The organism is Microbacterium oxydans (assembly GCF_900095745.1).
Taxonomy (GTDB): Bacteria; Actinomycetota; Actinomycetes; order Actinomycetales; family Microbacteriaceae; genus Microbacterium; species Microbacterium oxydans_B.
The window spans coordinates 167,164-224,503 of the sequence record NZ_FMIR01000019.1 but is presented as its reverse complement, the minus strand read 5'-3'; the positions used below and the strand labels follow the sequence as shown (position 1 = coordinate 224,503).

Genomic DNA, 57,340 nt, shown 5'->3' with positions numbered 1-57,340 from the left:
CGTGCCGCCGGGGTGCTCGGCGGCGGCGGCGGAGGACGCGACGATGTCGCACAGGGCGGCGGCGCGGATGCCGAGGCACTTCCCGCGGCCCTCGAGGCCATCTCGCAGGAGCTGCACGGCGCGTGAGCGGCTTCCGCCGCGGTGTGCGGCTCGGCATCGACGTGGGTCGGGCGAGAGTCGGTGTCGCCCGTTGCGACCCCGACGGCATGCTCGCCGTGCCGGTCGAGACGGTCCCTCGGGATGAGTCATCGATCGATCGCTTGATACAGCTCGCGGGGGAGTACGAGCCCCTGGAGTTCGTCGTCGGACTCCCGGTGAACATGCAGGGTGTCGACACGCCGTCGACCACCGATGCGCGGGAGTTCGCGGCCGCTCTCCAGCAGCGCAGCGGCATCGTCGTGCGACTGGTGGACGAGCGGCTGAGCACCGTGACCGCGCACGCCGCCCTGCGCAGTTCCGGGAGATCTCAGAAGAAGTCTCGTAGCATTGTGGATCAGGTCGCCGCCGTGGTGCTTCTGCAGCAGGCGATCGATATGGAGAAGAGCACCGGAAACCCGGCCGGTGCGGCCATCTCGCCTGACGAGGAGCACGCCTGACGATGTCCGAACGCGACAACGAAACGCCGCGGCATGACGCAGACTCCCGCCTGGGGGAGCTGTTCGAGAACCTTCCGGAGCCGACCACGCAGATTCCGACGGTCGACAACAGTGCGCCCGCTCCGGGGTCGCGTCGTGCGGCTCGTGAAGCCGCCTCGGGCGATGCCGCCGCCCCTTCGAACGGCGCATCGGGTGATCCCCTGCAGCCATCACCTGTCCCGGTCCGTGCTTCCGCCGACGAGGCGGTCGCCGCCAACGGCGAGTCGCCGTCGCCGATCCCGGTGCGCGACTCCGCCGATGCCGCCGACACGCCGACGCGAGCCGTTCCCGTGGTCGCATCGCCGGCGGCAGCCGCAGCGCCGGAGTCCGTGATCGGCGGGGGGCTCGACGATCTCTTCGCCCCGCATGACGATCACGTCGACGCCAAGCCGAAGAAGAAGCGTCGCAAGGGATGTCTGATCGCGCTGATCATCGTCCTCGCGATCGTCGGTGGACTCGCGGGAGCCGGTGTCTGGGTGGCGAACACCTACGGCGACCGCATCAGCGAGGCCATGGGCTGGGGCGCGCCGAAGGACTGGGAAGCGGGGCAGGCGACCGGCGAAGCCCTGGTCACGATCAAGGAAGGCGACACCGGCGGGCCGGTCTCGATCGCTCTCCACGAAGCGGGTGTCACGAAGACCGAGGATGTGTTCTACGACTATCTCGTCGACGAGGGCATCAACCCGACGTTCTACCCGGGTGTCTACCGCCTGCAGCAGAAGATGACGGCCGAGGCCGCTCTCGCCGCTCTCGAGGACGAGTCCAACAAGCTCGAGAACACGGTGTCGGTCGGGGAGGGCGCGACGATCGTCTCGTCGCTGCCGGCGATGGCCGAGACGCTCGGGCTTCCGCTCGCCGACTTCGAGGCCGCGGTAAAGGACCCGTCGCAGTACGGCGTCGACGCGCGGAGCCTTGAAGGCTGGCTGTTCCCGGCCGTGTACACCTTCGATCCTGCGGTCACCCCGACGCAGGTCATCCAGCGGATGGTCGACCGCACCCGCCAGGCGCTCGATGAGGCAGGAGTGCCGCCCGAAGACGCGCAGCGCGTGCTGACGATCGCCTCGATCATCCAGCGTGAAGGCCGACTGGACGACTTCGCTAAGGTGTCGCGAGTCATCCAGAACCGCCTGGACATCGACATGCTGCTGCAGATGGACTCGACCGCCCAGTACGGCTACGGATCGCTGCACGAGGGCGTCGTCTCGAGCTCCAAGGAAGCGCTCGAGAGCGACAACGAGTGGAACACCTATAAGCGCCAGGGGCTCCCCGCGACCCCGATCTCGAGCGCGAGCGACGCTGCCATCGATGCCGCCATGCATCCGGTGGACGGTCCCTGGCTGTACTTCGTCACGATCAATCTGGACACCGGAGAGACACAGTTCTCCGAGACCATGTCCGAGCACGAACAGGGGATCGAGAAGTGGCGCGCGTGGTGCCGGGACAACCCCGACGCGGGCTGCTGAGACGGTGACAGGTACCCGTCTGGCGGTCTGGGGCGACCCGATCGCGCACTCCAAGTCGCCGGACCTGCATGCCGCGGCGTACCGGGTGCTGGGCGTGGACTGGCAGTACGGACGCCGTCAGGTCACGGCACCCGCGTTCGCGGACGCCCTCGCGGAACTCGACGACTCCTGGCGTGGTCTCTCGCTGACCATGCCCTTGAAGGAGGAGGCGTTCCGCGCCGCGGCGACGAAGGATGCCCACGCTGAACTCACCGGTGCTGTCAACACCCTGCTGCTCGGGGACGCGCCCGCGGGGTTCAACACCGATGTCGGCGGGATCGTCGACGCGCTGGCCGAGGCCGGCGTGACTGAGGCGGGAACGGTCCGCATCCTCGGGGCCGGTGCCACGGCCGCCTCTGCCCTCGTAGCTGCGATGGAGCTGGGTGCGACCCGCGTGTTCGTGCACGCCCGACGACCCGAGCGGGCGGCCGGACTGGTGGCGCTCGGAGCGCACATCGGTGTCCTGGTGGAGACGCAGCCGCTCGATGCGAAGCCCTCGCGCGCCGATCTCACCATCGCGACTCTGCCCAGTGGGACCGCGCTTCCTGCCGACACCTCGACGGCATTGGCCGAGAGCGGGGGAGCGCTGTTCGATGCCGCCTACGCGCCGTGGCCTTCGGCTCTCGCGGCGGGTTGGGGCGACGGCGCCGTGATCTCCGGACTCGGCATGCTGCTGCACCAGGCCGTTCGTCAGATCCGCGTCTTCCATCACGGGGATCCCCGCACAGAGCTGCCGGATGAGGACTCGGTCGTCGCCGCGATGCGCGCCGCGCTCTGACCCGACGCGCAGGACGAAACGCGGCGCAGCGGGGGTCCGAACCCGTGGGAGACTGGAGCAATGCTCCGCGTGCTCACGGCCGGCGAATCCCACGGCCCAGAACTCATCGCCGTCATGGAGGGTCTGCCCTCCGGCGTCCCTGTCTCCTCCGAAGCCATCCAGGCCGATCTCGCCCGCCGCAAGCTGGGCTACGGCCGTGGCTCGCGAATGAAGTTCGAGCAGGACGAGCTGACCCTCTCGGGCGGCGTCCGTCACGGCAAGAGCCTGGGTAGCCCGATCGCCCTGCGCATCGGCAACACCGAGTGGCCGAAGTGGATCGAGGTCATGAACCCCGAGCCCGTCGAGCTCACCGACAAGTCCCGTGGGCGCAGCGCTCCGCTGACGCGCCCGCGCCCGGGGCATGCTGACCTCGTGGGCATGCAGAAGTACGACTTCGACGAGGCGCGTCCGATCCTCGAGCGTGCGAGTGCTCGAGAGACGGCCGCACGCGTCGCGCTCGGTGCCATCGCCCGTTCGTTCCTCGGCGAGCTCGGCATCCGTCTGGTCAGCCACACGCTCTCGATCGGTCCGGTGCAGGTTCCTCCGGGATCTGCTCTTCCGACTCCGGACGACGTGGATGCCCTGGACGCCGATCCGCTGCGTTGCTTCGACCCCGCGACCTCGGCGCTGATGGTCGCCGAGGTCGACGATGCGAAGAAGGACGGCGACACGCTCGGCGGCATCGTGGAGGTGCTGGCGTACGGCCTCCCGCCCGGGCTCGGCTCGCACGTGCACTGGGACCGGCGCCTGGACGCCCGTCTCGCCCAGGCACTGATGAGCATCCAGGCGATCAAGGGCGTCGAGGTGGGCGATGGATTCGAGACCACGCGCCGTCGTGGCTCGGCGGCGCACGACGAGCTGTTCGCGACCGCTGACGGCATCACGCGCGGCTCTGACCGCGCCGGCGGCACCGAGGGCGGTATGTCCACGGGAACCGTCCTGCGCGTGCGTGCCGGCATGAAGCCGATCGCCACGGTGCCGCACGCGCTGCGCACCATCGACATCGCGACCGGCGACGACGCGACCGCCCACCACCAGCGCTCCGACGTGTGCGCGGTTCCCGCTGCGGGTGTGGTCGCCGAGGCCATGGTCGCGGTCGAGTTGGCGAACGCCGTACTCGAGAAGTTCGGCGGCGACAGCATCCGTGAGACGCGGCGCAACCTCGACGGGTACCTCGACGGCATCCCCGCGGAGCTGCGCACGACACCCGCGTCCGAGGCGGCGCTCATCGCGCATGACGAGCGAGGCTGACCCGCTGACGCTGGTGCTGGTCGGCCCGATGGCCGCCGGCAAGACCAGCGTCGGTCGACGCGTCGCGCGTCGTCTGGGAGTCGCCTTCGTCGACACCGACAAGCGCATCGTCGCGACGCACGGCCCGATCCCTGCCATCTTCGCCGAGCACGGAGAGGCGCACTTCCGCGACCTCGAGCGGGCAGCGGTGGCGGAGGCGCTCTCCGAGGGCGGCGTGATCTCCCTCGGAGGCGGCGCGGTGACGCAGGCCGACACGCGCGATCTGCTCAAGGATCAACCGGTCGTCTTCCTGACGGTGAGCGTCGATGCGGTGGCCGATCGGCTGCGCGGCAGCAATCGCCCCCTGCTGGCGGGCGAGGAGGATCCGGTCGAGCGCTGGAAGAAGATCTTCGAGGAACGCCGGAGGTGGTACGCCGAGGTCGCCTCGACGACCTTCGACACCTCACGTCGTCCGATGCAGAGGATCGCGGACGACATCGTGACATGGAGGAGAGAGCAGCGATGAGCACGACGACCATCAGTGTCACCGGGAACGATGCCTACGACATCACGATCGGGCGGGGGATCCTCGAGCAGGTCTCCGCTGCCCTCGCGCCGGGTGTGCGCAAGGTCCTGGTCGTGCACCCGCCGACGCTCGCGGCGCGCGCGGCCGAGCTGCGGGACCGTCTGCTCGCCGACACGGCCGAAGGGCCGCGCGAAGTTCTGCTCGCCGAGATCCCGGACGCGGAGCAGGGCAAGCGCATCGAGGTCGCCGCATTCTGCTGGCAGGTCATGGGGCAGGCCGACTTCACCCGCAGCGACGCCGTCGTCGGCTACGGCGGCGGTGCAGTGACCGATCTCGCAGGTTTCGTCGCGGCGACCTGGCTGCGCGGTGTGCAGCTGGTCCAGGTGCCCACCACCGTTCTCGGGCTGGTCGACGCCGCGGTCGGCGGAAAGACCGGCGTGAACACCGCCGAGGGCAAGAACCTCGTCGGCGCCTTCTGGGCCCCCAGCGCCGTGATCGGTGACCTCGACGAGCTCGCCAGCCTGAGCCCGAACGAGGCGACCGCAGGGTTCGCCGAGGTGGTCAAGGCCGGGTTCATCTGGGCACCGGAGATCCTCGACATCATCGAGTCCGATCCCGTTCGCGCGGTGGACACGACGACGGACGAGTTCCGTCGTGCGATCGAACTGGCGATCGCCATGAAGGCCGAGGTGGTCTCCGACGACTTCCGCGAAGCGGGGCTCCGCGAGATCCTCAACTACGGACACACCCTCGGGCACGCGATCGAGCACGCCGAGCGGTATCGCTGGCGGCATGGCGCGGCGGTCTCGGTGGGGATGCTGTACGCCGCGGAACTCTCACGCCTTGCCGGCCGGCTCTCGGATACCGCGGCTGAGCGCCACCGCACCATCCTGGAGTCCCTGGGTCTTCCCACCTCTTACCGGGCGGGCGCGTGGCCGCAACTGCTCGCCACGATGCAGCGCGACAAGAAGAGTCGCGGCGGGATGCTGCGGTTCATCCTGCTCGACGACATCGCCAAGCCCACCGTGCTGCAGGCCCCAGACGAGTCGCTGATGTTCGCCGCCTACCAGGAGGTGGGTGCGTGACCCGCCGCATCCTCCTGGTCAACGGCCCGAACCTGAACCTGCTGGGCACGCGCGAACCCGATGTCTACGGCACCGCCACGCTCGCCGACGTGGAGCGGATCACCGCTGCTGCCGCCGCCGAGTTCGACTTCGAGGTGCGCGCGGTGCAGAGCAACCACGAGGGCGTCCTGATCGACGCCATCCACGCCGCGGGCGAGGACTGCGCGGCCATCGTGATCAACCCCGGGGGGCTCACGCACACGTCCGTAGTGCTGCGGGACGCGCTGACCGGTGTCGCGCTGCCGTTCGCCGAGGTGCACATCTCCGATGTGTACGCCCGCGAAGAGTTCCGCCACCACTCTTACCTGCATGACGTCGCAGTGGTGCGCGTCATCGGCCGCGGCGTCGACGGCTACGCTGACGCCGTGCGCGAACTGGTCACGCACCTCTGATCGAAGCGAGTCCTCAGCGCGTCAGCGGGATCCACACGATCATCACGCAGATCACCATGCCGATGAGGGCGATCAGCGCCATGCCGAGGAAGCAGCCTGCCAACGCGTGCAGCCGGGGTGGCCCTTCGCGTATCGTCCAACGGATCACCAGCATCGCGAGCAGAAGACCGACCACGAGCGTCGCGGTCACGATTGCCACGGATTCCGCGGGGCCGCCGTCCACCGCAATGGCCACCAGGGGCACGAGACTCATGACGGCGAACAGCGCGGCGACGACGAGCCAGATGGCTCCGGAGGACGACCGCAGCGCGGGCTGACTGGTCACCAGGGTCGGATCGAGTCCTCCATCAGGACGTCCGCTCCGCCTGCGCGCTGCTCTTCCGGACATGAGCGTCCCTCTCTTCCGCCTCCAGGTTGAGCGCCGAAAACCCCCGACGTCAACGGGGTGTGCCAGGCGGTGCTGCGGGCCTATGTTCTCGTGTGACGGGTCTCTTCGCGGCATGAGCCGTGCGGGGGTCCGGGCGCGCATCCCTTAGACTCGACTGTCGGCCTCGTCCGAACCCGCAGACACACGAACGGAACTCGCAGCGCATGGCATCTACCGCAGACATCAAGAACGGCGTCGTCCTCAGCATCGACGGGCAGCTCTGGAGCGTCATCGAGTTCCAGCACGTCAAGCCCGGCAAGGGTGGTGCGTTCGTGCGCACCAAGCTGAAGAACGTCGTGTCCGGCAAGGTCGTCGACCGCACGTACAACGCGGGCGCGAAGATCGAGATCGAGAACGTCGACCGCCGCGATTACACGTACCTGTACACCGATGGTGACGGCTACGTGTTCATGGACCAGACCGACTTCGACCAGATCACGGTCGGTGCGGCCACGGTGGGCGACGCGAAGAACTTCCTGCTCGAGAACCAGGCCGTGACCATTGCGCTGAACCACGGCAACCCGCTCTACATCGACCTTCCGGCATCCGTGATCCTCGAGATCACCTACACCGAGCCGGGTCTGCAGGGCGACCGCTCGTCGGCCGGCACCAAGCCCGCGACCCTCGAGACCGGCTACGAGATCCAGGTGCCGCTGTTCGTCGAGGCCGGCACCAAGGTCAAGGTCGACACCCGCACGGGTGACTACCTCGGCCGCGAGAAGTAAGGCGTGAGCGCCCGGACGAAGGCGCGCAAGCGCGCTCTCGACATCCTGTTCTCCGCCGATGTGCGCGGGGATGACATCGCCGTGACACTGGCAGCCGAGGCGAAGCGTGCGGCCAGCGAGCCTGCACGTGAAGCCTCCTGGCTCTATGCCCGTGAGGTCGTCGACGGCATCATCGACCAGCGCGACGAGATCGACGAGCAGATCACGACGCACAGTCGTGACTGGAAGCTCGAGCGGATGCCCGCGGTCGACCGCGCGCTGCTCCGCATCGCCGTGTGGGAGATCCTCTACAACGACGAGGTGCCGACGGCTGTCGCGATCGACGAGGCCGTGGAGCTCGCGAAGGAATTCTCGACCGACGACTCCGGCGCGTTCGTGCACGGCGTGCTCGCGCGGGTGGCCCGCTCCGCCTGACCGTCCGGCACGAGACACTGTCGGTGGTGTCGGAGAGGATGGGGGCATGTCCCTCGCGTCCGACCCGTCCCGCTCGGAGGGCTCGGCATCCGCGGACTGGCGGTCGATTCTCGGCGCTCCACGCGACGACGCCGAAACTCCACTCGCACTCGGTGTGGAACTGCGACTGCGCGACGGCCGAGGCGCGAACCCGTGGGCGTCCCGTCCCCAGCGCACGGCGACCGCACGCGATGTGGCGAAGCGCACCGGCGAGATCCTGCTCGGAATCCGACCGCTCGAGAAGAGTGCGTCCACCGGCGCCTGGGTACAGGGGACCGCATCGTGGGACGCGGTTCGCCGCTCGCCCACGCAGTACGGGCGCGACCGGTCGCGGTGGTTCGCCGATCTGCTCAGCATCGCGCGCGACACGCTCCTCTCCGGCACTGCGGGCGACTGGCTGGTGGCCGACCTGATCGAGTCCGGTCTGCTCTGGGGGCATCTGCGTGCGGGGGCTGACGTCGGCATCCCGCTGGTCGCCACCCAGAAGAGCACGACTGTCGTGCTCGCGGAGCGCGCATCGATCGGTGCGACCGTCGCACGCGAGGGCGGTGGCCTCGTCGTGCGCCCGGACATCACCATCGACGGCCGCGAGGTCGAACCGCTCGCCGTGCATCCGATCGGGCACAGTGGTCTGTACGAGGTCGCGCAGCGCGGCACGAAGCTCCGCGTGACGCTGGCTGAGGTGGCGATCAGCCGACCCGTCCACGCGCTGTTGGGTGCCGGCGAAGGCCTCGAGGTGCCGGCCCGCGACGAGGCGGCGTTCTTCCGCGATGCCTATCCGCTGCTGGCTCGCCGTATCGACGTGCGGCCGGTCGGTCGGGTCGAGCTGCCTCCTCTTCCCGCGCCCCGTGCCGTGCTGGAACTGTCCTTCCAGCGGGGCGACACCGTCAAGTATTCGTTCGAGTGGGACTACCGCGGGTTCGGACTCGTGCCTTTCACGCCGAGTTCCGATGCGGTGCGAGACGCCGTCGCCGAGAATGCCCTGAGGGATGCGCTGCAGGCCGTGTGGACGGAACGACTGGGGGAGGAGCTCGCGCCCACCGGGACTTTCCACGACATCGCGGCCGCCGAGTTCGTCACCCGAGTGGTGCCGGCGCTCGAGGCCGAGGGCGTCACCGTCACCGTCACCGGCCGCAGCAAGAGCTATCACGAGCTCACGGGCGAGCCCGAGATCACGGTGACCACGGTCGAGAGCACTGATCCCGACTGGTTCGATCTCGGTGTCCTGGTGAAGATCGACGGCCGGACCATCCCGTTCGGACCGCTCTTCACCGCACTCAGCAAGGGGAAGAAGAAGCTCCTCCTCTCCGACGGCGGCTATTTCTCTCTGAATCACCGGGCGCTGGACCGCCTCCGCGAGCTGATCGACGAGGCCGGCGACCTCGAGGAGTGGGAAGCCGGTCCGCGGATCAGCCGACACCAGACTGACCTGTGGGAGGAGTTCGAGGATCTCGCCGACGAGGCTCTTCCCGCCGTGACATGGCGGGCGACGGCCGACGGGCTGCGTCGGGCGAGCTCCGTACCGGCGGTCGCGGTGCCGCAAGGAATCACGGCCGAACTCCGCCCCTATCAGAAGGAGGGTCTGGACTGGCTCGCCTTCCTCTGGGCGCACCGCCTCGGCGGCATCCTCGCCGACGACATGGGCCTCGGCAAGACGCTGCAGCTGCTGGCGCTCATCATGCACGCGCGCGAAGCGGGGGAGCGGCGACCGTTCCTCGTCGTCGTGCCCACGTCTGTCCTCGCGACCTGGCGCGGCGAGGCCGCACGATTCGCGCCGGCGCTGCGCGTGCTGGTCCGGGCGAGCACACAGGGGCCACCGCTGGCATCCTCGCTGGCTGACATCGACCTCGTGATCACGACCTATGCCGTCGCACGGCTCGACGAAGACTCGTACGCCGGTGTCGAGTGGGCCGGACTCATCCTCGACGAAGCCCAGTTCGTGAAGAACCCCGAGACCAAGCTGCACCGCGCGGTCGCGACTTTCCCCGCCGACGTCACCTTCGCGGTCACCGGAACGCCGATGGAGAACAGCCTCAGCGAGCTGTGGGCACTGCTCAAGCTGACGGCTCCGGGCCTCTTCGCCTCTGCCCGGAAGTTCCGCGAGGACTACATCCAGCCGATCGAGCAGGGCAAGGTCCCCGAGAACGAGGAGGGCGGGGCCTATCGGCAGCGCCGGCTCGAACGGCTGCGCCGCCGCATCCGCCCACTCCTGCTGCGCCGCACGAAGGAGCTGGTAGCACCGGAGCTGCCGGCGAAACAGGAGCAGATCCTCGAGGTCGAGCTGAGTTCCTCCCACCGGGCGCTCTACGAGGTCGTTCTGCAGCGCGAGCGGCAGAAGGTGCTGGGACTGCTGGAAGACCTCGACCGCAACCGCTTCATCGTGTTCCGGTCTCTGACACTGATGCGCATACTCAGCCTGGCTCCCGGACTGATCGATCCCGAAGACGCGAAGATCGGATCCCGCAAGCTCGATGTTCTGCTCGAGCGCGTGATCGAGCTGCAGGCGGAGGGGCATCGGGCTCTGGTGTTCAGCCAGTTCACGTCGTTCCTCGACATGGCCGCGGCGCGCCTCGAAGCCGCAGGCATCCCGTATGCGCATCTCGACGGTTCGACGCGGCACCGCCAGAAGGTGGTCGAAGGCTTCACGTCGGGGGAGCAGCCGGTGTTCCTCATCAGCCTGAAGGCCGGCGGATTCGGACTCACCCTCACCGAGGCCGACTACGTGTTCCTGCTCGACCCATGGTGGAACCCGGCCGCCGAGGCGCAGGCCGTGGACCGCACGCACCGCATCGGTCAGGACAACCAGGTGTTCGTCTACCGCATGATCGCCACGGGCACGATCGAGGAGAAGGTGCTCGAACTCCAGCGTCGGAAGGCGCGTCTGTTCACGGCGGTGCTGGACGACGAGGCACTGTTCGCGCAGTCCCTCTCCGCCGAAGACATCCGCGGGCTGTTCGACGCCTGACCTGTCTCTCGCCGCGAGGTTCGAAGGAGGACGAGCGCGGGCACGTCGTTTGGACAGCTCAAGCCGGACGGGGTGGGTGGGGCGCATCTACGGGAAGTTCGGTGCGCAAGCAGTCGCAACCCGTACACAGCTAGCGTGTTACCGGTTAGCGGGGATCAAGTAGAGGAGGCTTGGAGATGCACATGAGAACGAACCGGACAGTAGGAATCATCATCGCGGGAGCGTTGGCTGCAACAATGGTGACGCCCACAGCGGCTCTCGCCGAGGAAGGTACGTCCTCATATGGTGAGGAGGATCAGGCAGTCGCAAGCGCTCTCGGCAACCTGGGTGAAGGTTTGCTCCAGCACCCCGTCGGCTCCCAGTCGCCAGCGCAGGACAATGCCAATCCTGTGATGAGCGACGGCTATCTGGACGTGATCATCCCGGCCAATGCCAGAGATGGCGTTTCCATGACCGTAGGGGAGTTCTCGCTCGGGATATCTCTCCCCAATGCAGCAACCTCAGCCCCCGCCAGCACGCTAGAGAACGGCGCCGTCGCGTTTGCCTCTGGCGGTGAGAGCTCCAACGCCGTCGTTCCGACGGAGGGAGGCGTACAGCTCCTCTCGGTCATCGAGAATGAACTGGCGTCCGAGTCTTACGCGTATGGCCTGTCGATTCCCGCAGGGCACAGGCTCGTGGCGACCGACGAAGGCGGGGCGCTGATCATTGACGCGCAAGGTGTGACCAAGGTGGTCTTTGAGCCGGCTTGGGCCCGCGACGCCAATGGCGAGGCAGTACCAACGCATTACATCGTCGAGGGAACGACCTTGACGCAGATCGTCAAGCATCAGGAGGTCAGCGACGTGGCGTACCCCGTCGTTGCCGATCCTCTCCCCCTGGTCGTCATCGTCGTGACGACGATTGCGATGATCGTCGTTGCCGCGGCGGTACTCGGTGTCGCCACGTGGATCGTTGTCAGCTGGTGGAACACGTGCCGGGCGATGGGGAAGTATCCCGAGCTGTCCACGAAGAATGGCTTCACTGCCAGGTGCGTACGATGACGAGCGCTGAAGGGGCGATCGGAATGCGCGGCTCGGCTTCGTCGATGGTTGGCTATTGCCTGGTCGTTCTCCATTCACTCCTCATCTCGGTCGGGATCGTGCTCGTTGGATGGATGCTATGCGCGGCCGTGGCGTTCGGCGGCGGGACGACGATCGCGATTCCATTTATCGCGACGTTTCGCGGCGCTGCCGGACGGGAATATGCTCCGGCCGTGACGATCACCGGATCCGTAGGCGCCACTGCTCTCCTGATAGTCGCATTGGCAGCGCTCATCACCTTGTTGGTCATCGGAGCGGCCCGCCTGCGATACCCCCACGGCTCCAACGCCTGAAGTGTGGCACGGCGGCCTCGCGCGGCGATGTGTCGGTGAGGCCGCCGCGGGTTCTTCGACGCCTGACCGGAATACTCACGGCGAGGTCGACCGGGCCCACAGGGAGCCCTCGGTACAATCGAACGGTTCACTTTCGGGAGGAATGCAATGCGGATCACGGGACTCGGCCACGCCGGGATGTTCATCGAGACCTTGGGCGGGAACATCATCTGCGACCCGGTCCTCGGGCCTTCTTTCTACGGATCCTGGTTCCCGTTCCCCGACAACCGAGGGCTCGACTGGGAGCGTTTCGGGCGTGAGGCCGACTTCCTCTGGATCTCGCACCGCCACCGCGACCACTTCGACCCGAAGCTGCTCGAGCGCTACATCCGCAAGGACATCGAGGTGCTTCTTCCGGAGTACCCGACCGATGACCTCGAGAAGGACATCCGCGCGCTCGGCTACACGAACATCACCTACGCACCCGCGGGTCGGGTCATCGAGCGCGGTGAGCTCAAGATGATGATCACACCGCTGCGCGCGCCCAGCGACGGTCCGATCGGCGACTCCTCCCTGAGCGTCGACGACGGTACCGGCTCGGTGCTCAACCAGAACGACTCGCACCCGCTCGACCTCGAGAAGCTGCTCGATTTCGGCAAGCCCGACGCGTACTTCACGCAGGTCTCCGGAGCTATCTGGTGGCCCATGGTCTACGACCTGCCGCTGGATGCCAAGCAGAACTTCGCTCGGCTCAAGCGCGAGGCGCAGAACAAGCGCGCCATGTACTACATCGAGAAGGTCGATGCCCCGCACGTCTTCCCGATGGCCGGCCCGCCCATGTTCCTCCGCGACGACCTGTTCGACTTCAACGGGCTCGGCAAGAACGGCGAGTCGATCTTCACGGATCAGAAGCAGTTCCTCGCGCACATGAAGGAGCTCGCGCCGCAGTACGACGGCCAGCTCTTCATCCCCGGCACCGTGGTCACGGTCGACGGGGGAGCGGTCACCAGCGAGCAGACTCTCTACACCGAGGCCGAGATCGCGCACATCTTCGATGAGAAGTGGGACTACCTCGAGGAGCAGCGCGCGAGCCGACAGCAGGAGATCCACGATGAGGAGGCCTCTCGCGCCGAGATCATCCCGCCCGCGGAGATGCTCGAAGCCATCAAGACGTGGTGGGAGCCGCTGCTGAAGAAGTCCCGCACGATCCGGCTCGGCGTCGGTGGCTGCGTGCGCTTCCGCATCGGCGAACTCGACATGGTCGTGGACTTCCCGCGCGCGAAGGTCCGCGAGTACGCGGGCGAGGAGTGCGTGTACTGGTACACCATCCCCGCCGATCTGGTGTCGACCAACATCGTCGACCACGAGATCGACTGGTCGAACTCGATCTTCCTCTCGATGCAGTTCTCCGTCGGCCGCAGCGGCAAGTTCAACGAGTTCCTCACCACGTTCCTCAAGTGCCTCTCGGTCGACCGCATCGAGTACGTCGAGAACTGGTACCAGGAGCAGACCGACCAGACCGAAGACACCGAGATCGGCGATTGGGTCGTTCAGCGTCGCTGCCCGCACCTGCGCGCAGACCTCACCCGCACCGGCACGGTCGACGAAGACGGCATCCTCACGTGCAGCATGCACGACTGGAAGTGGGATCTGAAGACCGGGCGATGCCTTTCCACCGCAGGTCACGCGATCCGTTCGTCGAAGATCGACGACGTCACCGACCCGGTGCTGCAAGAGGCCAGCTGACCCTCGGGAGCCTCATCGCTCCGATACACTGGCATGACAAGCAACCTTTAACACCGTCCTGTGAGGCGGAGAAGGGAGCGGCCGATGAGCATGCGCACTGTGCTGCACGAAGCCGACATCTCACGAGCGCTGACCCGTATCGCGCACGAGATCCTCGAATCCAATCGAGGCGCCGAGAACCTCGTCCTGCTGGGCATCCCGACCCGCGGCGTCACTCTCGCTCACCGCCTCGGCCTGCTGATCAGCGAGATCGCGCAGCAGTCCGTCCCCGTCGGATCACTCGATGTCACGCTGTTCCGCGATGACCTCGCTAAGCACCCGACCCGTTCTCCGCAGCCGACCGAGATCCCGGTCGGCGGCATCGACGGCAAGACCGTCGTGCTCGTCGACGACGTGCTCTTCTCCGGCCGCAGCATCCGCGCCGCTCTCGACGCGATCCAGTCCATCGGACGCCCCGCGGTCGTGCGCCTCGCGATCCTCGTCGACCGCGGGCACCGTGAGCTTCCGATCCGGCCGGACTTCATCGGCAAGAACATCCCCTCCGCCCGCACCGAGCGGGTCAACGTACGCCTCCTCGAGAACGACGGGGCCGAAGAGGTGACGATCGGCGAATGAGACACCTCCTCGACACCCGCACTCTCGACAGGACCACGGCTCTGCGCATCCTCGATGTCGCCGAGGACATGTCCGACACGCAGTCCCGTGAGGTCAAGAAGCTTCCGACCCTGCGCGGCAAGACGGTCGTGAACCTCTTCTTCGAGGACTCGACGCGTACGCGCATCTCGTTCGAAGCCGCCGCCAAGCGACTCTCCGCCGACGTCATCAACTTCGCCGCGAAGGGCTCCAGCGTCTCGAAGGGCGAGAGCCTGAAGGACACCGCGCAGACGCTCGAGGCGATCGGCGCCGACGCGGTCGTGGTCCGTCACCCGGGCTCCGGTGCACCGCAGACCCTCGCGACCAGCGGGTGGATCTCGGCCGGGGTCGTGAACGCCGGCGACGGCACCCATGAGCATCCGACCCAGGCTCTGCTCGACGCCTTCACCATCCGCAAGCGTCGGTTCGGCGCCGACAGCCGCGGCCAGGACCTGAGCGGAATGCGCGTCGTGATCGTGGGCGACGTCCTGCACTCACGGGTCGCCCGCTCGAACGTCTGGCTGCTCACCACGCTCGGTGCCGAAGTCACGCTGGTGGCTCCGCCGACGCTGGTTCCCCAGAACGTCTCGCTCTGGCCGGTCCGCGTCGTGTACGACCTCGATCAGGCGCTGGCGGAGGAGCCGGACGCGGTGATGATGCTGCGCATCCAGCTGGAACGGATGAACGCCGCGTATTTCCCGACTGAGCGGGAGTATTCCCGACGCTGGGGCCTGGACGCGCGGCGTGTGGCGGCTCTTCCGGGCGGTAGCATTGTGATGCACCCCGGACCCATGAACCGGGGACTGGAGATCTCTTCGGAAGCAGCCGATTCCCCCCGTTCGACGGTGCTGGAACAGGTCACGAACGGGGTTTCTGTCCGTATGGCGGTGCTGTACCTGCTGCTGGCAGGAGAACGAGACGACGAACGAGGGGGAGACCTGTGAACGAGACCCTCGTCATCACCGGTGCGCAGCTTCTCGGTGCCGAGAGCGCCGACATCATCATCGAGGACGGCCGGATCGCCGAGATCGGCAGCGGACTGAGCCGGACCGGTGCACGCGTCGTGGACGCAGCGGGACTCGTCGCGCTCCCCGGTCTCGTCGACCTCCACACGCATCTGCGGGAGCCGGGCTACGAAGCCTCCGAGACCATCCTCACCGGCACGAGGGCTGCAGCCGCCGGCGGCTTCACGGCCGTCTTCGCCATGCCCAACACCTCGCCGGTCGCCGACACCGCCGGCGTGGTCGAGCAGGAGCTCGCCCTCGGCGAAGCCGCCGGCTACGCCACCGTGCAGCCCATCGGCGCGGTCACGGTCGGCCAGAAGGGCGAGCGTCTCGCCGAGCTGGGCGCCATGGCGACGTCCCGCGCGCAGGTCCGCGTCTTCAGCGACGACGGCTTCTGCGTGTTCGACCCGCTGATCATGCGCCGCGCGCTCGAGTATGTGAAGTCCTTCGGGGGCGTCATCGCGCAGCACGCGCAGGATCCCCGCCTCACCGAGGGTGCGCAGATGAACGAGGGCACGGTCTCGGCGGAGCTCGGCCTTGCCGGCTGGCCCGCCGTCGCCGAGGAGTCGATCATCGCCCGCGACGTGCTGCTCGCGGAGCACGTCGGCTCGCGCCTGCACGTGTGCCACCTCTCGACCGCAGGGTCGGTGGACATCATCCGCTGGGCCAAGAAACGCGGAATCGATGTCACGGCCGAGGTCACCCCTCATCACCTGCTGCTGACCGACGAGCTCGTGCGCGGATACGACGCGCGGTACAAGGTCAACCCGCCCCTGCGCCGGGAAGAGGATGTGCTCGCCGTGCGCGAGGGGCTCGCCGACGGCACCATCGACATCGTGGCCACCGATCACGCCCCGCACCCGAGCGAGCACAAGGCGTGCGAGTGGCAGGCCGCCGCGAACGGCATGGTGGGCCTCGAGAGCGCACTGCGCGTCGTGCACCAGTCGATGGTGCAGACCGGGCTGCTGGAGTGGTCCGATGTCGCACGGGTGATGAGCGCGACGCCGGCGCGTATCGGCAGCCTCGCCGGTCACGGCACTCCGCTCGAGGTCGGTCAGCCCGCCCAGATCACGCTCTACGACGCCTCCGTCGACGGCGTCTTCACCGAAGCCGATCTGCACGGCCGCAGTGTGAACTCGCCGTACCTCGGCAGGGCTCTTCCCGGACGGGTCGAGTATACGATCCACGGGGGCGTCCTCACCGTCGACGGCGGCAGCGTCGTCGAGGAGCTCGGCGCATGAGCGCTCGGGACCTCGCTGTCGCGATCACGATCGCGGTCGCGCTCCTTGTACTGCTCACCATGCTCTTCGCCTGGCGACGACGAATCCGCCGCGATTCCGTGTTCACGGCCCCGCTGGGGGTTCCGGAGCATGCGGAGGTCTCCCGCCGCGACGAGGTGCTGTACGTGTCGACCACACGGCACGAGCAGCCGCTCGAGCGTCTGGCGGTGTCGCCCCTCGCGTACCGGGCCCGCGGCGAACTCGCCCTCACGGATCGCGGCATCGCCCTCTGCCTCGACGGCGCGCCGACGGTGTTCCTCGCGAACGCCCGGCTCGTCGCCGTCGACCGCGCCACGGTCACGATCGACCGGGTCGTCGAGCCCGGCGGCCTCGTGCGCATCGCCTGGAACATCGACGACGACACGATCGTCGACAGCTACCTGCGGCTCGCCACCGGCGACCCGCGGAATCTCATCTCCGACCTGCAGCGGCTCGTCCCCGCCGCCCCCGACACTGGAGCAACGTCATGACACTCTCGACACCCCCGGGACAGGCCCCTGCGGCTCAGCTCCCCGATCCCGCCGTCCTCGTGCTGGAAGACGGCACCCGCCACACCGGACGCGCGTACGGTGCCCGCGGCCGCACCCTGGGTGAGGTCGTCTTCGCGACCGGCATGTCCGGATACCAGGAGACGATCACCGACCCCTCGTACGCGGGTCAGATCGTCCTGCAGACGGCACCTCACATCGGCAACACCGGCATGAACGACGAAGACGCGGAGTCCCGCCGCATCTGGGTCGCCGGCTACATCGTGCGCGACCCTTCGCGCGTCGTGTCGAACTGGCGCGCGAACGCCTCACTCGACGACGTGCTCGTCGAGGACGGCGTCGTGGGCATCAGCGGCATCGACACGCGTTCGATCACCCGCCACATCCGCTCGGCGGGCTCCATGCGCGGCGGGATCTTCTCCGGTGCTGATGCCGACCTCGACCCGGAAGAGCAGGTGCGTATCGTCCGCGAAGCGCCCGAGATGGCGGGGCGCAACCTCTCCGCCGAGGTCTCGGTCGACGTCGTGACCATCACCACGGCGATGGGGGACCGGATCGGCAACCTCGCCGTGCTCGACCTCGGCGTGAAGCAGGCGACGATCGACAACCTCGCCGCCCGCGGCTTCGAGGTGCACGTGCTCCCGCAGGACGTGACGATCGACGAGATCCGTGCGATCGACCCCGTCGCGGTCTTCTACTCGAACGGCCCCGGCGACCCTGCGGCCTCCGGCGACCACGTCGAGCTGCTCCGCTCGGTGCTCGATGACGGCCTCCCGTTCTTCGGCATCTGCTTCGGCAACCAGCTGCTCGGTCGCGCGCTCGGCCTCGGCACCTACAAGCTGCCCTTCGGCCACCGTGGCATCAACCAGCCGGTGCTCGACAAGCAGACCGGCAAGGTCGAGATCACGGCCCACAACCACGGCTTCGCGGTCGAGGCGCCCCTGGAGGGCTCGTTCGACAGCCCGAACGGCTACGGCAAGGTCGAGGTCAGCCATGTCGGCCTCAACGACAACGTCGTCGAGGGCCTCCGCGCCCTCGACATCCCGGCCTTCTCGGTGCAGTACCACCCCGAGGCGGCGGCCGGCCCGCACGACGCCAACTACCTCTTCGACAGGTTCCGCGACCTGGTCATCGCAAGCCAGAAGGACTCCAAGTAATGCCCAAGCGCGACGACATCAACTCCGTCCTCGTCATCGGCTCCGGCCCGATCGTCATCGGTCAGGCCTGCGAGTTCGACTACTCCGGCACCCAGGCGTGCCGCGTGCTCCGTGAAGAGGGCGTCCGGGTCATCCTGGTCAACTCCAACCCGGCGACCATCATGACCGACCCCGACTTCGCCGACGCGACCTACATCGAGCCGATCACGTGGCAGGTCATCGAGACGATCATCGCGAAGGAGCGCCCCGACGCGATCCTGCCGACCCTCGGCGGCCAGACCGCGCTGAACGCGGCGATCGAGCTGCACAACCACGGCATCCTGGAGAAGTACGACGTCGAGCTCATCGGCGCCAGCTTCGAGGCGATCAACAAGGGCGAGGATCGGCAGATCTTCAAGCAGCTGGTCCTCGACGCCGGTGCCGACGTGGCGGACTCCCGCATCGCCCACACGATGGACGAGGTCCTGGCGGCCGCCGACGAACTCGGCTACCCGCTCGTGGTCCGCCCGAGCTTCACGATGGGCGGCCTGGGTTCCGGCTTCGCTTACGACGAGAACGACCTGCGTCGCATCGCCGGTGCGGGCCTGCGCGACTCGCCCACCACCGAGGTACTCCTGGAGGAGTCGATCCTCGGCTGGAAGGAGTACGAGCTCGAGCTCATGCGCGACACGGCCGACAACACGGTCGTGGTCTGCTCGATCGAGAACGTCGACCCGGTCGGCGTGCACACGGGCGATTCGATCACGGTCGCACCCGCGCTGACGCTCACCGACCGCGAGTACCAGAAGATGCGCGACATCGGCATCGACATCATCCGTGCCGTCGGCGTCGACACCGGTGGCTGCAACATCCAGTTCGCGGTCGACCCGTCGAACGGCCGCATCATCGTCATCGAGATGAACCCGCGCGTCTCGCGCTCGAGCGCCCTCGCCTCGAAGGCGACCGGATTCCCGATCGCGAAGCTCGCTGCCAAGCTCGCACTCGGCTACCGCCTCGACGAGATCCCGAACGACATCACCGGCGTGACGCCGGCGAGCTTCGAGCCCACTCTCGACTACGTCGTGGTCAAGGTGCCGCGCTTCGCGTTCGAGAAGTTCCCGGCCGCCGACGCCACCCTCACCACGACCATGAAGTCGGTCGGCGAGGCGATGGCGATCGGCCGCAACTACGCGACCGCTCTGCAGAAGGCACTCCGCTCGCTGGAGAAGCGCGGATCGAGCTTCCACTGGGGCGCCGAGGAGCGCTCGGTCGAGGAGCTGCTCGAGATCTCGAAGATCCCGACCGACGGCCGGATCGTGACGTTGCAGCAGGCGCTGCGCAAGGGTGCGACCATCGAGCAGGCATTCGACGCGACGGCTATCGACCCGTGGTTCCTCGACCAGATCGTGCTGATCAACGAGGTCGCCGAGATCGTGCGCACGGCTCCCGAGCTCGACGCCGCGACCCTCCGGTATGCCAAGGAGCACGGCTTCTCCGACGCGCAGCTCGCCGAGATCCGCGGCACGAAAGAGGCGGAGGTGCGCGGCGTCCGCCACGGCCTCGGCATCCGCCCGGTCTACAAGACGGTCGACACCTGCGCCGGCGAATTCCCGGCTCTCACGCCCTACCACTACTCGAGCTACGACTTCGAGACCGAGGTGGCCCCATCCGACCGGACCAAGGTCGTCATCATCGGCTCCGGCCCGAACCGCATCGGGCAGGGTGTCGAGTTCGACTACTCGTGCGTGCACGCCTCGTTCGCGCTGTCGGACGCCGGCTTCGAGACCGTGATGGTCAACTGCAACCCGGAGACGGTGTCGACCGACTACGACACCTCCGACCGCCTGTACTTCGAACCGCTGACGCTCGAAGACGTACTGGAGGTGCTCGACGCCGAGGCGGCGAGCGGAACCATCCTCGGAGTCGTGTGCCAGCTCGGCGGCCAGACGCCGCTCGGGCTCGCAAAGGGCATCGAGGCCGCCGGATACACGGTGCTCGGCACCAGCCCCGAGGCGATCGACCTGGCCGAGGAGCGCGAGCTCTTCTCCCGTCTGCTCGATGAGGCCGGCCTCGTGGCGCCGCGCAACGGCACGGCGATCGACGTCGAGGGCGCCGTGCGCATCGCCGAGGAGATCGGCTACCCGGTGCTGGTGCGCCCGAGCTTCGTCCTCGGTGGCCGCGGCATGGAGATCGTCTACGACACCGCATCGCTGCGCGACTACTTCGTGCGCACCGCGGGCGAGGTCATCATCGAGGAGGGCAAGCCGCTCCTGGTCGACCGCTTCCTCGACGACGCGATCGAGCTCGATGTGGACGCGCTCTACGACGGCACCGATCTGTACATCGGCGGCGTCATGGAGCACCTCGAAGAGGCCGGTATCCACTCGGGCGACTCGAGCTGCACGCTGCCGCCGGTCTCGCTCGGCCGTACCGACGTCGACCGGGTGCGCGAGGCCACTCTGGCCATCGCGAAGGGCGTCGGCGTACGCGGACTGCTGAACGTGCAGTTCGCCATCAGCGCCGGCGTGCTCTACGTCATCGAGGCGAACCCCCGCGCCAGCCGCACCGTGCCCTTCGTCTCCAAGGCTCTCGGGATCCCGATGGCGAAGGCCGCGAGCCGCGTGATGACCGGTTCCACGATCGCCGAGCTGCGCGCCGAGGGCATGCTGCCCGAGCAGGACGGATCCCGCGTGCCCCTCGATGCCCCGGTGTCGGTCAAGGAAGCCGTGCTCCCGTTCAAGCGGTTCCGCACGGCCGACGGCAAGACCGTCGACTCCATCCTCGGCCCGGAGATGCGTTCGACGGGCGAGGTCATGGGTATCGATCGCGACTTCCCGACGGCCTTCGCGAAGAGCCAGGCGGCGGCGTACGGCGGCATGCCCACCGCGGGCACCGTGTTCATCTCGGTCGCCGACTCGGACAAGCGCGCCGTGATCCTCCCCGCGCACCGTCTGCAGCAGCTGGGCTTCACGATCGTCGCGACCGAGGGCACCGCCGAGATCCTCTCCCGCAACGGCATCGCCGTGACCGTCGTCGAGAAGTACAGTGCGACGCAGGAATCCGGCGCGAAGAACATCGTCGACCTCATCAACGAGGGAGCGATCGACATCGTCGTGAACACCCCGTCCGGCGGGGCGGCCCGTGCCGACGGGTATGAGATCCGCGCGGCGGCGGTCGCCGCAGACAAGGCTCTGTTCACGACCATGGCCGTGCTCGGCGCGGCCGTGAGTGGAATGGATGCCGCCCACGAGGGCTTCCAGGTCAAGAGCCTCCAGGAGTACGCGCTGGAGCGGAAGGCGGCACTGTGAGCGAACGCTTCGGCGAGCGGGTCCGAGCGGCGCTGCACGCACGCGGACCGCTCTGCGTCGGCATCGACCCCCACGCCGCGCTGCTCGCGGCGTGGGGGCTGAGCGACGACGCACAGGGCGTGCGTGAGTTCGGTCTGCGCACGGTCGAGGCCGCTTCCGGGCGGGTGGGCATCGTGAAACCGCAGGTCTCGTTCTTCGAGCGCTTCGGTTCGCAGGGCATCGCCGCACTCGAAGACGTTCTCGGGGCGGCACGCGCCGCCGGGCTCATCGTGATCGCCGACGCCAAGCGGGGGGACATCGGTTCCACGATGGACGACTACGCGCGTGCGTGGCTGGCTCCGGGTTCGCCCCTGGAAGCCGACGCGCTCACGGTCACCCCGTTCCTCGGCGTCGGAGCTCTCGACGGGGCGTTCGCCCTGGCTGCCGAAAACGCTAAGGGGCTGTTCGTGCTCGCCGCGACCAGCAACCCCGAGGCCGAAGGCCTGCAGCGCTCCACCGGCGCGACCGGCGCGACGGTGTCGGCCGCGGTCATCACCGAGGTCTCTGCGCGCAACGCCGCAGAGTCGGCGGCAGGGGAGTGGGGGAGTTTCGGCTTCGTCATCGGCGCGACCGTCGACTGGACCCTGGCCGGGATCGAACCCTTCGCCCCGGCAGCTCCCATCCTCGCTCCCGGCTTCGGCGCCCAGGGTGCCACGCCGGCCGACCTCCCTCACCGCTTCGGCCGCATGTCGGACTCTGTGATCGCGAGCGAGAGCCGCAGCATTCTCTCGGCAGGTCCCGCGGATCTGGCCGAGGCGATCACCGCTCGCGCCACCGAGTACCGCGAGGTGGCCGGTGTCTGACGCGCAGCGCACGGTTCCCGAAGTCGACAGGGCTGCCGCGGCGCGCCGTGCCGTCGAACGCCGTCGCGCGCGGGCTTCGGTCAAGCGCGACCTCACGATGCGGGTGGTGACTCCGCAGACCGTGCTGCACCGCGCCACGGAGGATGCGGACTCGGTCGAGGGGTCGATGCGCATCACCGACTTCCTCCTCGCCCTCCCCGCGATCGGTGCCGGCAAGCGCGACCGCGTGCTGGAGGAGCTGCAGATCTCTCCGGTCAAGCGCCTCGGCGGTCTCGGAGCTCGTCAGCGCCGGGTGCTGGAGGAATGGCTCGACACGCGCTTCCCCGTTCCGAGCGCGCGAGAGGCGCGGAGTCGACTGCTCGTGCTCGCCGGACCCACCGCGGTCGGCAAGGGCACCGTGGCCGCGCACATCCGAGAGCACAATCCGGAGATCCACCTCTCGGTGTCGGCGACCACACGGCCGCCGCGCCCCGGTGAGATCGACGGCGTCCACTACTACTTCGTGGACGACGCCGAGTTCGATCGGCTGATCGCCGACGGGGAACTCCTCGAGCACGCCGTGGTCCACAACAAGTCGCGCTACGGCACGCCACGGGGGCCCATCGACGAGGCTCTGGCTGCCGGCAAGACGGTTCTGCTCGAGATCGACCTGCAGGGCGCTCGTCAGGTGCGCGCCGCAGAACCGGCCGCGACGCTCATCTTCCTGCTGCCTCCGAGCTGGGACGAATTGGTGCATCGACTGGTCGGCCGCGGCACCGAGGATGCCGAGGAACGCGCCCGCCGACTGCGCACCGCCAAGGGTGAACTCGCCGCGCAGAACGAGTTCGATCACCTCATCGTGAACGAGGACGTCGCCACGGCGGCCCGCGAGGTCGTAGAATTGTCTTCAAGCTCTGCGCGCTGAGCGTCTTCGCGCGCCATTTCGCACCGACTTCGCGACGATCCCGTCGCCTGACCAGGAGGTCTCATCATGGCCGGACACAACAACGGCATCATCGATCCCCCCATCGACAACCTGCTCGACCGCGTCGACTCCAAGTACGAGCTCGTGATCTACGCCGCCAAGCGTGCGCGCCAGATCAACGACTACTACTCCGACCTGCACGAGGGCAACCTGTTCGACAACGTGGGTCCGCTGGTCGACTCCTCCGTCGAGGACAAGCCGCTCACCATCGCGCTGCACGAGATCAACGAGGACAAGCTCCGCCTGCGTCACGCAGAGTGATATTCGAGGCCGCGCCTCCCTTCTGTCGGAGGCGCGGTCCAGAATGGGTGCAACACCCTCCCTCTGTCCGTCCCGTTCTGGAGTTTCGATGAGCGCCCTGCGTCTGTTCACGTCCGAGTCCGTCACCGAGGGGCATCCGGACAAGATCTGCGATCAGATCTCGGACAGCATCCTCGACGGGCTCATCGCCAAGGACAGAGACTCCCGCGTCGCGGTGGAGACGCTCGTCACGACGGGCCTCGTGCACGTCGCCGGCGAGATCCGCACCGAGGCCTACGTCGACATCCCCACGATCGTCCGCCAGGTCGTGAACGGCATCGGCTACACCTCCAGCGAGACCGGCTTCGACGGTGACTCCTGCGGTGTCAGCGTGTCGGTGGGCGAGCAGTCGACCGACATCGCGCACGGCGTCGACAGCGCTCAGGAGCATCGCGACGGATCGTCGGTCGATCCGCTCGACGCCCTCGGCGCCGGCGACCAGGGCATCATGTTCGGCTTCGCGACGAACGAGACCCCGCAGCTCATGCCGATGGCCGCGTGGACCGCGCACCGGCTCGCCGAGCGGTTGACGGAAGTGCGCCGCTCCGGTGTGCTGCCGTTCCTCCGCCCCGACGGCAAGACCCAGGTGACCCTCGGCTACGACGGCTTCACCCCGAAGACGGTCGACGCCGTCGTGGTCTCGACGCAGCACCACCCCGACATCTCGCAGGAAGACCTGCAGGCGCAGGTTCGCGAGCATGTGATCGACCCCGTGCTGGCGACGACCGGTCTCGACCTCGACGATGTCACCCTCTACATCAACCCGGCCGGCCCCTTCGTGACCGGTGGTCCCAAGGGAGACGCCGGGCTCACCGGCCGCAAGATCATCATCGACACGTACGGCGGAGCCTCCCGCCACGGCGGGGGAGCCTTCAGCGGAAAGGACCCGTCGAAGGTCGACCGCTCCGGTGCCTACGCGACCCGATGGGTGGCGAAGAACGCGGTGGCGGCGGGGCTCGCAGACCGCCTCGAGGTGCAGATCGCCTATGCGATCGGCGTCGCACGTCCGGTCGGTCTCTACGTCGAGACCTTCGGCACCGGCAAGGTGTCCGACGAGGTCATCACGCAGGCGATCACCTCGGTGTTCGATCTGCGTCCGCAGGCGATCATCGAGCAGCTCGATCTGCTGCGTCCGATCTACGCCCAGACGGCCGCGTACGGCCACTTCGGGCGAGAACTCCCCGATTTCACGTGGGAGCGCACCGACCGCGTCGAAGAGCTGCGCCGCGCTGCCGGCCTCTGATGGGACCGCGGTCCTGATGCCTCCGGAGAGCCGGCGCATCGCGCGCGTGCTCCTCGATTCCCCGCTGCCTCAACTCGATCGGCTCTTCGACTACGCCCTCCCTGCGGAACTGGGCGACGTACCGCTCGGAGTCCGGGTCCGCGTGCCGCTGCGCACCGCCGGGCGTGTGATCGACGGCTACGTCGTCGAGATCGGCACAGAAGACGACGCCGACCGTCCGCTCTCCGAAGTGGAGAGCGTCGTGTCGGAGGTCCCGGTCCTGCCCGAACGTCTGCACACCCTCGCGCGCCGGGTGGCCGACCGGGCAGCCGGTTCGGCGTCCGACGTGCTGCGCCTGGTGATCCCCAAGCGTCAGGTGCGTGTCGAGAAGGCCTGGACCGCCGATGCGCCCGCCGAGATGCCGGACCCGGAGGCACTCGCGGTGGCCGAGGGCACCGTCGGACTCTATGACGGGCTCGGTGCCGTGCTCGACGCGGGCGGACGCGCCGCCGTGGAGGCGATTCCTCAACTCGTCGACGGCGTGCAGGCGTGGGCGCGACTGCTGGCATCTTCCGCAGCCCGGATGCTCGCGGCGGGGAAGTCGTCGATCATCGTCGTCCCCGACAGCCGTGATCTCGACAGGCTCCTCGCTGCGCTCGACGCTCTCGTGCCCGCCGGAGCGGTCGTGCGCCACGACTCCCGGCAGACGAACCCCGACCGCTACCGCGGATTCCTGCGCACGCTCGAGGACGCGCCGTGCATCGTGGTGGGCAACCGCTCGGCCGTGTACTCCCCGGTCGTTGCCGGGCTGGTCGCGATCTGGGACGACGGCGATCCTCTCCTGGGGGAGCCACTGGCCCCGTATGTGAACGCCCGCGACGCCGCGCTCCTTCGGCAGGAGCTCGAGGGCTCGGCGCTGCTCTTCGCCGGGCACACCCGCACCACCGACGTGGAGCGTCTCGTGGTTCTCGGCTGGCTGCAGGATGTGAGGGCGGCACGCCGTGTGCTTCCTCGCGTCGTGCTCAGCACACCGCAGGAGATGGAGCAGCCGACGGCCCAGCGGATGCCGTCCTCCGCTTTCCTCGCCGCGCGCACTGCTGCTGCGGAAGGGCCGGTGCTCGTGCAGGTCTCCCGACCCGGGTTCTCTCCCTCACTCGTCTGCGCCGAGTGCCGGGCACCGGCGCGGTGCCCCCACTGCGGCGGTCCGCTCGGCGCAAAGCACCGTGGCGCTGTGCCGGTGTGCGGATGGTGCGGTCGGGCATCCAGCGCCTGGGCGTGCCCTGCGTGCTCCTCCACCAAGCTGCGACTCGCCTCCTCGGGGAGCGAGCGCACCGCCGACGAGCTCGGTCGGGCGTTCCCTGGCGTGCGGGTGATCGTCGCAGACAGCGCGCACCCGGTCGAACGAGTGCCCGACAAGCCGGCGCTGGTGGTCGCCACCCGCGGCGCGGAGCCGATCGCCGAGAGCGGATACCGTGCCGTCGTGCTGCTCGACGGCCCCCGCATGCTCCAGGCTCCCGATCTTCGCGTCGCGGAGTCATGTCTTCGCTGGTGGTCGAACGCGGCCGCGCTGGCCGCACCCGGCGCGCCCATCCACCTGGTCGGGGTCAACGGGGCCGCCGCGAAGGCGTTCGCGACCTGGAACCAGGCGGGCCACGCCCGGTCGGAGCTGGAGAGCAGGGCGCCGCTGCATATGCCACCGACGACCAGGGTCGCCCTGGTCCAGGGCTCGGTTCCGGCGGTCGCGAGTGCTCTCGCTGCACTCACCGAACTCGCCCTGCCCGCAGACGCGGTACTCGGCCCCGTGCCCGTCGAGTCCGACGACGTCCCGCCTCGCGTACGCGCCCTCGTGAGGTTCGACTACGGCTCCGGTTCCCGCGTGGCGACCGCCCTGCGCGCCGCCGTCGTCGCCGAAGCGGTGAGCGGCCGCCGCAGGAAAGGGCGTGCGACCAAGAGCACGCTCTCCGTCCGCCTCGATATCCTCGAACCAGAGCTCTGACCCTTCCGGAGAACCTTCATGCGCATCGTCTTCGCCGGCACACCCGCTGCCGCCGTGCCCACCCTGCGACGTCTCGCGACCTCGCACGACATCGCCGCCGTCGTGACGCGGCCCGATGCCCCGCTCGGGAGACGGCGGGTGCTGACACCGTCTCCGGTCGCCCAGGCCGCCCTCGAGCTCGGGCTCCCCGTGATCAAGACCGCACGGCTCGACGACGCCGCGACGGCCGAGATCTCGGCGCTGCAGGTCGAGCTCGGTGTGATCGTCGCGTACGGCGGGCTGGTGCGCGAGCCGCTGCTCTCCACCCCGAAGGCCGGGTGGATCAACCTCCACTTCTCGCTGCTGCCGGCATGGCGAGGCGCCGCTCCGGTGCAGCGTGCGCTCATCGCGGGAGATCGTGCTCTCGGGGCAAGTGTGTTCCAGCTCGTCGCAGAGCTCGATGCGGGCGACGTGTTCGCGATGCGGGAGATCGATGTTCGCGAGACGGCGACCGCAGGCGAGGCGCTCGAGGCACTCGCGCTCGACGGCGCGGAACTCACGGCAGACGTGGTCTCCGCGATCGCGGACGGCACGGCGCGGGCACTTCCGCAGGAGGGCGAGCCGACCTTCGCCGCCAAGCTCACGCTGGCCGACGGACTGCTCGACTGGACCCAGCCCCTCGAGGCCGTCTTCGCCCGGTTCCGCGGCGTGACCCCCGAACCGGGAGCGCACACCACCGTCGCCGGTCAGCCCCTCAAGGTTCTCGAGGCGGTTCCGGCTCCGGATGCCGAATCGCTGCCTCCCGGGCGTCTCCGGGGTACCAAGGCGGCTCTGCACATCGGCACGGGCACCGGGGCACTCGCCGTCACGAGGGTGCAGCCTGCGGGCAAGGGAGCGATGAACGCGGTCGACTGGTGGCGCGGTCTGCGCGGGGGAGACGAGTTGGTGGCCGGATCATGAGCGACGAGCGACGGAACCGTCGAAGCACGCCGTCGAACGGCCGACCGCGGGGCGCCCAAGGCTCGGCAGAGGGGCATCGCGGCGGTCAGCGCGGTCCCGCTCGTACCGTGCAGCCCGCGAGACGGGTGGCCTACGACGTGCTGCGCGCGGTCTCCGAGACCGACGCCTACGCGAACCTCGTGCTCCCTTCGGCCATCGCCGAGGCGAGGCTCACGCCTCAGGACGCGGCGCTCGCGACCGAGCTGACCTACGGGACCCTGCGACGGCTCGGGACGTATGACGCGATCATCGCTTCGGCGGCCGATCGCGCGACCGACGGCATCGACCCGGCTGTTCTCGATGCGCTCCGGCTCGCGGTGCACCAGCTGCTCGCGACACGTGTCGCCTCGCACGCCGCGGTGAACGAGTCCGTGAACCTCGTCGCCATCGAATCCGGTCGGGGGGCGTCAAGTTTCGCGAATGCAGTTCTGCGCCGCATCACCCGGGATTCGGCGGAGACCTGGCAGGAGCGCATCGAAGAGCAGGCCCGCTCCGATGACGAGCGCCTGGCGCTGCGTTCTGCGCACCCGGTCTGGGTCATCCGTGCTCTGCGTCGTGCTCTCGCCGCAGAAGGACGTGACACCGAACTGGACGCCCTCCTCGAGGCCGACAACGCCTCACCCGACGTGACGCTCGTCGCTCTGCCCGGCCTCGCAGACCCCGGCGAGCCTCGTCTGCCCTACGCGCCGACGGCGTACGCATCTCCCGGTGGCGATCCGCGTCTGTCGGTCGAGGCCTCGGGAGGCACGGTTCGGGTGCAGGACGAGGGCTCCCAGCTCGTCGCGCTCGCGCTGGCCGGCGTCTCGCCGATCGCGGCGGGGGAGCGCTGGCTCGATCTCTGCGCCGGGCCCGGCGGGAAGACCGCGCTCCTGGCGGCCATCGCGCTCCAGGAAGACGTGATCCTCGAGGCCAACGAGGTCGTCCCCGTCCGCGCGCGCCTGGTGCGCAAGGCGCTCCGTGCCGTCCCCGGCGAGATCGTGGTGCACGAGCAGGACGGTCGCGAGCTCGCGGCCTCTCGTGCCGGCGAGTTCGACCGGATCCTCGTGGACGCGCCGTGCACGGGGCTGGGGGCGCTGCGTCGCCGGCCCGAGGCTCGATGGCGCAAGTCGCCCGCCGATGTCGCCGAGCTCGTTCCGCTCCAGGTGGAGCTGCTCTCCGCCGCGCTCGACGCGCTCGCCCCGGGCGGGATCGTCGCGTACGTCACATGCTCGCCCCACCTCGCCGAGACCACGGGCGTCGTGCAGGAGGTGCTGCGCGGGCGCACCGACATCGTCGAGCTCGATGCGCGCGCAGCGATCGCCGACGTCTCGCGGTCGCCGATCGACCTCGCGACCGAGGGGCGCTCCGGTTCCGGCAGCGCACAGCTCTGGCCGCATCGCCACGGCACCGACGCGATGTTCCTCGCGCTCCTGCAGCGCTCCGCAGCCGTCATCACCACAGGGAAGGAAGACTAGGACCGTGGACCTGCCTCGCGCACCGCGCATCAACCCCAGCATCCTCGCCGCCGACTTCGTGAACCTGCAGGCGGATCTCGCCCGCATCGCAACAGCGGACTTCGCGCATGTCGACGTGATGGACAACCACTTCGTGCCCAATCTGACGTTCGGGCCGCAGATGGTCGAGCGCATCCAGGCGACCAGCCCGATCCCGCTCGACGTGCACCTGATGATCACCGACCCGGAGCGCTGGGCTCCCGAATACGCCGAGATCGGCGCGGCGAGCGTCACGTTCCACCTCGAGGCCGCGGCCGATCCGGTGACTCTCGCCCGTCGGCTGCGCGACATCGGCTCCCGGGCCGGCGTCGCGGTGAAGCCGGGGACCCCGGTCGACTCGCTGTTCGACGTGCTCGACGAGTTCGATCAGATCCTCGTGATGACGGTCGAGCCCGGGTTCGGCGGACAGAGCTTCATGCCCGAGACGATGCCGAAGCTCCGATCCCTCGCCGACGAGGCGCGTCGGCGCGGATCCTCCGTCTGGCTCCAGGTCGACGGCGGCATCTCGGATAGCACGATCGAGTACGCCGCCGCTGCCGGCGCAGACACCTTCGTGGCAGGTTCGGCCGTGTACGGCGCCGACGACGTCGAAGCGGCCGTCACCCGGCTGAGAGACCTCGCCCGAGCCGGTAGCCTGGAATCGTGAAGACTTTCGACGAGCTGTTCGCCGAGCTCAGCGTCAAGGCCGAGACCCGTCCCGAAGGATCGGGCACGGTCGCCGAGCTCGACGGCGGCGTGCACACGATCGGCAAGAAGATCGTCGAAGAGGCCGCCGAGGTGTGGATGGCGTCGGAGTACGAGTCCGATGAGGCCGCCGCTGAGGAGATCTCGCAGCTCCTCTATCACGTCCAGGTGATGATGCTCGCGAAGGGTCTCAGCCTGCAGGACGTCTACCGACATCTGTGATGCGCTCCGTTCCTCTCCTCTCGAACTGAAAGCACTCCATGCTGCGCATCGCCGTTCCCAACAAGGGCTCACTCTCCGAGACCGCCGCCGACATGCTCGCCGAGGCGGGTTATGCCGGTCGCCGTGACCCCAAGACCCTCCACGTCATCGACGCCGAGAACGACGTCGAGTTCTTCTTCCTCCGCCCCAAGGACATCGCGACCTACGTCGGCTCCGGCGCGATCGATGTGGGCATCACTGGCCGTGACCTGCTGCTCGACGCGCGGATGCCCGGTGCCCGCGAGATCGAGGCGCTCGGCTTCGCGGGATCCACGTTCCGCTTCGCGGCGCCCACCGGCCGCTACACCGACGTGGCCGAGCTCGACGGACTTCGCATCGCCACCTCCTACCCGGGGCTGGTCGACGCGTTCCTCGACGAGCGCGACATCGCGGTCGACCTCGTTCCGCTCGACGGAGCGGTCGAATCGGCCGTCCGCCTCGGTGTGGCCGACGCGGTCGCCGATGTCGTCGAGACAGGGACCACACTCCGCCAGGCCGGGCTCGAGGTCTTCGGTCCGGTCATCTTGCAGTCGGAGGCCGTGCTCATCGCCGGTCCCGCCGATGCCGAGGGTGCCGAGACGCTCCTGCGCCGGCTTCGCGGCGTCATGGTCGCTCGCCGTTTCGTGATGATCGACTACGACCTGCCGGTCGCTCTCCTCGATGAGGCCGTGAAGATCGCCGGTGGCGTCGAGTCGCCGACCGTCTCACCGCTGCGCGACCCGGAATGGGTGGCCGTACGCGTCATGGTCGCGCGCACGCGGGTCAACCCGGTCATGGATGCGCTCTATGCGCTCGGCGCTCGCGCCATCCTGGTCACCGCCATCCACAACGCGAGGCTCTGATGACTCTCGCCAGCCGTGTCATCCCGTGTCTGGATGTGGCCGAAGGCCGTGTGGTCAAGGGTGTGAACTTCGAGAATCTGCGCGACATGGGCGACCCGGTCGAACTCGCCAGGCACTATGCGGCCCAGGGTGCCGACGAGATCACGTTCCTCGATGTGACCGCCACGGTCGATGCCCGAGCCACGACCTACGACGTCGTGCAGCGCACCGCCGAGCAGGTGTTCGTGCCGCTGACGGTCGGCGGGGGAGTGCGCAGCGCCGAAGACGTCGCCCGGCTGCTCTCGGTCGGCGCCGACAAGGTGGGGGTCAACTCGGCTGCCATCGCACGCCCCGAGTTGATCGGCGAGATCGCGGACCGCTTCGGCGCACAGGTGCTCGTCCTGTCGCTCGACGTGAAGCGCGCGCCGACCACGCCCTCCGGCTTCGTCGTCACGACGCACGGTGGTCGCACGCAGACCACCCTCGACGCGGTCGCCTGGGCGCGAGAGGCCGTCGAGCGGGGCGCGGGTGAACTGCTGGTCAACTCGATCGATGCCGACGGCACGCGCGACGGGTTCGACCTCGAGCTCGTACGACTCATGCGAGAAGCCGCGTCCGTGCCGGTGATCGCGTCGGGCGGCGCCGGTCAGGTGTCCGATTTCGCGCCGGCCATCAAAGCCGGAGCCGATGCCGTGCTCGCGGCGAGCGTCTTCCACACGGGTGCACTCACCGTCGGTGACGTCAAGGACGCCCTGCGCGCAGAGGGTGTGGTGGTTCGATGACCGCCGTGGAAGACCGCATCGCGCAGGTCGCCTTCAATGCAGACGGACTGGCGCCCGTGATCGTGCAGCAGTTCGACACGCATGAGGTGCTGATGCTCGCGTGGGTCGACGCCGAGGCGCTGCGGCGCACGCTGACTTCGGGGCGGGCGACCTACTGGTCCCGGTCCCGCCAGGAGTACTGGCGCAAGGGCGACACGTCGGGCCACATCCAGGTGGTGCACGAGGCGCGCCTCGACTGCGACGGCGATGCCATCCTGCTCCTGGTCGCCCAGACCGGCCCCGCCTGCCACACGGGCACGCGCACCTGTTTCGACACCACCGATCTCGAGGCCACCACGGGAACGGATCAGGCATGAGCTTCGCACAGCGCGGTCGCTCGCTCTCCGTCTCCGGCTTCCTGCTCGCCGGTGCGATCGGCATCATCTCGTCGACCCAGACGTGGTTGACGGTGGAGCGTGCGGATGCCGGCGAGGCGATCCTGGTTCCGGGAGCCTCCGCCCTGGTACTGCTCGCTCCGCTCAGCCTGGCGGTGCTCGCCCTCGGTGCGGCCCTCGCCATCTCCGGCAAGGTCGTGCGCCTCGTCTTCGGCGTGCTCGCGGCAGCGACGGCGCTGTTCCTCGGCTGGTCGACGATCCAGCTCCTGCTCACCGAGCCTTTCGACGCCGTCGCCGCGACCGTGACCGAGGTCACGGGTCTCGCCGGTGGTGGCGCGGTCCACGAGGTCGTCACGAGCATCGTGCCGTCGGCGTGGCCGTACATCGCCCTCGTCGGATGGGTGATCCTGCTCGCTGCATCGGTGGTGGTCCTCACGACCTGGCGCGGCTGGAAGGCGGGCGGCCGACGGTATCGCACCGACCACGTCGAAGCCGCACACGAAGGGCCCGTGGACGCAGTCGATTCCTGGGACGACCTGTCCCGAGGAACCGATCCGACGCATTGACCCCGATAGACTGATTCCGAACTGCACGTCGTCCCCCGGAGGAGAACATGACCAACCCGATCGCCGATCCCGGCCACGGACACTCGCCTGCAGCCTGGACCGCCGTGGTCATCATGCTGGTCGGCGTCGCCGCCGCCACAGTCGCGTTCTGCTTCGAGCAGCCGGTGCTCGTCATGATCTCGCTGGTGCTCGTCCCGATCGGTGCGATCGCGGGTTGGGTGCTCGCCAGGGCCGGTTACGGCGTGAAGGGTCCGAAGTACGCTCCGAAGGCGCACTAATGGTGCTCGCCGACCTGACGGCCGGCGCAGTCGCAGACGCTGAGCGTCGTGCTCTGTCGCGCCCGCTGGATGCGGTCGAACGCGCGGCGCTCGCGCGCCCGGCCGCCAAGGACGCACTCTCGTTCCTCGCCCCCGCCGATCGCGTCAAGATCATCGCCGAGGTCAAGCGAGCGAGCCCGTCGCGTGGCGCACTCGCCGAGATCCCCGACCCTGCTCTGCAGGCATCCCTGTATGAGACGGGCGGAGCCTCGGCGATCAGCGTGCTCACGGAGGAGCGTCGCTTCGGCGGCAGCCTGGCCGACCTCGAGGCCGTCACGGCCCGCGTGTCACTGCCGGTGTTGCGCAAGGACTTCATCGCCACCCGCTATCAGGTGCTCGAGGCTCGAGCCGCGGGCGCCGATCTGGTGCTGCTGATCGTCGCCGGTCTCGAACCAGATGTCCTTCGGGATCTGTTCGGCTTCGTCGGCGAGCTGGGCATGACGCCTCTCGTCGAGACGCATTCGGCCGACGAGCTCGAGGCCGCGATCGACCTGGGCGCCCCGCTGATCGGTGTGAACGCACGCGATCTGAAGACCCTCGAGCTCGACCGCGACCTGTTCGGACGCCTGGTCGACCGCATCCCGACGACCGCGGTCAAGATCGCCGAATCTGCGGTGCTCACGCCCGCCGATGTGGTGCACTACCGCTCCGCCGGCGCCGACGTCGTCCTGATCGGCGAGGCGCTCGTGACCGGCGATCCCGTCGCCACCCTCAAGAGTTTCCTGGAGGCATGATGAGCCTGCGCGACCAGCACGGCCCCTTCTTCGGCGAGTTCGGCGGGCGCTTCATGCCCGAGTCGCTCATCGCCGCGATCGACGAGCTGACCGTCGCGTACGAGGAGGCGATCGTCGACCCGGCCTTCCGGGATGAGCTCGCACACCTCCTGAGCTCGTATGCGGGCCGCCCCTCGGCCATCACCGAGGCGCCGCGGTTCGCAGAGCACGCCGGGGGTGCGCGCGTCTTCCTCAAGCGTGAAGACCTGAACCACACGGGGTCGCACAAGATCAACAACGTGCTCGGCCAGGCGCTGCTCACGAAGCGCCTCGGCAAGACCCGCGTGATCGCCGAGACCGGTGCGGGACAGCACGGTGTCGCTACGGCGACCGCCGCAGCACTGTTCGGTCTGGACTGCACGATCTACATGGGCGAGGTCGACACCGAGCGTCAGGCGCTCAACGTCGCCCGTATGCGTCTTCTCGGCGCGGAGGTCATCCCGGTCACTTCGGGTTCGCGCACGCTCAAGGACGCGATCAACGACGCCTACCGCGACTGGGTGGCGTCGGTCGAGACGACCAACTACATCTTCGGCACCGCCGCCGGTCCGCACCCGTTCCCGGCGATGGTCCGCGACTTCCAGAAGATCATCGGCGAAGAGGCCCGCGCGCAACTGCTCGACGAGGTCGGTCGGCTCCCGGATGCGGTCGTCGCCTGTGTGGGTGGCGGATCCAACGCCATCGGCATGTTCGACGCGTTCCTCGACGACGAGGGCGTCAAGCTCTACGGCGTGGAGGCAGCCGGTGACGGCGTCGACACCGAGAAGCACGCGGCCTCGATCGAGCGCGGGCGCCCCGGTGTGCTGCACGGCGCCAAGACGTACGTGCTCCAGAACGAAGACGGTCAGACCATCGAGTCGCACTCCATCTCCGCCGGACTCGACTATCCGGGCGTCGGTCCGGAGCACTCGTGGCTCGCCGACATCGGGCGCGCCGAGTACATCCCGGCCACCGATGACGAGGCGATGCAGGCGCTGCGGCTGCTCAGCCGCACCGAGGGCATCATCCCGGCCATCGAGTCGGCCCATGCTCTCGCCGGCGCTCTGCGCATCGGACGCGAGCTGGGCCCGGATGGGCTCATCGCGATCTGTCTCTCCGGCCGCGGCGACAAGGACATGGACACCGCCGCACGCTACTTCGCGCTGTACGACGAAGCCGCGCTCGCGCACGACGTCGCCGAGGAGAGCGAGGCCGAAGACACGGCCTCGAAGGGGGAGCCGCAGCTATGAGTCGCGTCGAACAGGCGATCCAGCGCGCACAGGACGCCGGTCGCAGCGCCTTCGTCGGATATCTGCCGGTCGGTTTCCCCGACCTCGAGACGAGCATCCAGGCCGCCATCGCCCTGGCCGAGAACGGCGTCGACATCATTGAGCTGGGCCCGCCGTACAGCGACCCGGTGATGGACGGCGCGATCATCCAGGAGGCGACCACCACGGCTCTCGCCGCGGGGTTCCGGATGGCCGACCTCTTCACGGCGATCCGTGCGATCACCGAGGCCACCGACGTGCCCGTCCTCGTGATGACGTACTGGAACCCCGTCATGCAGTACGGCGTCGACCGCTACGCCGACGACCTGCTCGCCGCGGGCGGCGCGGGGCTCATCACACCTGACATCACGCCCGACGCCGCAGGGGAGTGGATCGCCGCCAGTGAGCGGACCGGTCTCGATCGGGTGTTCCTCGCAGCCCCCACCTCGTCCGACGAGCGGCTCGACCTCGTGGTGAAGTCGTCCACCGGTTTCGTCTACACGGTCTCGACCATGGGCATCACGGGGGAGCGCGCCGAACTCGACCGCGCCGCCCGCACCCTGGTCGGCCGCCTCCGCGCACACGGGGCGCACCGCGCGTGCGTGGGCATCGGCATCTCCACCGCCGAACAGATCGCCGGTGTGTCGGAGTACGCCGACGGCGCCATCGTCGGGACCGCACTGGTCCGCGCTCTCCGTGACGGCGGCGTCCCCGCCCTCGGCGAGGTCACCCGAAACCTGGCAGCCGGCACCGCGTCGGCGCGCCCCGATACCGAGAACTAGAATCGCACTCATGTCACTCGCGTTCCCCAGCACCGTCACCAACGTGCTCGCCAGCATCCCGAGCCCTCCGGTGTCGTACATCGACCTCGGACCCGTACGGATCCACTTCTACGCGCTGTGCATCATCGCGGGCATCATCGCGGCGACGCTGCTGACCAACTACCGCCTGACCAAGCGCGGAGCGGAGCCGTGGGTCGTGATCGACATCTCGATCCTCGCCGTGCCGCTGGCCATCATCGGTGCCCGAATCTTCCACGTGCTCACCCACCCGAACTTCTACTTCGGCGAGGGCAGGAACACCTGGAACCCGTTCGAGCCCGGTTCGGTGTGGGCCATCTGGGAGGGCGGGATCGCGATCTTCGGCGCTCTGATCGGCGGCGCGATCGGCGCGTACCTCGGCTGCCGATGGACGGGCATCCGCTTCTGGACGTTCGCCGACGCGCTGGCGCCCGGTCTGCTGCTCGCTCAGGCCATGGGCCGCTTCGGCAACTGGTTCAACCACGAGCTCTTCGGCCTTCCCACCGACCTGCCGTGGGGGCTGGAGATCGAGTCGACGAACTCGGCATTCCCTGCCGGTCTGCCCGAGGGCACCCTGTTCCACCCGACCTTCCTCTACGAGGTGATCTGGAACGGCCTGGGCGTACTGGTGCTCCTGTGGCTCGGCCGCAAGCTGTTCTTCCAGTGGGGACGCCTGTTCGCGATCTACCTCATCTGGTACAGCGCGGGCCGCATCGTCTGGGAGTCGATCCGCATCGATCCGAGCGAGATCATCCTGGGCCTGCGCAGCAACGTCTGGGCGGCGATCATCGGCGTCGTCGTCGGGCTGGTGATCCTCGTCGTGCAGACGCGTCGTCACCCCGGTCTCGAGCCCTCGCCGTACCAGCCGGGACGCGAGAAGACCGACGCCGACGCTGATGTACAATCGCAGAACAATCCCTCTGACTTCGTGGACGTGAGCGAGCCTCCGACCGAGGAAGTCACCGCAGGAGCCACTGCCACAAGCACTGCTCCCACGAGCGAGAACGGCTCCCGATAACAACGCCACCTCGTGGCGGGAGAACCATTGCACTGAACGAGCGGGCCGACGTCGTCCCCGGGTTTCACTGAAGATCTGAGGACGGTAACTGGTGTATTTCCAGCCACCCTACGGCGCGTCCGGCGCCTACCCCCCGAAGCAGGGCATGTACAACCCGGCGTTCGAAAAAGACGCCTGCGGCCTCGCCATGGTCGCGACCCTGCGCGGCGAAGCCGGGCACGACATCATCGCGTTGGCCCTCGAGGCCCTGCGCAACCTGGAGCACCGCGGAGCCATCGGCTCCGATGCGGGCACCGGGGACGGCGCCGGCATCCTGACGCAGATGCCCGATGCATTCCTCCGCGCAGTCGTCGGCTTCGAACTGCCGCCCGTGGGGGAGTACGCCGCTGGACTGGCCTTCCTGCCTCGCGATTCGAGCGAGCGCCGCCAGCAGAAAGCCGGGATCGAGAAGATCGCCCGCTCCGAGGGACTTCGCGTCCTCGGCTGGCGCGAGGTTCCCACCGCCAACGAGAACCTCGGCAAGCTCGCCGATGAGGCGCGTCCTGCCTTCGAGCAGCTGTTCGTCAGCGCCGGCGGAGCGACCCACACCGATGCCCCTCTGACGGGCATCGCCCTCGACCGCGTCGCCTACCGCCTGCGCAAGCGCGCCGGACACGAGCTCGGCGCCTACTTCGTCTCCCTCTCGGCCCGCACCCTCGGGTACAAGGGCATGGTCACGACGCTGCAGCTCGAACCGTTCTACCCCGACCTGCAGGACGAGCGCTTCGCCTCGGAGCTGGCCGTCGTGCATTCCCGCTACTCCACGAACACCTTCCCGTCGTGGCCGCTCGCGCAGCCTCTGCGCATGCTCGCCCACAACGGCGAGATCAACACGGTCGGCGGAAACCGCAACTGGATGCGCGCCCGCCAGTCGCAGCTCGAGTCCGAGCTTCTCGGCGACATCCAGCCGCTGCTTCCGATCTGCACCGACGGCGCCAGCGACTCCGCGTCGTTCGACGAGGTGCTCGAGCTGCTGACCCTGACCGGGCGCAGTCTGCCGCACGCCATCATGATGATGGTTCCCGAGGCGTACGAGAAGCAGGCCGACATCACGCCGGAGCTGCGCTCGTTCTACGAGTACCACTCCAACCAGATGGAGCCGTGGGACGGTCCGGCCGCCCTCATCTTCACCGACGGCACGCTCGTCGGCGCCACGCTCGACCGCAACGGTCTGCGTCCCGGACGCTGGACCGAGACGACCGACGGCCTGGTCGTGATCGGTTCCGAGACCGGTGTGCTGCAGTTCGAGCCCGAGCGCATCAAGCGTCGCGGACGCCTGCAGCCGGGGAAGATGTTCCTCGTCGACACCTCGCAGCGTCGCATCGTCGAAGACAGCGAGATCAAGCACGATCTCGCCACGATGCACCCGTGGCAGGAGTGGCTGGATGCCGGCGCCGTGCGGCTCGCCGAGCTGCCCGAGCGCGAGCACATCGTGCACCCGCCCGCATCGATCACCCGTCGTCAGCGCACGTTCGGATACACCGAGGAAGAGGTCCGCATCCTCCTCACGCCGATGGGGCAGACGGGTGTCGAGCCTCTCGGCGCGATGGGCTCGGACACGCCGATCGCGGTGCTCAGCAAGCGTCCGCGCCTGCTGTTCGACTACTTCACGCAGCAGTTCGCCCAGGTCACGAACCCGCCGCTCGACTCGATCCGTGAAGAGGTCGTCACGAGCCTCAAGCTGGGCCTCGGCCCCGAGAGCAACCTGCTCTCCTGGGGTCCGGAGCACACGCGCACCGTGTCGCTCGACTTCCCGGTGATCGACAACGACGAGCTCGCGAAGATCCGCCACATCGACAAGGCCATGCCCGGTCGGTCGAGCGCGACCATTCGCGGTCTGTACCACTTCGATGCCGGCCCCCAGACGCTGCAGGACCGTCTCACGGAGATGTGCGCCGAGGTCGACGAGGCGATCGCGAACGGTGCCGAGTTCATCATCCTGTCCGACCGTGACTCGAACAAGGATCTCACTCCCATCCCGTCGCTGCTCATGGTCTCGGCGATCCACCACCACCTCATCCGGCGCGAGAACCGCATGAAGGTCGGTCTCATCGTCGAAGCCGGTGACGTTCGCGAGGTTCATCACGTCGCGACCCTGATCGGTTACGGCGCCTCCGCCGTCAACCCGTACCTCGCGATGGAGACGGTCGAGCACCTGGTGCGCACCGGCTACATCACCGGGATCTCGCCGGAGAAGGCCGTCAAGAACCTGATCTACGCGCTCGGCAAGGGCGTGCTCAAGATCATGTCGAAGATGGGCATCTCCACGGTGTCGTCGTACGCGGGCGCCCAGGTGTTCGAGGCGGTCGGACTCAGCCAGGAGTTCATCGACGCCTACTTCACGCGCACCGAGTCCAAGCTCGGCGGCATCGGCATCGAGCAGGTCTTCGCCGAGAACCAGGCGCGTCACGACTACGCCTATCCCGAGGATGCTGCTGCGCGTGCGCACGAGCGGCTGTGGACCGGCGGCGAGTACCAGTGGCGGCGTGACGGTTCCCCGCACCTGTTCAACCCGGAGACGGTGTTCAAGCTGCAGCACTCGACCCGCACCCGGCGCTACGACATCTTCCGTGAGTACACGAAGCTCGTCGACGATCAGGCGGCCGAGCTGAAGACGCTGCGCGGTCTGTTCCAGCTGCGCACCGGCACACGCAAGCCCGTCCCGCTGGACGAGGTCGAGCCGGTGTCCGCGATCGTCAAGCGCTTCTCGACGGGCGCGATGAGCTATGGCTCGATCTCCCGTGAGGCGCACGAGACGCTCGCGATCGCGATGAACAGCATCGGCGCGAAGTCGAACACGGGCGAGGGCGGCGAAGACCCCGACCGTCTCGTCGATCCCGAGCGCCGCAGCTCGATCAAGCAGGTGGCCTCCGGACGCTTCGGAGTGACCAGCCTGTACCTCACCGAGGCCGACGACATCCAGATCAAGCTCGCCCAGGGCGCCAAGCCCGGCGAGGGCGGTCAGCTGCCGCCGACCAAGGTGTACCCGTGGGTGGCGCGCACCCGTCATGCGACGGCCGGCGTCGGACTCATCTCCCCGCCGCCGCACCACGACATCTACTCGATCGAAGACCTCAAGCAGCTCATCTTCGACCTGAAGCGGGCGAACCCCGAGGCGCGCATCCATACGAAGCTCGTGAGCCAGTCGGGTATCGGCGCAGTGTCGGCCGGCGTGGCCAAGGCGCTCAGCGACGTCATCCTGGTCTCCGGCCACGACGGCGGAACGGGTGCGAGCCCCCTGAACTCGCTCAAGCACGCGGGAACGCCGTGGGAGCTCGGTCTCGCCGAGACACAGCAGACGCTCATGCTCAACGGCATGCGCGACCGCGTGGTGGTGCAGGTCGACGGTCAGCTCAAGACCGGCCGCGATGTGATCATCGGCGCGCTGCTGGGTGCGGAGGAGTTCGGCTTCGCCACGGCTCCGCTCGTCGTCAGCGGCTGCATCATGATGCGCGTCTGCCACCTCGACACCTGCCCCGTGGGCGTCGCGACACAGAACCCGGTGCTGCGCGAGCGGTTCACGGGCAAGCCGGAGTTCGTCGTCAACTTCATGGAGTTCATCGCCGAAGAGGTGCGTGAACTCCTCGCGGAGCTCGGCTACCGCTCGATCGACGAGATCGTCGGCCGCGCCGACCTCATCGAGGTCAACGCCGCGGTCGAGCACTGGAAGGCCGACGGACTCGACCTCACCCCCGTTCTCGAAGGCCCGGTGTTCCCGGCGGGCGAGCCGCGTCGCAGCGGTCGCACGCAGGATCACGAGCTCGAGAAGCACTTCGACGTGCAGCTGATCGACATCGCCAAGGGCGCACTGCTCAACGGCGAACCCGTCGTGGTCGAGCTGCCGATCGCCAACACCGAGCGCGCCGTCGGCACGATGCTGGGACACCAGGTGACTTCGCGGCACGGCGCCGCCGGTCTGCCCGAGGGCACCATCGACGTGACGCTGCACGGCACCGCCGGACAGTCGCTCGGTGCTTTCCTCCCGCCGGGGATCGTGCTGCGCCTGGAGGGCGACGCGAACGACTACGTCGGCAAGGGACTCTCGGGTGGCGACATCACCATCCGTCCGCCGCGCGGTTCTGCGATCGCTCCGCATGAGAACGTGATCGCCGGCAACGTGATCGGCTACGGCGCGACTTCGGGGACGATGTTCATCTCCGGTGTCGTGGGTGAGCGCTTCCTCGTCCGCAACTCGGGCGCGACCGCGGTCGTCGAGGGGGTGGGCGACCACGCGCTGGAGTACATGACCGGCGGGCTCGCCGTGATCCTCGGATCGACCGGGCGCAACTTCGGTGCGGGCATGTCCGGGGGAGTGGCGTACGTGCACGCGCTCGACACGAGCAAGGTGAACGCCCAGTCGCTCGGCAGCGGGGAGCTTCTGCTCGAACCGCTCGACCGTGCCGACCTCGAGGTACTGCGCAGCCTGCTGGTCGCGCACGTCGAACGTACGGCCTCGCCGCGAGCATCTGCGCTTCTCGAGAGCTTCGAGGAGACCGCTGCAGAGTTCGTGAAGGTGCTGCCTCGTGACTTCGCCGCCGTGCGGAGCATGCGCGAGGAGGCACTGGCCGAGGGGATCGACCCCGACGGCGACATCGTGTGGAACCGCATCCTGGAGGTGACCGGTGGCTGACCCCAAAGGCTTTCTGAAGGTGACCGAGCGGGAACTTCCCGCCCGTCGCCCCGTGCCCGTGCGCATCATGGACTGGAAAGAGGTCTATGAGCCGGGCGACAAGCAGGTCCTGCGTCGTCAGGCCGGTCGCTGCATGGATTGCGGCGTGCCTTTCTGCCACCAGGGCTGCCCGCTCGGCAACCTGATCCCCGAGTGGAACGACCTGACGTGGCGTGGCGAGGGTCGCGAGGCGATCGAGCGCCTCCACGCCACGAACAACTTCCCGGAGTTCACCGGTCGTCTGTGCCCCGCACCGTGCGAGAGCTCGTGCGTGCTCGGCATCAACCAGCCCGCCGTGACCATCAAGCAGATCGAGGTCTCGATCATCGACGAGGCCTTCGCCAAGGGGTGGGTCGAGGCGGAGCCGCCGGAGCGCCTGACCGGCAAGACCGTCGCGGTCGTCGGATCGGGGCCCGCGGGTCTCGCCGCCGCCCAGCAGCTCACGCGTGCCGGCCACACCGTCGCGGTCTTCGAGCGCGACGACCGCATCGGCGGTCTGCTGCGCTACGGCATCCCGGACTTCAAGATGGAGAAGTCGCAGCTCGAGTCGCGCCTTCGCCAGATGCAGGAGGAGGGCACCCGCTTCCGCGCGGGCGTCGAGATCGGCAAGGACATCTCCTGGCCAGACCTGCGTGCGCGCTACGACGCGGTCGTCATCGCGACCGGTTCGACGGTGCCGCGTGATCTCGCCATCCCCGGACGCGACCTCGACGGGGTCCACTTCGCCATGGAGTACCTGGTCGAGTCCAACCACGTGGTCGCCGGCGACAAGGTCCCCGACCAGATCAGCGCCGAAGGCAAGCATGTCATCGTCATCGGCGGCGGCGACACCGGCGCCGACTGCATCGGCACCGCACACCGTCAGGGCGCGCTGAGCGTCACCAACCTCGCGATCGGCAAGCAGCCGGGCGACGCGCGTCCCGACCACCAGCCGTGGCCGATGATGCCGACCCTGTTCGAGGTCTCCTCTGCGCACGAGGAGGGCGGCGAGCGGGTGTTCCTCGCGTCGACCGTCGAGTTCCTCGGCAACGAGGTCGGCGAGGTCCGTGCGCTGCGGGTGGCCGAGACCGAGTACATCGACGGTCGTCGCGTGCCCAAGAGCGGCACCGAGCGCGAGATCCCGGCCGACCTGATCCTCATCGCCATGGGGTTCACCGGCCCTGAGCAGGACGGCTACACCGAGGAGACGCTCCCGCAGGTCACCGACCGTGGCGCGTTCCGTCGCGACAACGGCTACGAGTCGACGGTTCCCGGCGTGTTCGTCGCCGGCGACGCCGGCCGTGGACAGTCGCTCATCGTCTGGGCCATCGCCGAGGGCCGCGCGGCCGCCGCGAACGTCGATCGGTTCCTGATGGGCACCACGGTTCTTCCCGAGCCGGTGCGCCCGAGCGATGTCGCGATCGGTCTCCAGCCCGCGTAGGCTGAGGCCGGCACCGTCGCCTGATTTACCTTCCCCCACTTCTACCCTGGAGAAATCTTTGAGACGCGCGAAAATCGTCGCCACCCTGGGCCCCGCCACCTCCACCTATGAGACGGTGCGTGCACTGATCGATGCGGGGGTGGACGTCGCTCGACTGAACCTCAGCCACGGTGACTACTCCGTGCACGAGAACAACTACGCCAACGTGCGTCGTGCCGCAGAGGACGCCGGTCGCCCGGTCGCCATCCTCGTCGACCTGCAGGGACCGAAGATCCGTCTCGGCAAGTTCGAGAACGGCCCGTACGAGCTCGCCAAGGGCGACATCTTCAAGATCACCACCGAAGACATCATCGGCAACAAGGACATCTGCGGAACGACCTTCAAGGGCCTCCCGCAGGACGTCAAGCCCGGTGACTTCCTCCTCATCGACGACGGCAAGGTCCGTGTCGAGGTCGTCGAGACCGACGGTGTGACCGTCACCACGAAGGTCATCGTCGCGGGCGCCGTATCCAACAACAAGGGCATCAACCTGCCCGGTGTCGCCGTGAACGTCCCCGCACTGAGCGAGAAGGACGAGGACGACCTGCGTTGGGGTCTGCGCATCGGCGCCGATCTGATCGCCCTGTCGTTCGTGCGCAACGCCTCCGATGTCACCCGCGTGCACGAGATCATGGCGGAAGAGGGCGTTCGCGTCCCCGTCATCGCCAAGGTCGAGAAGCCGCAGGCCGTCGACGCACTCGAAGAGATCGTCGACGCATTCGATTCGATCATGGTCGCCCGTGGCGACCTCGGTGTCGAGCTTCCGCTCGAGGCCGTACCGATCGTGCAGAAGCGCGCCGTCGAGATCGCCCGCCGCATGGCGAAGCCCGTCATCGTCGCGACGCAGATGCTCGAGTCGATGATCAACAGCCCCGTGCCGACGCGCGCCGAGACCTCGGACGTCGCGAACGCCGTGCTCGACGGTGCGGACGCGGTCATGCTTTCCGGTGAGACCAGCGTCGGCGACTACCCGGTCGTCGTGGTCGAGACCATGGCTCGCATCATCGAGTCGACCGAGGAGCACGGCCTGGAGCGCATCGCGCCGCTCACGGCCAAGCCCCGCACCCAGGGTGGTGCGATCACCCTGGCCGCCCTCGAGGTCGCCGAGTTCGTCGACGCGAAGTTCCTCTGCGTGTTCACGCAGTCGGGTGACTCCGCGCGTCGTCTCTCGCGCCTGCGCTCGCGCATCCCGATGATCGCGTTCACGCCGGAACCCGACATCCGCCGCCGTATGGCCCTCACGTGGGGCATCCGCTCGACCCTGGTCGACATGGTGCAGCACACCGACCTGATGTATCACCAGGTCGACGAGTATCTGCTCGGCAACAAGCTGGCCGAGGAAGGGGACAAGGTCGTCGTGATCTCCGGTTCCCCTCCCGGAATCATCGGATCGACGAACGACCTTCGCGTGCACAAGGTCGGCGATGCGATCCGCGGTGCAGCCCCGATCTACAAGGCCGGCGTCTGACACTCAGCATCCAGAGGGGGCGAGACTTCGGTCTCGCCCCCTCTGTCGTGCGGTCGTGGGTCATGTCCGATCCGCGATCTTTCCTGTAACGTGATACATGTCTGATTGGAAGTCGATCTGTGCCTAGACCCACATTCCTGGGCGGGTGGTGGCCCGCTATCCTGTTCTTCGCTTCACTCCTCCTGGCTGCGATCACCCGCATCGATCCATGGATCATCGGCATTTCCACGGCGTCGCTGATCCTGATCGGCTTCGGCGTCGAGTGGTGGGCGCAGCAATCCCGTCGACAGAAGCCACCGGCCTGATCGCTGGGTGAAAAGTGGAGGGACGTCCGGTGCGGTCCGGTAGTTTTTCCCTCATGAGTCGAAGCCGTCTGCGGAGGAGCACGTCATCGGCGTGCTGAGGAACGCGGGCTGGTGGCTGGCCGACTACGCGTACGCGGGCTACTGGCAGCTGCGCGCGACGTTCGACCGCACCGACGCCGCGAACTTCGCATCGGGGAGCGCCGCGCACATCGTCGTCCTGCCCGGAGTATACGAGACCTGGAAGTTCATGCAGCCCCTCGTGGAGCAGATGCACGCGCGCGGCCACGCCGTCCACATCGTCGACACGCTTCGTCGGAACGAGCGTCCGGTGGCCGACATCGCGGCGGCTGTCGCGGAGTTCCTCGAGCGCCAAGGGCTCACCGACGTGATCCTGGTCGCACACAGCAAGGGAGGCCTCGCAGGCAAGCTCGTCATGACCGGCCCGGCGGGGGAGCGGGTGCGCTCGATGCTGGCGATCGCTACGCCGTTCGGCGGCTCGCGCTACGCCCGTCTGATGCTGTCGCGCACCCTGCGCGCCTTCTCGCCGGAAGATCCATCGATCGTGGACATCGCCCGGCAGCTCACGGTCAATGAACGGATCGTGTCGATCTATGCAGCGTTCGATCCGCACATCCCGGAGGGGAGCGAGCTGGCCGGGGCAAAGAACGTGCGACTCGAGACCGGAGGGCACTTCCGGATCCTCCAGCACCCTCGCGTCCTGGCCGAACTGGCCGTGCTTGCCGAGTAGTCGCCTCAGCGCGAGGTGAAGGATAGGAACGCAGCGATCAGCCCTGCGAAGACGAGGATCCCGATCGCGACACCGTGGACGACGCGACCGGCGACGAGCATCGGGAGGTCACGTCCGTCATAGGACGCGGGATTGAACATCAAGCGCCGTGCCCCGTAGCTCCAGCGGATGTGGAATCCGATGCCGCGGAGCGCGTGCGCTGGTGCGGCGAAGGTCTGTCCCCGCGCTTCGCGCGATGCCTTCCACGTCGCCTGCACCGCGTACCAGGTGATGACGAAGAACGGCATCACCAACGATGCTGCCCAGGCGATGAGCGCGATTCCGATCAGGAGTCCCGCTCCCGAACCCAGCGAGCGGTACAGGAACACGCCGAGAGCGGCGAGTCCCACGGCCGCGGGAACGAGCAGCAGACCCCAGCCCCAGCCGGGATGGAGTTCGACCGGCTGAGGGCGAGTGACCACTTCGTCATCAGGCCAGTTCATCGCAGTCTCCTCCGGTCATCGCGCCCGCGGGCCCGGGATGCGAGGTCGATCTGAGGCTGTGCGAGTGATTCAGCGGTCTCGACCGCGATTCGTGTGCCGGCGGTGGGACTCGAACCCACACGCCCTTTCGGACAAAGCATTTTGAGTGCTCCGCGTCTGCCATTCCGCCACGCCGGCTCGTGTGTCGCGTCTACGACTTTAGCGCAGGGGAGAGGCGCGATCCTCCGCGCCGAGCACCTACAGCCCGCTCACCGACCACTCCACTAGGATAGTTCTGTGACAGAGCAAGAAGAGCAGGCCGAGCAGCCCACGTCATCCGCCCCCCGACGCGTCGTCGTCGCCGAGGATGAGTCGCTGATCCGCCTCGACATCGTCGAGATCCTCCGCGACAACGGCTTCGATGTCGTCGGTGAGGCCGGTGACGGCGAGACCGCGGTCGCGCTCGCGACCGAGCTGCGTCCCGACCTGGTCATCATGGACGTGAAGATGCCTCAGCTCGACGGCATCAGCGCCGCCGAGAAGCTGCACAAGGGCAACATCGCGCCGGTCGTCCTCCTCACGGCGTTCAGCCAGAAGGAGCTCGTCGAGCGGGCAAGCGAAGCAGGCGCACTCGCCTACGTCGTGAAGCCGTTCACGCCGAACGACCTCCTCCCCGCGATCGAGATCGCCCTCGCCCGCCACGAGCAGATCATCACGCTCGAGGCCGAAGTCGCCGACATGGTCGAGCGCTTCGAGACCCGCAAGCTCGTCGACCGGGCCAAGGGTCTGCTCAACGAGAAGATGGGCCTGAGCGAGCCCGAGGCGTTCCGCTGGATCCAGAAGGCGTCCATGGACCGCCGCCTGACGATGCAGGACGTCGCCAAGGCCATCATCGAGCAGCTCGCCCCCAAGAAGTAGCGGTGAGCGCCGGAGTCCTCCGGCTCGATGGCGAGCACATCCTGCGACCCGTCCGCACCGGCGACGGTGCAGCGCTTTCGAGGGCCTACCTGTCGAACCGAGAGCACCTCGCGCCGTGGGAGCCGATTCGCGACGAGTCCTTCTTCACGATCGAATCGCAGGAGCGTCACGCGCAAGAGTGCGTCGCCGACGCTGAGTCCGGTCGCAGCATCCGTTTCGTGATCGAGTCCGAAGACGGTGAGATCCGTGGACGGATGAACATCAACAACATCGTCCGTGGTGCGTTCTGGAGCGCCGACCTCGGCTATTGGGTCGACGTCGCGAGGCAGCACCGCGGACTCGCGACCCGCGCGGTGTCACAGATCCTGGAATACTCGCGCACGGAGCTGCGTCTCCACCGGATGCAGGCCGCAACACTGCTGCACAACATCGGATCCCAGCGCGTTCTCCTCGGAAACGGCTTCGAGCGCATCGGACTGGCTCCGAAGTATCTCCGCATCGCGGGGGAGTGGCAGGATCACGTGCTGTTCCAGCGGCTGCTGGAGGAGCCGCTCAGCGCTCTGCGGGAACGTCCTTGATCATGTTGGTGATGCGGATCGTCGAGCAGCGCCGACCCTGATCATCGGTCACGACGATCTCGTGGACGGTGATGCTTCGCCCCAGATGAACGGGCGTGCATACCCCGGTCACGACCCCGGAGGTCGCGGAGCGCGTGTGAGTCGCATTGATGTCGACACCGACCGCCAGCCGACCGGCGCCGGCGTGGAGGTTCGCGGCCATCGAGCCGAGCGATTCTCCGAGCACCACGTACGCGCCGCCGTGCATGAGCCCGACGGGCTGCGTGTTGCCCTCGACGGGCATCGTCGCGACGCAGCGTTCGACGCTGAACTCGACGAACTCCATGCCCATCTTCTCGGCCAGAGCACCCATCCCGCGGGCCGTGGCCCAGTCGAGTCCCTCGCTCGTCGCGACGTCGCTCATGCATCCTCCTCAGCGGGTGTCTGTCGTCCTCGTTAGGCTGACAGGGTGACGGACTCCGCAAAGCCTACCCTCATGGTCATCGACGGCCATTCGCTCGCCTATCGTGCCTTCTTCGCCCTTCCGGTCGAGAACTTCACGACCAAGGACAACCAGCACACGAACGGCATCTACGGGTTCCTGTCGATGCTGGTGAACCTCATCAAAGCCGAGCAGCCGACGCACCTGGCCATCGCCTTCGACACCTCGCGTCACTCGTTCCGCACCGATGAGTATCCGGAATACAAGGCCACGCGCTCCGAGTCGCCGCAGGAGTTCAAGGGACAGATCCCGCTGCTGCAGGACTGCCTCGCCGCCATGTCGATCCCGGTCCTCACGAAAGAGGGGATCGAGGCCGACGACATCCTCGCGACGCTCGCGTCCCAGGGCGCGGAACAGGGCTTCGATGTCCTCGTCGTCTCGGGCGACCGCGACACCATCCAGCTCGTCAACGACGATGTCACGCTGCTCTACCCGTCGGTGCAGGGCGTCTCCCAACTCAAGCGCTACGACCCGACGACCGTCCAGGAGCGTTACGGGGTCCGGCCCGAGCAGTACCCCGACATCGCGGCACTCGTCGGCGAGACCAGCGACAACCTGCCCGGCGTGCCGAAGGTCGGCGAGAAGACCGCGGTCAAGTGGCTCACGCAGTTCGGGTCACTCGACGAGCTGATCGCGCGAGCCGATGAGATCAAGGGCGTGGTCGGCGGAAATCTCCGCGATCACATCGAAGACGTGCGCCGCAACCGCAAGCTCAACCGTCTGCTCACCGATGTCGAGCTTCCGGTCGGACCGGCTGACCTCGAGGTCGCACCGATCGACGCGCAGGCCGTGCGCGACATCTTCGCCCGTCTGGAGTTCCGCACGCTCCTGCCTCGGGTGTTCGAGGCCGTCGGAGCGGGCGAAGTCGCCGACGATCCAGCCTCCGTCGTCGTCCTTCCCGTCCCGTCCGAGGTCGCGCCCGCCGATCTCGCTGCCTGGGCCGCAGCGCAGGACGGCGATGTCTCCCTCCGCGTCGCCACCCAGGGCGGCGTCCCGGTGCGCATCGGCGCGGCCACGCTGACCGAGCTGCGCGAGGCCGACTGGACGGACACCGCTGCCGAAGCCCTGCGCGAATGGATCGAATCCGACGCGCCGAAGGTGCTCCACGACGCGAAGCTGCAGGTCAAGGCACTGATCCGTCAGGGCATCCGTCTCCGCGGCCTTTCGTACGACACGAGTCTCGCCGGCTGGCTGCTGCGCCCCAGCTTCCCCGACAAGACCCTCGCCGACCTGGTCGAGCGCTATCTGGGCGAGAAGCTCCCGGAAGCCGACCCGTCGCAGCTCGTGCCCGAGACCGAGGGTGCGACGCCGTCGCAGGAGGCGTGGTTCGCCCTGCGCGTCGCCGATGCGCTGCGGGAAGACATCCCGGAGTCGGTGGGCACGGTCCTGGTCGACATCGAGCTGCCGACTCTCCTCACCCTGGCCGATATGGAGGTCGCCGGCGTGGCGGTCTCCCACGAGGTGCTCTCGACCTTCTCCGGCGAGCTCGCCACGCGCGCCGAGGGGCTCGCCCAGGAGGCGTTCTCCGTGGTCGGACGTGAGTTCAACCTCGGCTCGCCCAAACAGCTGCAGGAGGTCCTGTTCGAAGACCTCCAGCTCCCGAAGACGCGCAAGACGAAGACGGGGTACTCGACGGATGCCGCGGTCCTCGCCGACCTGCAGGAAAGCCACCCGCATCCCTTCCTGAGCCTGCTGCTGCAGCACCGCGAAGCCACAAAGCTCCGTCAGATCATCGAATCGCTCGACACGGCGATCGGCGACGACCACCGCGTCCACACGACGTATGTGCAGACCGGAAGTCAGACCGGACGGCTCTCCAGTACCGACCCCAACCTGCAGAACATCCCGGTGCGCACCGAGGAATCCCGCCGCATCCGCAGTGCGTTCGAGGTCGGCGAGGGTTACGAAGCTCTCCTCACCGCCGACTACTCGCAGATCGAGATGCGCATCATGGCGCACCTGTCAGGCGACGAAGGGCTGATCGAGGCGTTCAACAGCGGTGAAGACCTGCACCGTTTCGTGGGTGCACGGGTCTTCGGCGTCGACCCGAGCGATGTGACGCCGGCCATGCGCACCAAGGTCAAGGCGATGTCGTACGGCCTGGTCTACGGGCTCTCGGCGTTCGGGCTGTCGAAGCAGCTGCGTATCGAGCAGTCCGAGGCCAAGCAGCTCATGGTCGAGTACTTCGCCCGTTTCGGCGCAGTGCGCGACTACCTGCGCGCCTCGGTGATGAAGGCCAAGGAGGTCGGCTACACCGAGACGATCTTCGGTCGTCGCCGTCCGTTCCCCGACCTCGCGAGCCCGAACCGGGTGCTGCGGGAGAACGCCGAGCGTGCAGCTCTCAATGCGCCGATCCAGGGCAGTGCGGCCGACATCATGAAGATCGCGCTGCTGCACATCCACGACGATCTGCGGTCCGAACAGCTCTCTTCGCGGGTGCTGCTGCAGATTCACGATGAGCTCGTGGTCGAAGTCGCTCCGGGGGAGTGGGATGCCACCGAGCGCATCGTCCGCTCGCGCATGGGAGACGCAGCCGAGCTGACCGTGCCGCTCGACGTGCAGGTCGGCCGTGGTCGCGATTGGAACGAAGCCGCGCACTGACCTCCGGCGGTGGGAGGGGGCCGGGGATTAGGCTGGCAGTTATGACTTCAGCTCCCCGCACCCCCTCCGCCATCGACGCCGTCGCCGATGAATGGGTCGACAAGATCGCGGTTCTGGCGCCCACGCTCGGCACCTATATCGGCCGCGATGAGGTGAACGATCGTTTCGGCGACCTGAGCCCGGCCGGACATGAGGAGATCGCCGAGGCGACCCGGTCGACCCTCGACAAGCTGTCTGCCCTCACGCCGGTCGACGCGATCGACGAGGTCACCAAGACCGATCTCAGCGCGGAACTCCGCCTGGACCTCGAGCTCCACGACGCCAAGTGGCATCTCCGCGACCTCAACGTCATCGCCTCGGCCGCGCAGGATGTGCGTTCGGCGTTCGACCTGATGCCGACGTCGACGGTCGAGGACTGGGACGTCGTCGCGACTCGCCTGGCCGCCGTCCCCGGCGCGCTCCGCGGCTACGTCGAGACGCTTCGCACCGGCATCGCCGAGGGCATCACGCCCGCACGTCGTCAGGTGGTCGAAGTCGCCACCCAGATCGATCGCTACACCGCCGATGACGGGTTCTTCGCCGCCTTCGTGGCCGAAGCCGACCCCGACGAGGGCCAGCTCCCCGCATCCCTGGCTCGTACGCTCGCCGACAACTCCGCCGCCGCACGCGTCGCCTACGACGAGCTGCGTCGCTTCCTGGCCGAGGAACTCGCCCCCGCGGCCGGAGACGTCGATGCCGTCGGTCGCGAACTGTACGCGCTCAACTCGCGCCGGTTCCTCGGTGCGACGATCGATCTCGACGAGACGTACGAATGGGGTCGGGAAGAGCTCGCACGCATGGTTGCCGAGCAGACCGCGATCGCGAACGAGATTCTTCCTGGAGCCTCGGTCGAAGAAGCCGTTGCTCATCTCGAGGCCGACCCCACCCGCAAGCTCGTCGGCACGGATGCACTGCAGAAGTGGATGCAGGAGACCAGCGACCGTGCGGTCGCCGAGCTCGGTGCCTCGCACTTCGACATCCCCGAGGCGATTCGCACCCTGGAGTGCATGATCGCCCCCACGCAGGAGGGTGGGATCTACTACACCGGCCCGACGGACGACTTCTCGCGTCCCGGTCGCATGTGGTGGTCCGTGCCCGAGGGCGTCACGGAGTTCGACACCTGGCGCGAACTCACCACGGTCTTCCATGAGGGCGTGCCCGGTCACCACCTCCAGATCGCGCAGGCCGTCTACAACCGCGCGGAGCTCAACTCCTGGCGCCGTCTGCTCGCCGGCACCTCGGGGCATGCCGAGGGCTGGGCCCTCTACGCAGAGCGTCTGATGGAGCAGCTCGGCTACCTCGACGACCCGGCCGACCGTCTCGGCATGCTCGATGGGCAGCGGATGCGTGCGGCCCGGGTCGTCCTCGACATCGGCGTGCACCTCGGCAAGCCCCGCCTCGACGGTACCGGCGTCTGGGACGCGGACTACGCGCTCGACTTCATGCGCCACAACGTGAACATGTCCGATCAGTTCGTGCAGTTCGAGGTCAACCGGTACCTCGGCTGGCCGGGGCAGGCGCCTTCGTACAAGGTCGGACAGCGCATCTGGGAGCAGGTTCGCGACGGCGTCCGTGCCTCCGAGGGCGACGCGTTCTCGTTCAAGGATTTCCACAAGAGGGCGCTCGACATCGGCGGCGTCGGCCTCGACACGCTGCGCACCGCTCTGCTGCCACGCTGACGGGAATGCTGCTTGGCCATTCCGTGTTCATTCATGTGAATAGAAAGGCGTGACATGAGCATCGAATTCGGGCTGGACACCTTCGGCGACATCACAAGGGGCGCGGACGGAGAGCTCCTCACCGGGGCGCAGACGATCCGCAACATGGTGGCGCAGGCGGAACTCGCCGACACCGTCGGTGTGAACTTCTTCGGGGTGGGGGAGCACCACCGCACGGAGTTCGCCGTCTCCGCGCCGGAGATGGTGCTCGCCGCCATCGCCGCGCGCACCGAGCACATCCGACTCGGCACAGCGGTCACTGTGCTGTCGTCCGATGACCCGGTGCGGGTGTTCGAGCGGTTCTCGACGCTCGATGCGCTCTCGAACGGGCGGGCCGAAGTCGTCCTCGGACGCGGCTCCTTCATCGAGTCCTTCCCGCTCTTCGGCTACGACCTGCGTGACTACGACGCCCTGTTCGAGCAGAAGCTCGAGCTCTTCGTCGAGCTGCTCAAGGAGGAGCCGGTCACATGGTCCGGCACCATGCGCGCTTCCCTCGAGAACGCGAATGTCTTCCCGAAGACCGAGAACGGCCTGCGCACCTGGGTCGGCGTCGGCGGTAGCCCGGAGTCGGTCGTGCGGGTCGCCCGCCACGGTCTCGGTCTGATGCTGGCGATCATCGGGGGCCCGGCGCACCGTTTCAAGCCGTTCGTCGATCTCTACCACCGTTCGGTCGCCTCGTTCGGGACGACATCGCACCCGATCTCGGTGCACTCGCCGGGGCACATCGGCGAGACCGACGCCGAAGCCTGGGATGCCGCATACTCCGGCTTCGAGGCGATGAACAACACGATCGGGCGAGAGCGCGGATGGCCCGCGTACAGCCGCGCGCGGTTCCAGAACGACGTCGGACCGGAGGGCGCGATCTACGCCGGCTCCCCGGACCGCGTCGCGGCGAAGATCGCCGACACGATCACCACTCTCGGTCTGGGCCGCTTCGACCTGAAGTACGCCACCGGCACCCTTTCGCACGAGTCGATGATGCGCAGCATCGAGCTGTACGGCACCGAGGTCATCCCGCGGGTCCGCAAGATCCTCGCCGACCGCGCCTGAGGCGTCATCCGAGGCGGGGCGGGGTTGGCGCGGCTCTACGATGAGGAGCATGGCCAACACCGCCCTGCCGAGCCGCGCGTCGCTCGCTGAGCGCCTGGACGTCCTCCCGTTCACGCGTCGTCACTTCCGCCTCCTCACCGGATCCGGCCTCGGATGGGCGCTGGACGCCATGGACGTCGGCCTCATCTCGTTCATCCTCGCGGCGCTCACGCAGCAGTGGGATCTCAGCAAGAGCGATGCCGGCTGGATCGCGTCGATCGGTTTCGTCGGCATGGCGATCGGCGCCACCCTCGGCGGGCTCCTCGCGGATCGCTTCGGACGACGGCAGGTGTTCGCGCTCACGTTGCTCGTGTACGGGGTCGCGACGGGAGCGAGCGCGCTCGTCGGCGGACTCGCTGCCCTTCTCGTCCTGCGGTTCCTGGTCGGTCTGGGCCTCGGTGCCGAGCTCCCGGTCGCGTCGACCTATGTGAGCGAGTTCGCTCCCGCACGTATCCGGGGTCGGTTGATCGTCGTACTGGAGGCCTTCTGGGCACTCGGCTGGACCGCCGCGGCGGTGATCGGGTTCCTCGTCATCCCCGCCTCCGACGACGGGTGGCGATGGGCCTTCGCGCTCGGCGCCATCCCCGCGATCTACGCGCTGTTCGTCCGGTGGCGGATGCCCGAATCCCCGCGTTGGCTCGCCTCCCGGGGTCGCATCGCAGAAGCGGATCGCATCGTGTCGGCGTTCGAGGCGGATGCCGGCGTCCTCTCCGCACCGGCCATCCGGAAGGAGCCGCCCTCTCGAGCGATCGCGATCACCGCGCGCGCACGACTCGCGACCCTGTGGAACCGCGAGTTCCGACTGCGGACGCTGTGCCTGTGGATTGTCTGGCTCGGGGTGAACTTCGCCTATTACGGCGCGTTCATCTGGATCCCCAGCATCCTCGTGGATGCGGGCTTCGACCTCGTCAAGTCCTTCGGCTTCACCCTCATCATCACGCTTGCCCAGCTCCCCGGATACGCGGTCGCGGCCTGGCTGATCGAGGTCTGGGGGAGACGTCTGACCCTCTCGGTCTTCCTGGTGGGTTCGGCCGCGTCGGCCGTGATCTTCGGTACGGCGTCCACCGAGGGCGCGATCATCGGCGCGGGAATGGCGCTGTCTTTCTTCAACCTCGGCGCCTGGGGCGCGCTTTACGCGGTGACGCCGGAGATCTATCCCACGTCTCTACGGGGGACCGGGGCGGGGTGGGCAGCCGGGATCGGTCGTATCGCCTCGATCGTGGCGCCGCTGTCGGTTCCCGCGCTTCTTCTCACCGGGGGAGCCCCCTTGCTCTTCGCGGTGTTCGGCGCCTGCTTCCTCGGTGCGGCCGCCGCGGCGTGGGGCCTCGTCGACCGCGGCGGCCAGGCTCTCGACGACAGGTGACGACGCGGGGCACCCCGAAGCGACCGTCGTGTCGTCGGCCCGCAATAGGCTGGGACGATGGCAGATGTGCGCTTCGTGGCTATCGGCGACTCGTTCACAGAGGGCGTCGGCGACGTTCTCCCGAACGGGCAGGAGCGCGGCTGGGCCGATCTCGCGGCGCAGGGCTGGGCTGACGCCGCCGGGCACCCCATCCAGTATGCGAATCTCGCCATCCGCGGCAAGCTGGCCTGGCCTATCGTCGAACAGCAGCTCGAGCCGGCGCTCGCTCTGCGCCCGACGCACCTCTCGTTCAACGGGGGTGGCAACGACATGCTGCGCCCTCGTACCGACGTCGAGCACATTGCGGATGCGTTCAGCCGGGTGCTGCGCCGGTGCGACGAGGAGGGCGTGACCATGATCCTTCTCTCCGGCGCGAACCCCAGCGGGCAGCTTCCGATGGGATCGCTGGTGCAGCGTCGAGGAGATCTGCTCTCTGAGGCGGTGATCCGTCGGATCGAAGAACGCCCCGACGTCATCCGCGCTCTCAACTGGCCGGATCGGGAGCTCTCCCGAGGCGCATACTGGGCAGACGATCGCCTGCACATGAACGCGGCCGGGCATCACCGCGTGGCTGCCCGCGTGCTCCACGCCCTGGGTTTCGAGCCACCGGAGACCTGGTGGGCGCCGAGCGATCGCCTGGGTGCAGGGCCGTCCGGCCTGGCGTACTACCGCGAGTTCGTCGGCCCCTGGGTGCGACGGCGCGTCACGCGGACCTCGTCCGGTGACGGCCGTGCCGCGAAGTACCCGACCTGGATCGAACGGGTTCCCTCGTGAGACCCGCCTGGATGCGTCGGGCAGGCGTGTGAGCGACCTCGAGCTGGCCCGCATCCCCGCGGGCGTTGTGACGTTGAATGATGCACGTCGGAGAGAGCAGCGCGTGGTCGAACTCGAACCGTTCGAGATCGGTGTCTACCCGGTCACCGAGGAGCAGCTGGCCGACGTCCTCGACGTCCCGATGCGGCACCCGCGGCGCCCGGCCTCCGATCTCTCCTGGCTTCGGGCCGTGCACTTCTGCAATGCCGCGTCGGAATGGGAGGGCCTGGATCGGGTGTACCTGTTCGATGGCGAGGACGTGACCTGGGATACCACTGCAGACGGTTACCGCCTGCCGACCGAGGCGGAATGGGAGTACGCGTGCCGCGCCGGCTCGACCGGTCCACATTATGCGCCCCTCGCCGACGCCGCGTGGACGCGTGCTGATGGTGTGTCTTCTCCACAGGACATCGGGGGCAAGCTCCCGAACCTCAACGGTCTCTTCGACACGCTCGGCAACGTCTGGGAGTGGTGCTTGGATCTGCTTGACCCCGCCCGTTACGACGACTATCGCGTGTTCCGCGGCGGAGGTTTCGCCGACGACGCATGGAGCGTTCGCGCATCGGTTCGTCGTGGGGGAGCCCCGCGCATGCATCACGACGACGTGGGCCTCCGGATCGCGCGGGGTGCTTTCGAAACTCCGGGGCAGGCGCAGGGGTGGTCGGCTCAGGCAGACCGGGAACGTGCGGTACAGGATGGCCCCTTGCCTTCCGGGTGGACGCCGCGCGGGCGGTGACGGCCGTGTCCCGCTGCCGCCTCAGTGCTGCGTCATCTGCTTCACCATGTAGCGCTTCGGGTCGTCCGGCACGGCGAAGCCGTACTGGGCATAGAGCCCGTGTGCGGTGGACGTCGCGAGAAGTATGCGGCTGACGGGCAGCGGCTGGAGATCGGCGATCACGCCCTCGACCAGCATCTTCCCGAGGCCTTCGCCGCGGGCGTCCTCGTCGACGAACACGTCGCACAGCCAGGCGAAGGTGGCGCCATCCGTCACGACCCGGGCGTAGGCCACCTGGTCGCCGTTCGCGTCCCACACACCGTAGTTACGTGAGCCGTCGATCGCAGCCTCCTGGACGTCCCGCGCACGGCCGATCGCCCAGTACGCCTGCTCGCTGAGCCAGCGGTGCACGCGAGTTCGGTCGATGCGGGTCGAGTCGGCGGAGAACGTGTAACCGGAGAGCATGCCTCATCCTATGAGGGCTCGCCAGGGGTGAGATCAGCGACGACGATCGGGATCGAGCCCCATCCGGATGCGCGTGCGCTTGCGCTCGATGAGGATGAAGGCCGTGCCGATGATCCACAGCGGGATCGGCATGAGGAAGGCGAGACGGAAGGCTTCGAGCGTGTAGGTCTCGGGAGTTCCGGCGCCCTGCAG

General features: G+C 68.1%; 56 protein-coding genes and 1 tRNA gene (2 of these 57 running past the window's edge). 51 read left to right on the top strand and 6 right to left on the bottom strand.

The window, feature by feature from the left end:
- The 8 genes in view from alaS to aroQ are tightly spaced (at most 60 nt apart) and all read left to right on the top strand, a layout consistent with a single transcriptional unit that may run on beyond the window.
- Positions 1-126: the final stretch of an alanine--tRNA ligase gene (alaS, locus tag BQ2383_RS16620; protein ID WP_091036474.1), read on the top strand. It extends 2,535 nt beyond the left edge of the window; only the last 126 of its 2,661 coding nucleotides appear in the window; its start codon lies off the left edge, out of view; it ends in the stop codon at positions 124-126.
- On the top strand, positions 123-596 hold the full coding sequence (gene ruvX / locus BQ2383_RS16615) for a Holliday junction resolvase RuvX (protein ID WP_091036472.1): 474 nt from the start codon (positions 123-125) through the stop codon (positions 594-596). Before alaS ends, ruvX begins: the two co-directional genes overlap by 4 nt.
- Before the next feature lie 2 nt (positions 597-598).
- Positions 599-2,098 carry an endolytic transglycosylase MltG gene (gene mltG / locus BQ2383_RS16610; RefSeq protein ID WP_091036469.1) on the top strand — a complete coding sequence of 500 codons (1,500 nt, stop codon included), beginning with the start codon at positions 599-601 and terminating at the stop codon, positions 2,096-2,098.
- 4 nt (positions 2,099-2,102) lie between these two features.
- The gene (locus BQ2383_RS16605) at positions 2,103-2,915 is read left to right on the top strand and encodes a shikimate dehydrogenase family protein (RefSeq protein WP_091036466.1); all 813 of its coding nucleotides are present in this window, start codon (positions 2,103-2,105) and stop codon (positions 2,913-2,915) included.
- Positions 2,916-2,975: 60 nt separating this feature from the next.
- Positions 2,976-4,205, top strand: a complete 1,230-nt coding sequence (aroC, locus tag BQ2383_RS16600; RefSeq protein ID WP_091036463.1) for a chorismate synthase — start codon at positions 2,976-2,978, stop codon at positions 4,203-4,205.
- Positions 4,189-4,710: a shikimate kinase gene (locus BQ2383_RS16595; protein ID WP_029263341.1), complete on the top strand. Its 522-nt coding sequence runs from the start codon at positions 4,189-4,191 to the stop codon at positions 4,708-4,710. The genes aroC and BQ2383_RS16595 overlap by 17 nt, the downstream gene beginning before the upstream one ends.
- A complete protein-coding gene (gene aroB, locus BQ2383_RS16590; RefSeq protein WP_091036461.1) occupies positions 4,707-5,795 on the top strand; it encodes a 3-dehydroquinate synthase in 1,089 nt (362 codons plus the stop codon). Before BQ2383_RS16595 ends, aroB begins: the two co-directional genes overlap by 4 nt.
- The gene (aroQ, locus tag BQ2383_RS16585) at positions 5,792-6,226 is read left to right on the top strand and encodes a type II 3-dehydroquinate dehydratase (RefSeq protein ID WP_091036459.1); all 435 of its coding nucleotides are present in this window, start codon (positions 5,792-5,794) and stop codon (positions 6,224-6,226) included. Before aroB ends, aroQ begins: the two co-directional genes overlap by 4 nt.
- Before the next feature lie 13 nt (positions 6,227-6,239).
- On the opposite strand, the gene BQ2383_RS16580 is transcribed toward aroQ, so the two are convergent.
- Complete coding sequence (locus tag BQ2383_RS16580; RefSeq protein WP_091036456.1) at positions 6,240-6,551, bottom strand: hypothetical protein; 312 nt, start codon at positions 6,549-6,551, stop codon at positions 6,240-6,242.
- A 266-nt stretch (positions 6,552-6,817) separates the two neighbouring features.
- Between BQ2383_RS16580 and efp the strand changes: the two genes are divergently transcribed.
- The 35 genes from efp to BQ2383_RS16405 all read left to right on the top strand — a co-directional run bounded on the left by efp (position 6,818) and on the right by BQ2383_RS16405 (position 45,868).
- Positions 6,818-7,378 carry an elongation factor P gene (efp, locus tag BQ2383_RS16575; RefSeq protein ID WP_091036454.1) on the top strand — a complete coding sequence of 187 codons (561 nt, stop codon included), beginning with the start codon at positions 6,818-6,820 and terminating at the stop codon, positions 7,376-7,378.
- A gap of 3 nt (positions 7,379-7,381) precedes the next feature.
- Positions 7,382-7,792, top strand: coding sequence for a transcription antitermination factor NusB (gene nusB, locus BQ2383_RS16570; RefSeq protein WP_091036452.1), 411 nt, complete (start codon positions 7,382-7,384; stop codon positions 7,790-7,792).
- 46 nt (positions 7,793-7,838) lie between these two features.
- On the top strand, positions 7,839-10,796 hold the full coding sequence (locus BQ2383_RS16565) for a DEAD/DEAH box helicase (RefSeq protein WP_091036449.1): 2,958 nt from the start codon (positions 7,839-7,841) through the stop codon (positions 10,794-10,796).
- 182 nt (positions 10,797-10,978) lie between these two features.
- Positions 10,979-11,836 (top strand): hypothetical protein, encoded by an 858-nt coding sequence (locus BQ2383_RS16560; protein WP_140403375.1) that lies wholly within the window; start codon positions 10,979-10,981, stop codon positions 11,834-11,836.
- Positions 11,833-12,168: a hypothetical protein gene (locus BQ2383_RS16555; RefSeq protein ID WP_029263348.1), complete on the top strand. Its 336-nt coding sequence runs from the start codon at positions 11,833-11,835 to the stop codon at positions 12,166-12,168. The genes BQ2383_RS16560 and BQ2383_RS16555 overlap by 4 nt, the downstream gene beginning before the upstream one ends.
- Positions 12,169-12,315: 147 nt before the next feature.
- Entirely contained in the window at positions 12,316-13,893 is a 1,578-nt protein-coding gene (locus BQ2383_RS16550) for a Rieske 2Fe-2S domain-containing protein (protein WP_091036446.1), read from the top strand.
- 84 nt (positions 13,894-13,977) lie between these two features.
- Entirely contained in the window at positions 13,978-14,508 is a 531-nt protein-coding gene (pyrR, locus tag BQ2383_RS16545) for a bifunctional pyr operon transcriptional regulator/uracil phosphoribosyltransferase PyrR (protein WP_029263350.1), read from the top strand.
- Positions 14,505-15,470 (top strand): aspartate carbamoyltransferase catalytic subunit, encoded by a 966-nt coding sequence (locus BQ2383_RS16540; RefSeq protein WP_091036443.1) that lies wholly within the window; start codon positions 14,505-14,507, stop codon positions 15,468-15,470. The genes pyrR and BQ2383_RS16540 overlap by 4 nt, the downstream gene beginning before the upstream one ends.
- On the top strand, positions 15,467-16,771 hold the full coding sequence (locus BQ2383_RS16535; RefSeq protein ID WP_091036441.1) for a dihydroorotase: 1,305 nt from the start codon (positions 15,467-15,469) through the stop codon (positions 16,769-16,771). Before BQ2383_RS16540 ends, BQ2383_RS16535 begins: the two co-directional genes overlap by 4 nt.
- Entirely contained in the window at positions 16,768-17,280 is a 513-nt protein-coding gene (locus BQ2383_RS16530) for a hypothetical protein (RefSeq protein ID WP_091036439.1), read from the top strand. The genes BQ2383_RS16535 and BQ2383_RS16530 overlap by 4 nt, the downstream gene beginning before the upstream one ends.
- Positions 17,277-18,455, top strand: a complete 1,179-nt coding sequence (carA, locus tag BQ2383_RS16525) for a glutamine-hydrolyzing carbamoyl-phosphate synthase small subunit (protein ID WP_091036437.1) — start codon at positions 17,277-17,279, stop codon at positions 18,453-18,455. Before BQ2383_RS16530 ends, carA begins: the two co-directional genes overlap by 4 nt.
- A complete protein-coding gene (gene carB, locus BQ2383_RS16520) occupies positions 18,455-21,742 on the top strand; it encodes a carbamoyl-phosphate synthase large subunit (protein ID WP_091036433.1) in 3,288 nt (1,095 codons plus the stop codon). The genes carA and carB overlap by 1 nt, the downstream gene beginning before the upstream one ends.
- Positions 21,739-22,584 (top strand): orotidine-5'-phosphate decarboxylase, encoded by an 846-nt coding sequence (pyrF, locus tag BQ2383_RS16515; RefSeq protein ID WP_091036430.1) that lies wholly within the window; start codon positions 21,739-21,741, stop codon positions 22,582-22,584. Before carB ends, pyrF begins: the two co-directional genes overlap by 4 nt.
- A complete protein-coding gene (gene gmk / locus BQ2383_RS16510) occupies positions 22,577-23,488 on the top strand; it encodes a guanylate kinase (RefSeq protein ID WP_091036426.1) in 912 nt (303 codons plus the stop codon). The genes pyrF and gmk overlap by 8 nt, the downstream gene beginning before the upstream one ends.
- Before the next feature lie 66 nt (positions 23,489-23,554).
- Complete coding sequence (gene rpoZ, locus BQ2383_RS16505; protein WP_017204385.1) at positions 23,555-23,809, top strand: DNA-directed RNA polymerase subunit omega; 255 nt, start codon at positions 23,555-23,557, stop codon at positions 23,807-23,809.
- A gap of 88 nt (positions 23,810-23,897) precedes the next feature.
- A complete protein-coding gene (gene metK, locus BQ2383_RS16500) occupies positions 23,898-25,091 on the top strand; it encodes a methionine adenosyltransferase (RefSeq protein WP_091036423.1) in 1,194 nt (397 codons plus the stop codon).
- Between the two features lie 16 nt (positions 25,092-25,107).
- A complete protein-coding gene (locus BQ2383_RS16495; RefSeq protein WP_091036420.1) occupies positions 25,108-27,066 on the top strand; it encodes a hypothetical protein in 1,959 nt (652 codons plus the stop codon).
- Between the two features lie 18 nt (positions 27,067-27,084).
- Positions 27,085-28,005 (top strand): methionyl-tRNA formyltransferase, encoded by a 921-nt coding sequence (fmt, locus tag BQ2383_RS16490; protein ID WP_091036417.1) that lies wholly within the window; start codon positions 27,085-27,087, stop codon positions 28,003-28,005.
- Entirely contained in the window at positions 28,002-29,498 is a 1,497-nt protein-coding gene (locus BQ2383_RS16485; RefSeq protein WP_208617690.1) for an RsmB/NOP family class I SAM-dependent RNA methyltransferase, read from the top strand. The genes fmt and BQ2383_RS16485 overlap by 4 nt, the downstream gene beginning before the upstream one ends.
- Before the next feature lie 4 nt (positions 29,499-29,502).
- Positions 29,503-30,183, top strand: a complete 681-nt coding sequence (gene rpe, locus BQ2383_RS16480; RefSeq protein WP_091036414.1) for a ribulose-phosphate 3-epimerase — start codon at positions 29,503-29,505, stop codon at positions 30,181-30,183.
- Positions 30,180-30,443, top strand: coding sequence for a phosphoribosyl-ATP diphosphatase (locus BQ2383_RS16475; RefSeq protein ID WP_017202142.1), 264 nt, complete (start codon positions 30,180-30,182; stop codon positions 30,441-30,443). Before rpe ends, BQ2383_RS16475 begins: the two co-directional genes overlap by 4 nt.
- Positions 30,444-30,481: 38 nt before the next feature.
- Positions 30,482-31,324: an ATP phosphoribosyltransferase gene (gene hisG / locus BQ2383_RS16470; protein WP_091036411.1), complete on the top strand. Its 843-nt coding sequence runs from the start codon at positions 30,482-30,484 to the stop codon at positions 31,322-31,324.
- The gene (gene hisF / locus BQ2383_RS16465; protein ID WP_091036408.1) at positions 31,324-32,085 is read left to right on the top strand and encodes an imidazole glycerol phosphate synthase subunit HisF; all 762 of its coding nucleotides are present in this window, start codon (positions 31,324-31,326) and stop codon (positions 32,083-32,085) included. The genes hisG and hisF overlap by 1 nt, the downstream gene beginning before the upstream one ends.
- Positions 32,082-32,441 carry a phosphoribosyl-AMP cyclohydrolase gene (gene hisI, locus BQ2383_RS16460; RefSeq protein ID WP_091036406.1) on the top strand — a complete coding sequence of 120 codons (360 nt, stop codon included), beginning with the start codon at positions 32,082-32,084 and terminating at the stop codon, positions 32,439-32,441. Before hisF ends, hisI begins: the two co-directional genes overlap by 4 nt.
- Positions 32,438-33,025, top strand: coding sequence for a Trp biosynthesis-associated membrane protein (locus tag BQ2383_RS16455; protein WP_091036403.1), 588 nt, complete (start codon positions 32,438-32,440; stop codon positions 33,023-33,025). Before hisI ends, BQ2383_RS16455 begins: the two co-directional genes overlap by 4 nt.
- A gap of 47 nt (positions 33,026-33,072) precedes the next feature.
- Positions 33,073-33,303, top strand: coding sequence for an HGxxPAAW family protein (locus BQ2383_RS16450; RefSeq protein ID WP_029263367.1), 231 nt, complete (start codon positions 33,073-33,075; stop codon positions 33,301-33,303).
- Between the two features lie 2 nt (positions 33,304-33,305).
- A complete protein-coding gene (gene trpC / locus BQ2383_RS16445) occupies positions 33,306-34,076 on the top strand; it encodes an indole-3-glycerol phosphate synthase TrpC (protein ID WP_208617702.1) in 771 nt (256 codons plus the stop codon).
- Positions 34,076-35,344 (top strand): tryptophan synthase subunit beta, encoded by a 1,269-nt coding sequence (trpB, locus tag BQ2383_RS16440; RefSeq protein WP_091036395.1) that lies wholly within the window; start codon positions 34,076-34,078, stop codon positions 35,342-35,344. Before trpC ends, trpB begins: the two co-directional genes overlap by 1 nt.
- A complete protein-coding gene (gene trpA / locus BQ2383_RS16435) occupies positions 35,341-36,144 on the top strand; it encodes a tryptophan synthase subunit alpha (protein WP_091036393.1) in 804 nt (267 codons plus the stop codon). Before trpB ends, trpA begins: the two co-directional genes overlap by 4 nt.
- A gap of 10 nt (positions 36,145-36,154) precedes the next feature.
- On the top strand, positions 36,155-37,180 hold the full coding sequence (gene lgt / locus BQ2383_RS16430) for a prolipoprotein diacylglyceryl transferase (RefSeq protein WP_091036390.1): 1,026 nt from the start codon (positions 36,155-36,157) through the stop codon (positions 37,178-37,180).
- Positions 37,181-37,325: 145 nt separating this feature from the next.
- On the top strand, positions 37,326-41,849 hold the full coding sequence (gene gltB / locus BQ2383_RS16425; RefSeq protein WP_091036388.1) for a glutamate synthase large subunit: 4,524 nt from the start codon (positions 37,326-37,328) through the stop codon (positions 41,847-41,849).
- Positions 41,842-43,308 carry a glutamate synthase subunit beta gene (locus BQ2383_RS16420; RefSeq protein ID WP_091036385.1) on the top strand — a complete coding sequence of 489 codons (1,467 nt, stop codon included), beginning with the start codon at positions 41,842-41,844 and terminating at the stop codon, positions 43,306-43,308. Before gltB ends, BQ2383_RS16420 begins: the two co-directional genes overlap by 8 nt.
- 58 nt (positions 43,309-43,366) lie before the next feature.
- Positions 43,367-44,815, top strand: coding sequence for a pyruvate kinase (pyk, locus tag BQ2383_RS16415; protein ID WP_091036382.1), 1,449 nt, complete (start codon positions 43,367-43,369; stop codon positions 44,813-44,815).
- A gap of 119 nt (positions 44,816-44,934) precedes the next feature.
- Positions 44,935-45,120: a hypothetical protein gene (locus tag BQ2383_RS16410; protein WP_091036379.1), complete on the top strand. Its 186-nt coding sequence runs from the start codon at positions 44,935-44,937 to the stop codon at positions 45,118-45,120.
- A 91-nt stretch (positions 45,121-45,211) separates the two neighbouring features.
- Positions 45,212-45,868, top strand: a complete 657-nt coding sequence (locus tag BQ2383_RS16405) for an esterase/lipase family protein (protein ID WP_244176034.1) — start codon at positions 45,212-45,214, stop codon at positions 45,866-45,868.
- A 5-nt stretch (positions 45,869-45,873) separates the two neighbouring features.
- Here BQ2383_RS16405 and BQ2383_RS16400 read toward each other — a convergent pair whose 3' ends face one another.
- Entirely contained in the window at positions 45,874-46,350 is a 477-nt protein-coding gene (locus BQ2383_RS16400; protein WP_091036376.1) for a hypothetical protein, read from the bottom strand.
- Positions 46,351-46,444: 94 nt separating this feature from the next.
- Positions 46,445-46,527, bottom strand: a tRNA-Leu gene (locus BQ2383_RS16395).
- 99 nt (positions 46,528-46,626) lie between these two features.
- Here BQ2383_RS16395 and BQ2383_RS16390 point away from each other — a divergent pair.
- Both BQ2383_RS16390 and BQ2383_RS16385 read left to right on the top strand, forming a co-directional pair.
- Entirely contained in the window at positions 46,627-47,247 is a 621-nt protein-coding gene (locus tag BQ2383_RS16390) for an ANTAR domain-containing response regulator (protein ID WP_017830602.1), read from the top strand.
- Positions 47,248-47,249: 2 nt separating this feature from the next.
- Complete coding sequence (locus BQ2383_RS16385) at positions 47,250-47,825, top strand: GNAT family N-acetyltransferase (RefSeq protein WP_091036374.1); 576 nt, start codon at positions 47,250-47,252, stop codon at positions 47,823-47,825.
- Here BQ2383_RS16385 and BQ2383_RS16380 read toward each other — a convergent pair.
- Positions 47,800-48,228 (bottom strand): hotdog fold thioesterase, encoded by a 429-nt coding sequence (locus tag BQ2383_RS16380; RefSeq protein ID WP_091036371.1) that lies wholly within the window; start codon positions 48,226-48,228, stop codon positions 47,800-47,802. The genes BQ2383_RS16385 and BQ2383_RS16380 overlap by 26 nt on opposite strands.
- 45 nt (positions 48,229-48,273) lie before the next feature.
- On the opposite strand from BQ2383_RS16380, the gene polA reads away from it, so the two are divergent.
- The 6 genes from polA to BQ2383_RS16350 are packed head-to-tail and all read left to right on the top strand — an operon-like array spanning position 48,274 to position 56,704.
- A complete protein-coding gene (polA, locus tag BQ2383_RS16375; protein ID WP_208617689.1) occupies positions 48,274-50,907 on the top strand; it encodes a DNA polymerase I in 2,634 nt (877 codons plus the stop codon).
- Between the two features lie 41 nt (positions 50,908-50,948).
- Complete coding sequence (locus BQ2383_RS16370; RefSeq protein ID WP_091036365.1) at positions 50,949-52,625, top strand: DUF885 domain-containing protein; 1,677 nt, start codon at positions 50,949-50,951, stop codon at positions 52,623-52,625.
- Positions 52,626-52,679: 54 nt separating this feature from the next.
- A complete protein-coding gene (locus tag BQ2383_RS16365; RefSeq protein WP_091036361.1) occupies positions 52,680-53,714 on the top strand; it encodes an LLM class flavin-dependent oxidoreductase in 1,035 nt (344 codons plus the stop codon).
- Positions 53,715-53,763: 49 nt separating this feature from the next.
- Positions 53,764-55,116: an MFS transporter gene (locus BQ2383_RS16360; RefSeq protein ID WP_091036359.1), complete on the top strand. Its 1,353-nt coding sequence runs from the start codon at positions 53,764-53,766 to the stop codon at positions 55,114-55,116.
- 57 nt (positions 55,117-55,173) lie between these two features.
- Entirely contained in the window at positions 55,174-55,929 is a 756-nt protein-coding gene (locus BQ2383_RS16355) for an SGNH/GDSL hydrolase family protein (RefSeq protein ID WP_208617688.1), read from the top strand.
- Positions 55,930-55,957: 28 nt separating this feature from the next.
- Positions 55,958-56,704 carry a formylglycine-generating enzyme family protein gene (locus BQ2383_RS16350; protein WP_091036354.1) on the top strand — a complete coding sequence of 249 codons (747 nt, stop codon included), beginning with the start codon at positions 55,958-55,960 and terminating at the stop codon, positions 56,702-56,704.
- Between the two features lie 21 nt (positions 56,705-56,725).
- Here the strand turns inward: BQ2383_RS16350 and BQ2383_RS16345 are convergent, their stop codons facing one another.
- Together BQ2383_RS16345 and BQ2383_RS16340 are read right to left on the bottom strand one after the other, a co-directional pair.
- A complete protein-coding gene (locus BQ2383_RS16345; RefSeq protein WP_091036351.1) occupies positions 56,726-57,148 on the bottom strand; it encodes a GNAT family N-acetyltransferase in 423 nt (140 codons plus the stop codon).
- Positions 57,149-57,181: 33 nt separating this feature from the next.
- Positions 57,182-57,340 carry the 3' end of an MFS transporter gene (locus tag BQ2383_RS16340; protein WP_091036349.1) on the bottom strand. It continues 1,167 nt past the right edge of the window, so only the last 159 of its 1,326 coding nucleotides appear in the window; the start codon falls outside the window, past its right edge; it ends in the stop codon at positions 57,182-57,184.

What these genes read in the sequence shown, in the direction of transcription:
- BQ2383_RS16365 (WP_091036361.1), top strand. Translation starts at nt 52,680, where the DNA reads ATGAGCATCGAATTCGGGCTGGACACCTTCGGCGACATCACAAGGGGC.
- BQ2383_RS16360 (WP_091036359.1), top strand. Translation starts at nt 53,764, where the DNA reads ATGGCCAACACCGCCCTGCCGAGCCGCGCGTCGCTCGCTGAGCGCCTG.
- metK (WP_091036423.1), top strand. Translation starts at nt 23,898, where the DNA reads ATGAGCGCCCTGCGTCTGTTCACGTCCGAGTCCGTCACCGAGGGGCAT.
- BQ2383_RS16540 (WP_091036443.1), top strand. Translation starts at nt 14,505, where the DNA reads ATGAGACACCTCCTCGACACCCGCACTCTCGACAGGACCACGGCTCTG.
- BQ2383_RS16565 (WP_091036449.1), top strand. Translation starts at nt 7,839, where the DNA reads ATGTCCCTCGCGTCCGACCCGTCCCGCTCGGAGGGCTCGGCATCCGCG.
- efp (WP_091036454.1), top strand. Translation starts at nt 6,818, where the DNA reads ATGGCATCTACCGCAGACATCAAGAACGGCGTCGTCCTCAGCATCGAC.
- BQ2383_RS16450 (WP_029263367.1), top strand. Translation starts at nt 33,073, where the DNA reads ATGACCAACCCGATCGCCGATCCCGGCCACGGACACTCGCCTGCAGCC.
- rpoZ (WP_017204385.1), top strand. Translation starts at nt 23,555, where the DNA reads ATGGCCGGACACAACAACGGCATCATCGATCCCCCCATCGACAACCTG.
- fmt (WP_091036417.1), top strand. Translation starts at nt 27,085, where the DNA reads ATGCGCATCGTCTTCGCCGGCACACCCGCTGCCGCCGTGCCCACCCTG.
- BQ2383_RS16345 (WP_091036351.1), bottom strand. Translation starts at nt 57,148, where the DNA reads ATGCTCTCCGGTTACACGTTCTCCGCCGACTCGACCCGCATCGACCGA.
- BQ2383_RS16485 (WP_208617690.1), top strand. Translation starts at nt 28,002, where the DNA reads ATGAGCGACGAGCGACGGAACCGTCGAAGCACGCCGTCGAACGGCCGA.
- BQ2383_RS16560 (WP_140403375.1), top strand. Translation starts at nt 10,979, where the DNA reads ATGAGAACGAACCGGACAGTAGGAATCATCATCGCGGGAGCGTTGGCT.
- gltB (WP_091036388.1), top strand. Translation starts at nt 37,326, where the DNA reads ATGTACAACCCGGCGTTCGAAAAAGACGCCTGCGGCCTCGCCATGGTC.
- pyrR (WP_029263350.1), top strand. Translation starts at nt 13,978, where the DNA reads ATGAGCATGCGCACTGTGCTGCACGAAGCCGACATCTCACGAGCGCTG.
- BQ2383_RS16370 (WP_091036365.1), top strand. Translation starts at nt 50,949, where the DNA reads ATGACTTCAGCTCCCCGCACCCCCTCCGCCATCGACGCCGTCGCCGAT.
- BQ2383_RS16550 (WP_091036446.1), top strand. Translation starts at nt 12,316, where the DNA reads ATGCGGATCACGGGACTCGGCCACGCCGGGATGTTCATCGAGACCTTG.
- trpB (WP_091036395.1), top strand. Translation starts at nt 34,076, where the DNA reads ATGAGCCTGCGCGACCAGCACGGCCCCTTCTTCGGCGAGTTCGGCGGG.
- lgt (WP_091036390.1), top strand. Translation starts at nt 36,155, where the DNA reads ATGTCACTCGCGTTCCCCAGCACCGTCACCAACGTGCTCGCCAGCATC.
- BQ2383_RS16355 (WP_208617688.1), top strand. Translation starts at nt 55,174, where the DNA reads ATGGCAGATGTGCGCTTCGTGGCTATCGGCGACTCGTTCACAGAGGGC.
- BQ2383_RS16380 (WP_091036371.1), bottom strand. Translation starts at nt 48,228, where the DNA reads ATGAGCGACGTCGCGACGAGCGAGGGACTCGACTGGGCCACGGCCCGC.
- BQ2383_RS16595 (WP_029263341.1), top strand. Translation starts at nt 4,189, where the DNA reads ATGACGAGCGAGGCTGACCCGCTGACGCTGGTGCTGGTCGGCCCGATG.
- BQ2383_RS16455 (WP_091036403.1), top strand. Translation starts at nt 32,438, where the DNA reads ATGAGCTTCGCACAGCGCGGTCGCTCGCTCTCCGTCTCCGGCTTCCTG.
- aroC (WP_091036463.1), top strand. Translation starts at nt 2,976, where the DNA reads ATGCTCCGCGTGCTCACGGCCGGCGAATCCCACGGCCCAGAACTCATC.
- mltG (WP_091036469.1), top strand. Translation starts at nt 599, where the DNA reads ATGTCCGAACGCGACAACGAAACGCCGCGGCATGACGCAGACTCCCGC.
- BQ2383_RS16530 (WP_091036439.1), top strand. Translation starts at nt 16,768, where the DNA reads ATGAGCGCTCGGGACCTCGCTGTCGCGATCACGATCGCGGTCGCGCTC.
- hisG (WP_091036411.1), top strand. Translation starts at nt 30,482, where the DNA reads ATGCTGCGCATCGCCGTTCCCAACAAGGGCTCACTCTCCGAGACCGCC.
- BQ2383_RS16495 (WP_091036420.1), top strand. Translation starts at nt 25,108, where the DNA reads ATGCCTCCGGAGAGCCGGCGCATCGCGCGCGTGCTCCTCGATTCCCCG.
- hisF (WP_091036408.1), top strand. Translation starts at nt 31,324, where the DNA reads ATGACTCTCGCCAGCCGTGTCATCCCGTGTCTGGATGTGGCCGAAGGC.
- BQ2383_RS16400 (WP_091036376.1), bottom strand. Translation starts at nt 46,350, where the DNA reads ATGAACTGGCCTGATGACGAAGTGGTCACTCGCCCTCAGCCGGTCGAA.
- trpA (WP_091036393.1), top strand. Translation starts at nt 35,341, where the DNA reads ATGAGTCGCGTCGAACAGGCGATCCAGCGCGCACAGGACGCCGGTCGC.
- aroB (WP_091036461.1), top strand. Translation starts at nt 4,707, where the DNA reads ATGAGCACGACGACCATCAGTGTCACCGGGAACGATGCCTACGACATC.
- hisI (WP_091036406.1), top strand. Translation starts at nt 32,082, where the DNA reads ATGACCGCCGTGGAAGACCGCATCGCGCAGGTCGCCTTCAATGCAGAC.
- carA (WP_091036437.1), top strand. Translation starts at nt 17,277, where the DNA reads ATGACACTCTCGACACCCCCGGGACAGGCCCCTGCGGCTCAGCTCCCC.
- carB (WP_091036433.1), top strand. Translation starts at nt 18,455, where the DNA reads ATGCCCAAGCGCGACGACATCAACTCCGTCCTCGTCATCGGCTCCGGC.
- BQ2383_RS16555 (WP_029263348.1), top strand. Translation starts at nt 11,833, where the DNA reads ATGACGAGCGCTGAAGGGGCGATCGGAATGCGCGGCTCGGCTTCGTCG.